Here is a 56202-nt window from a genome sequence, read left to right as displayed (position 1 = left end):
GACACCGCAGACGTACAGCTCTGACCTGCGTCGATACCGACCGCCCCGCAAGATCCGCCACCCCGCCGACCACCCCGTGGACGCCCAGACGCCCACCATGTGGGAACGGGGAGTCGACCACAGCGCGGCGTCCGGGCCCGCGCCCGAGCCGGACGCGTGGATGCGCCGCCTCGGCGAGCTGCCGCTGCCGTACGAGCCCGGTGTGCGAGGGCAGTACGACCTCGGCGACGAGGTGGTCGGATGCTGCTGAACCACGGGATGCACCGGGGGGAAAAAGGATCCTGTCCCGCGCCGCCGTCGACCTCATGAGTACCGACCGTCTCTCGCCCATGCAACTGGCTTCCCGGGAGGAGGTGTTCGGCAGCGTCGCCCCTCTCTCGTCCGGCCAGGGGGCGAGCGCCGGCTGGGGCTTCGGGATGGCGGTGCGCACCCATCGCGGCGACTACGCGCCCATCGGCCAGTTCGGCTGGTTCGGCGGTACCGGCACCACCGCCTGCGCGGACAGGACCCACCAGGTCACCGGAGTCCTGCTCACCCAGGTGGGACCCTCCACCCCGGACCCGCCGCGCGCCATGAACGACTTCTGCACCACGCCCTACCAGGCCGTCGCATGACGACGACGTCGCCGGAGGGAGGGCGTTGCGTCGGCCGCGGTGCCGGCGCACGCCGTGTGGGGCGCTTCGCGGCGGGCCTCACGACCGGTCGGGTGCGCTCTTCCGGGTGGGTTCCTCGGGGGACGCGTGGGGCGGGGCGGCGGCGCGGAGTGCTGCCTCGACCCGGCGGTTGCCCGTCATGGAGGCGGTGACGGCGGTCATCGTGAGGAGCAGGCCGGCGGCGGCGTAGAGCGGGGTGCGGATGTCGTAGGCGGTGGCCAGCCAGCCGCCGAGGAAGGCGCCGACGGGGGCGGCGCACATGGCGAGCATGCGGGAGGTGGAGGCGACCCGGCCCATGAGGTGGGCGGGGACGATGGCCTGCCGGAGGGAGGGGGCGAGCACCATGGTGGCGCCCATTCCGGCCCCGCAGACGGCGAGCGCGAGCCCGGCCACGTACGGGTTCGGGGCGGCGGCCAGGCCGAGGATGGCGAGCCCTTCGGCGGCGGCCGTGCAGGTCAGCGCGGTGCCGGTGCCGAGGTGTCGGCCGAGGCGGGAGGCGATGGCTGCACCGAGCAGTCCGCCGGTCGCCTCCGCGGTGAGGAGCAGGCCGAAACCGTAGGTGTCGATGCCGAGACGGTCGTGGGCGAAGAGGGCGAGGACGGTCTCCACGGCGAGGAAGGCGACGTTCCCGACGGCCGGACGCAGGGCCAGGCCGAGCAGCACCTTGTTCGTGAAGACGTACGAGGCCCCGGCCCGCGCCTGCCGAAGCAGCGAGTCGCCGGCCTCCGGCACGGGGCGTGGCGTGGCGGGCAGCGTGCGGACGAGCAGGGCGGAGAGCAGGAACGACACCGCGTCGGCCAGCAGCGGGACCGCCCGCCCGAGTGCGAGCAGCGCACTGCCCGCGGGCGGCCCGGCGAAGCCGGACATGGCGGTCTGGGCGCCGCGCAGACGGGAGTTGGCGCGCTCCAGGAGCGCGGGGTCGCGGTGGAGCAGGTCCGGCAGGTAGGCCGTGGCGGCCGTGTCGAAGAACAGCCCGCCGAGGCCGAGCAGGAAGGCGACGGCCGCGAGCAGCGGAATGCTCAGCAGGTCGAGCGCGGCCGCCACCACGGGTATCGCGAGCAGCAGCGCACGGGACGTGTCCGCCACCCACATCGTGCGCCGGCGGTCCCAGCGGTCCACCAGCGCACCGCCGAGCACCCCGAACAGCAGCCACGGCAGTGTCCCGGCGGCCGTGACGACGGCGAGCGCCATCGGGTCCCGGGTCAGCGTCAACGCGATCAGCGGCAGCGCCGCGTGCGTCACCCCGTCGCCGAGCGAGGACACGGTCTGGGCGGTCCACAACCGTCCGAACCCGGCCGGCAACTTCTTCTCGTTTGAGGTCACTTGGCGTCCCCCTCGGCCTGCTCGCGGGTGCCCGGGTGGAACAGGGCGAAGACGAGCGAGGTGTCGGGCAGCGACGGATCGGACAGCTTGCGGTACTCCTGCGCCAGCGCCTGCAGCCGCGCCCCCAGCTCCGCGAACTGCTCGTCGGTGAGCCGCAGATGGGCCATCCCCACGTGCCGCTCGCCCTCGGCCGGCGACGCCTCCAGGTCCGCGACCGCATGCCGCATCAGGACGTCCGGTCCGCCCTCGCCCGGATCGGGCAGCACGATCGACCGCGCGGCCATCGCGTAGTACCGCTCGGTGACGCCGCGCACCTTCCGTGTCCGCACCACCTTCACCAGGCCGGCCCGCTCGAGGAGCCGCACGTGGTAGCTGGAGCTCCCCTTGGCGAGGCCCACCCGCTCGGCGATCTGTGTGATCGTCGCCGGCTCGAAGCGGAGGACGGCCATGATCCGGTGGCGCGTGAGGTTGGAGACGGCGCGCAGCTGCTCGTCCGTGGTGACGTGAAACGTCTCGGGAAGATCGTCGGTAGGCATGGGAGTAATGGTCAACGATTCTTGACCATTGTGCAAGGGGAAACGCGCGATCCTCCGGAATCGCGTCGTCGGCGTCCCGGAACACGGCCCCCACGGCCTCCAATGCCTCCGTCCCGCAGCGGAGTTCGGGCGGCCCAGGGGGCGGGTCAGGCCGCCCGTCGACGGCGGCGGGGGACGGAGTCCAGGAGCAGGCGGGTGTACGGGTGCTCCGGGGCGCCGAGGACGCGGTCGACCGGACCCGACTCCACGGCGGCGCCGGACTTGAGGACCAGCACCTCGTCCGCGACGTGCCGGACGACGGCGAGGTCGTGCGTCACGAAGAGGTAGCCGATGCCGGACTCCTCGCGGATGACCCGCAGGAGTTCGAGGATCTGGGCCTGGATCGACACGTCGAGCGCGGCGACGGCCTCGTCCAGGACGAGCACCCTGGGCTCGACCGCCAGGGCGCGGGCGATCGCCACGCGCTGGCGCTGACCCCCGGACAGGCCGCGCGGCAGCGCCTCGGCCTCCCGGGCGCCCAGGCCGACCTGGTCGAGGAGCTCGGCGACGCGGGTCCGCCGGGCGGCGGCGTCGAGCGGGCCGTGCAGCCGCAGCACCTCGTCGAGGCAGCCGGAGACGGTGACGCGCGGATCGAGCGAGAGGTACGGGTCCTGGAAGACCATCTGGATCTCCCGGGCCCGCGCCAGGCGTTCGGCCCGGCGCCGGGGGCGTGCGGAGCGGTCGCGGCCGTCGAGCCGGACGGTGCCGCCGTCCGGGGTCTCCAGGCCGACCAGCATCCGCACCGTGGTCGTCTTGCCGCTGCCGGACTCGCCGACGATCGCGAGCGAGGAGCCGGGGGCCAGGGCGAAGGACACGCCGTCCACCGCCGTGTGGCCGCCGTACCGCTTGCGCAGTCCCTCGACGACCAGTCCCTCCTTGGTCGAGACGGTCACAGCGTGATCCCTTCTTCGGCGCGGTGGCAGGCGGCGAACCCGTCTCCGTGCGGCGTGAGTGCGGGCTTCTCCCGGGAGCAGCGGGGTACGGCGTGGGCGCAGCGCGCGGCGAAGGCGCACCCCTGTGGCGCCTCGGCCAGGGAGACCGGGCGGCCCGGGATGGGCCGGGGGGCCGGCGCGCCCGGTGCGATGCTCGGCGTGCAGGCGAGCAGGCCCGCGGTGTAGGGGTGGCGCGGCAGGTCGAACAGCTCGTCGGTTCCCCGGTGTTCCACGATCCGGCCGGCGTACATCACGTACACGCGGTCGCAGACGGACGCGGCCAGTTCGAGGTCGTGGGTGACGAAGAGCATGCCGGTGCCGCGCTCCGCGCGCAGCCGGGCGAGCATCGAGACGATCTCCGCCTGGGTGGTGACGTCGAGGGCGGTGGTCGGCTCGTCGGCGACCAGCAGGTCCGGCTCGCTCGCCAGGGCCGCGGCGATGACGACCCGCTGGAGCATGCCGCCGGAGAACTGGTGCGGGTGGCGTCGCAGGGCGCCGCGCGGGTCGCGGATGCCGACCGCGTCGAGGAGTTCCTCGGCGCGGGCGGTGGCCCGCGCGGCCGGGGTCCCGGCGGCCCGCAGCCCCTCGGTGAGGAAGTCGCCGACGCGGCGCAGCGGGTTGACGGAGGCACGGGGGTCCTGGAAGACCATCGACACCCGGCGGGCCCGCAGCCCGGCGAGTTCGGCGCGGTCCATGGTGAGGACGTCGCGGCCCGCGACGCGGACCTCGCCGCCGGTGCGGGCGCCCGCGGGCAGCAGTCCGAGGACGCTGCGGCAGGCCACGGACTTCCCGGAACCCGACTCGCCGACCAGGCCGACGGTCTCGCCGGGCCGGACCGTCAGGCTCACCCCGTCGAGGATGGGCCGGGCGGCCCGGTCGTCGGGGAGGCGGACGTCCAGCCGGTCGAGCTCCAGCACCGGTGCCGCATCCGTGTGTGCGCGCATGCCGCTCACCGTTCCCGCTTCGCGATCCGGTCGGCGAGCCCCTCGCCGACGATGCCGAACGCCACCACGGCGAGCACGATGCACGCGGAGGGCGCGAGGGCCGGCAGCATCGCCCCCTGGAGGACCGCCGCCTGTCCCTCGTTGATCATGGAGCCCCAGTCGGCGGCCGGCGGCTGCACGCCGAAGCCGAGGAAGGACAGCGCCGCCAGGTCCATCAGCGCGTACCCGAAGTTCATCGCGGACTGGGCGAGGACGGTCGGCGCGATGTTGGGCAGCAGGTGGCGTACGCAGACGGTCCAGCCGGACCAGCCCTGCACCCGGTACGCCTCGATGTACGGCCGGGCCTTCTCCTGGCGGGCGATGCCGCGCACGAGGCGTCCCACGTACGGGGTGTAGGCGACGGCCATGGCGATCACCGGGGCCGTGAGCCCCGGTCCGACGACCGACACGAGGAGGATGGCGAGCATCAGCCCCGGGATGGCGAAGACCAGGTCCATGGACCGGGAGAGGACGGTGTCCGCCCAGCCGCCCCGCCAGGCCGCGACCACGCCGAGCAGGGTGCCGAGCAGGGTGGAGACGCCGACGACGAGCAGCGGGCCGAGCAGCCCGGTGCGGGCGCCGTGGATCAGCCGGGACAGCACGTCGCGCCCCGACTGGTCGGTGCCGAGCAGGTGGTCGCCGGTGGTCCCGACCAGGCTCGCCGACAGGTCGAGCGCCTCGGGGTCGTACGGGGCGAGGACCGGCGCGAGCAGGGCGACCAGGACGAGGAGGGCGAGGACCGCGACCGAGACCGCGAAGAGCGGTCCCCGGCCGAACGGCCGCAGGGCGCGGAGCCCCGGCCTGCGGTACGGCGCCGCGGAGGTGGTGGTGGTCATGAGGAGCCTTCCCCGAGGGAGAGACGGGGGTCGATGAGCGGGGCCAGCAGGTCGACCGCGAGGTTGACCAGGACGAAGGCCGCCACGCTCAGGAGCGTGATCGCCTGCACGACGGCGAAGTCCTGCGCGGTGACCGACTGCACGAGCAGCGAGCCGAGGCCCGGGACGTCGAAGGCGGTCTCGACGATCGAGGTGCTGATGAGGAGGCCGGCGAGCATGGTGCCGCCGACGGTGACGACGGGGCCGAGCGCGTTGCGCAGCACGTGCCGGCGGACCACCGCCGGGCCGGCAACGCCCCGGGCGCGCGCCACCTCGACGTGGTCGCGCCCGAGTTCGTCGAGCATCGCCGAGCGCGTGACCCGGGCGAGCAGCCCCGCGAAGGACAGGGCGAGGGCGAAGGCCGGCAGGGTCAGCTGGTGCAGCCGGTCCGCCAGGCCCGCCGGCGTCCCGCCGCCGGGGCCGGGGAACCAGCCGAGCTGGACCGAGAACAGCGACACGAGCGCGATGGCCGTCACGAACGAGGGCGTGGCGGTGGCGACGCCGGTGCCGATGAGCACCACCCGGTCCGGCAGGCCGGGCCGCAGGGCGGCGAGCACGCCGGCCGACACCCCGAGCGCGGTGACCAGCACGGCGGCGAGGCCGACGAGCAGCGCGGTGCCCGGCAGCCGGGAGCCGATGAGCGTGGCCACGTCCTGGTGGTACTGCGCCGAGCGGCCGAAGTCGCCGCTCAGCACCCCGCCGAGCCACGTCGCGTACTGGGTGACGAGCGGGTCGTCGAGGTGGTGCTCCGTCCGCAGGGCGGCGACGGCCTCGGGGGTGGCGGGGCGGCCGTGCAGGAGGAACGTCACCGGGTCGCCGGGGGCCAGGTGGACGGAGCCGAAGACCACCAGCGAGGTCACGAACAGCACCGCCACCAGGCCGAGGAGCCGTCCGACGAGGTAGCGCGTCATCGCTTCGCGGCCCCGATCGTCGCGGCCCACGGGTAGTAGAGGTGGACGACGCCGGTGGGGGCACCGGTGATCCGCTTGCCGAGGAAGACCGAGTAGGGCGCCTCGTACACCGGGATGACGGGCAGCTCGTCCAGCGCGATCCTCTGGAGTTCTGCGGTCAGTTCGGTGCGCTTGCCCGGGTCGGGCTCGGAGTTGGCCCGGTCGAACGCGACGTCGAACTCCGCGTTGCTCCAGTTGCCGTAGTTCCCGAAGTCGCCGGTGCGCAGGTACTGGTAGAACTCCAGCGGGTCCGGCGTGTTGTCGTAGCCGCTGGTGATGACGAGGTCGAGGCCGGCGCGCGCGTTCGGGTCGACGAAGATGCCGCTGTACGCGTCGGGGGAGACGGGCTTCAGCCGGACTTCGAGGCCGATCTGGCGGCCGGCGGCCTGGACGGCGTTGGCGACGACGCTGATCTCGGGGGCGAGGGTACTGGTGGCGAGCGTGACGGTCCGGCCGGTCGCGCCGGCCTCCTGGACGAGCTTCTTCGCGGCCTCCAGGTCGTACGCGGGCTCGGGCAGCGTGTCGAAGAGCGCGGCCGTCTTCTCCGGGGCCAGCGCCCAGGCGCCGCGCGCGGCGGGGGCCTTGGCGGGGACGCCGACGCCGCCGGCCGCGGCCTTGATGATGTTCTTCCGGTCCAGGGCCATCGACAGGGCCTTGCGGACCCTGAGGTCGCCGAGCGCGCCGTGGAAGTCGAGGACCGCGAGGTTCGACCCGGCGGTGTTGGGGCCGAAGAGCAGCGAGCCCTTGCCGGCGGCGCGCAGCTGGGCGAAGGAGGACGAGGGGACCATGTACCCGCCGTCGGCGGCGCCGGAGAGGAAGGCGTTGGAGCGGGCCGCCACGTCCTCGATGAAGGTGAACTTCACCTTCTCGGACTTCGCGGCGAGCTCGGGGTCCCAGTAGGCGGCGTGCTTCCTGAGCGTGATGCTGTCGCCCTGGGCCCAGGTGTCGAGGGCGAAGGGGCCGGTGCAGTTCAGCTTGCCCTTGGGCGTGCCGTAGTCCTTGCCGCCCTCGGCGAGGGAGGCGGCGCTCACGACGGTGCCGGGGGACGCGGCCATCAGCTCGTGGAAGAGGACGTCCGCCTTTCCGAGGCGGATCGTCACCTCCAGGGGGCCGGTCTTCTCGATGGTGTCGACGTTCTTGAAGGAGGTCCCCCAGGGCGATCCGGTCTCGGGGGCCATCTGGCGCCTCAGGGAGGCGACCACGTCGTCGGCGGTCATGGTGGTGCCGTCGTGGAACTTCACCCCGGGGCGCAGGGTGTAGACGAGGGTGCGGGGGTCGGGCTGCGCCCACTTCACCGCGAGTCCGGGCTCGATCTTCAGGTCGGGGGTGACCCGCAGGAGCTGCTCGCAGACGTTGGCCAGCACCGTGTTCGGCGGGTAGTCGTACGCGAGGGCGTAGTCGAGGGTGTACGGCTCGGCGTACAGGGACCAGGTGAAGGAGTCCAGGGGGCCCTGCGCGGGCGGCGACGTCGGGCTCACCGTGAAGCCCGCGCCGCCGGCGGTGACCGCGGGCTTGGTGGCGCCGGAGCAGGCGGCGGTGGTGGCCGCGAGCGCGGCGGTACAGGCGAGTAGCGCGATGGCTCTGGGCATGCGCATGTGACCCACCCCTTTACGGGTGTAGTGACGGGCTCGGGGGGATGGAGCGAGTATTGGTGCGGGAACGTTCCCGCACAAGACCTGCAGAGGGTTTTGCGGGAACGGTTTTGCAATGGTCACGAGGGTGGCACCATCACCCCATGACCGATGATCCACGGCACGGCGGGCAGCACTCGGCGCCCGCCCCGCGCGTCCGTCTCGTCGACGTGGCGCGCGAGGCGGGCCTGTCCAAGACGACCGTCTCGGCGGCGCTCAACGGCACCGGCAGGCTCTCACCCGAGGTACGGGAGAAGGCCCGCGAGACCGCGCGCAGAATGGGCTACCGGCCCAACGCCACCGCGCGCCATCTGCGCGCGGGACGGGCCCGGCTGATCGGATACGTGGTGGGCGGCCTCCCCGACGCGCTCTGGACCTATCTGGAGTCGCCCTACTTCGCCCGGCTGACCGGTGCCACCGCCGCGACCTCGCTCCACCGCGGCTACGCCGTGGTGCTGCTGCCGGCCGGCACCCTGCAGAGCGAGTGGGCCGACCTGCCGCTCGACGCGGTGGTCGTCGCCGACCCGGTGGCCGGGGACCCCGTCATCGAGGACCTCCTCGCCGCCGGGATCCCCGTCTTCAGCGACCGCTCCGTGGAGGGGCGGCCCGGGGCCTCCTGGGTGGACGTCGACGCCGAGGGGGCCGTCCGTGAAGCCCTGGACCACCTGCGGGAACAGGGGGCGCGGAGGCCCGTGCTCGTGGTGCCGGACGTCGCCACCCGCTTCCACGTCGGGGTCGAGACCGCGCACCGGGCCTGGTGCGCCGCCCACGGCCGGCCCGAGCTGACCGTGCGCGTCACGGAGGCCGGGAACGGGCCGGTGGTCCAGGCGATCGAGACCGCCCTCGCCGTACCGGAGGGGGCCGACCGGCCGGACGCCCTGCTCGTCGTCGCCGAGGCGAGTCCTTCCCTGGTCCTGGCCGCGGCGCACCGGCACGGCTACGCGGTCCCCGACGACCTGCTCGTCGTCCTGGTCAGCGAGGACACCACGGCCCCGTACACCGATCCGCCGGTGACCACCCTCAGCCTGCGGCCCGAGGCGGTCGCGGAGGCCGGCGTCGAGCACCTCGTCGCGGTCCTCGAACACGGCCGCAGGGAACCCGCGGGGACGCTCGTGGCGACGCGACTCGACGTCCGGGCCTCCTCCGTACGCTCCGGGCGGGGCGAGTAGCGGCACGTCAGCGCGCGTACACGAGTGCGCCGCCCACGTACGTCCGCTCCACCCGCGCCGCGGCGATCTCCTCCGGCGGGCCGGTGAGGATGTCGCGGTCCAGCACCACGAGGTCGGCGAGGTGGCCGGGGCGCAGGCTGCCGGTGTCGTCGAGCCGGTTCACGTGCGCGGTGCCCGCGGTGTAGGCGGCCAGCGCGGTGGTGAGGTCGAGGCGCTGCTCGGCGTAGAAGACGCGGTCGTCGGCTGCCTCCGGGTCCCGGCGGTTGACGGCGACGTGGATGCCCTCGATCGGGTTCGGGCTGCTGACCGGCCAGTCGCTGCCGGCGGCGAGCGTGGCGCCGGCGCGCACCAGATCGCCGAACGGGTACTGCCAGGCGGCCCGTTCGGGACCCAGGAAGGGGATCGTCAGCTCGTCCATCTGCGGCTCGTGGGCGGCCCAGAGCGGCTGGATGTTGGCGATCGCGCCGAGCCGGGCGAAGCGGGGCAGGTCCTCCGGGTGCACGACCTGGAGGTGGGCGAGGTGGTGGCGGTTGCCGCGGTGCCCGTTGGCCGCCACCGCCGCCTCCAGGGCGTCCAGGGCCTCGCGGACGGCGCGGTCGCCCAGGGCGTGGAAGTGGACCTGGAAGTCCAGGGCGTCGAGCGCGGTCACGTACCCGCGCAGCGCCTCGGGGTCGACGAAGCTCAGTCCGCTGTTGGCGGTGGCGCAGCCGCAGCCGTCCAGGTACGGGGTGGTCATGGCGGCGGTGAAGTTCTCCGCGATGCCGTCCTGCATGATCTTGATCGAGCCGGCGCGGAAGCGGCCGGCGTCCAGCTTCTCGCGCCGCGCCACCAGTTCGGGGATCTGCTCGGCGCCCCGCTCCCGGTCCCACCACAGGGCGCCGGTCACCCGGGCGGTCAGCGAGCCGTCGAGGGCGGCCGCCAGGTACGCCTCGGACGGGTCGGCCATGCCGCCGAACGAACCGAGCAGCGCGTCCTGCCAGGCGGTGATGCCGAGCGAGTGCAGCAGCTTCTGGGCCCGCAGCAGACCGGCGAGCCGCTCCTCGGGCGTGGCCTCCGGCACCAGCCTGCCGACCAGACCGATCGCGCCCTCCTGGAGGGTGCCGCTCGGAGTGCCGTCCGCCTCGCGTTCGATCCTGCCGTCGGCCGGATCGGGGGTGTCGGCGGTGAGTCCGGCGAGCTCCAGCGCCCGCGAGTTGGCCCAGGCGCCGTGGTGGTCCCGGTTGGACAGCAGCACCGGCCGGTCGGCGACGACGGAGTCGAGCAGCTGCCGGGTCGGCATGCCGCCGTCGAAGCTCTCCATGGACCAGCCGCCGCCGGTGATCCACGCCTTGTCCGGGTGGGCCTCCGCGTACGCGCGGATCCGCTCCAGGTACTCCGCGACGCCGACCGTGCCGGTCAGATCGCACTCGGCCAGCTCCTTGCCGCCGCCGACGGCGTGGATGTGGGCGTCCTGGAAGCCCGGCAGCAGCAGCTTGCCCGTCAGGTCGACGACCTCGGTGCCGGGGCCGATGAGATCCCGCACCTCGTCGTGGCCGACGGCCGCGATCCGCTCGCCGACGACGGCGAGCGAGGTCGCCCGGGTGCGGGCCGGATCCGCCGTGAAGACGGGACCGCGGGTGAAGACCAGATCGGCCGTGGTCATGTGCGCTCCAGAGCATGGGGTGACGTGTGGTGGGGGCCATGGAAGCGGGCGGGCCGTTCACAGGTCAATGGCGTTGACGTAAGCCTCCGGCCGTCCTCGGCACGAAGGGCACGGCGGATGCCCGGCCGGAGCCGTTTACACGTCAACCGTGTTGACGTAATCTTCCGGCCATGTCCGAACGCGTCGTCCCCGAAGGCAGCAGGCAGCGACGCCGCCCCACCAAGCAGGGCGCCGTCCTCTCGGAACGTCTCATCGTCGACACCGCCCTGCGCCTCATCGCGCAGCACGGCGCGGAGGCCCTCTCGGTGCGCAGGCTGGGCGCCGCGCTCGGCGCCGACCCCACCGCCCTCTACCGCTACTTCCGCAACACCGACGCCCTCCTCCTGGCTGTCGCCGACGAGATGATCGGCCGCGCGCAGGAGGGCTGGACGGCGACCGGCGACTGGCGGACCGACCTGCGCGCGATGGGCCGGCGCATCAACTCCTGCTACCGGAACAATCCGCAGGCGGCGGCCCTCGCGGCCCACCGCACCACCGGCCGCCCCCACGAGACCCGGGCCGTCGAGCGGATCCTGGGCATCCTCCGGTCCGCCGGCTTCCCCGACGACCTCGCCGTCCGGATCTACCACGCCTTCGTCGACCAGGCCCTCGCGTTCGCCGCCCAGGACGCCGCCGCGGCCGCCCTGCCGCCCGCCGCCCGGGAGAAGGACGAGGAGGTCTGGCACGCGGTGTACGGCCGGCTGTCGCCCGACACCCACCCGAACATCGCCGCCACCTTCCCCCTCCTTGCGGCGGACATGAGCGACAGCGGCTACCCCTTCGCCCTGGAGCTGATGCTCGCCGCCGTGGAGGCCCTGCGCCCGGCGGACGCCGGGGACTGAACGGCGGGCGTACGGGGCGGAGGGACGCGCGGGGGCGGGAGACGGCGGACGCGTCGGACGGTGTCGCCCCTCGCGCGGCCGGGCCCGGTGGTCCGCCCCGTCACCCCGACGGGCGTCAGCCGGTCGCCACCCGGGAGAAGCGTCCCACCGCGGCGAGGTCGGCGCTGATCAGCGCGGCCGTCTCCCGCAGCGGCGGCAGCAGCGCCGCGAGACTCTCCTCCGGCGTCGCCCGGCTCGCGTGCAGGGCCACGTTGACCGCGGCGACCGTCCGGCCCGTGGCGTCGGTGACGGCGACCGCGAGGGAGCGCAGCCCCTCCTCCAGCTCCTGTTCCACCCACCCGTAGCCGCGCGCCGCCGTGGCGGCCACGGCCTCGTCGAGCCCCTCGGGGGTGGTGAGGGTGCGCGGGGTCAGCGCCTCGGGGGTGATCCGGCCGAGCCGCTCGGCGCGCTCCGGTCCGGTCAGGGCCCCGAGCAGGACGCGGCCCATGGAGGTCGCGTACGCCGGGAGGCGGGTGCCGACCGTGATGTCGATGTGCATGACGCGGGTGCCGGCGACCCGGGCGACGTAGCGGATGTCGTCCCCGTCGAGCACGGCGACGGACGCGGACTCCTGCACGCGCGGCACGAGGGCGACGAGGTGCGGGGTCGCGATCTCCGGCAGGCTGAGCCCGGAGAGCCGTGCGTAGCCGAGTTCCAGGACGCGCGGGAGCAGCACGAAGCCGCCGGACTCCTCTCGTACGTACCCCAGATGGCGCAGGGTGATCAGCGACCGGCGGGCGGTCGCGCGCGGCAGACCGGTGAGGCGGGCGAGTACGGAGAGCCGGGCGGGACCCCGTACGGAGTCGAAGGCGCGCAGCACGTCGAGGCCGCGGGCGAGGGACTGCAGGAAGCCCGACCCGAGCTCCTCCTTGAGCGCGCCTCCCCGGCCGGGCGCAGGCCCCGGGGGCGCCGGGGCGGCCGGCGGCGAGGCGAGCGCCGCCTCCATGGCGGCGACCGTACGGCGCAGCGGCGGCACGGCCAGCTCCGTCAGGGAGCGGGCGCTGTGCCGACTGGTGCGGCCGACGACGCCGACCGCGCAGACGACCGCGCCGTCGGGTCCGCGGACGGGCAGGGCGACGGAGAGCAGTCCGGCTTCGATGAGCTGGTCGTCCACGGCCACCCCGCTCGCGCGGGCCCGCCGTACCCGGTCGAGGAAGTCGGCCTCCACGGCGGCGGGGTCGTGGTGGACCGGCCGGGGAGGCACGGACGGGAAGCCGGTGTCCCGGGGGTCCCGCGTCCGCCGTTCCCGCCACCGCTCGTGGTCGGCCTCGTCCCAGCCGCCGGCGAACAGGGCGCCGTGCGCGCACCGTTCGGCCGGCAGCAGGTCACCGGCCCGGAAGGAGACCGCCATCGCTCGGGGTCGGGCGGCCTGGGCGAGGAAACGGACCCCGTCGCCGTCCGGGACGGCCAGGGACACCGGTTCGTCCAGGGCCTCGGCGAGGGCGTCGGCGTGCGGTCCGAGGAGGGCCGGCAGTCCGCAGGAGGCGAGATAGGCGTTGCCGAGCGCCGCCGCTCCCGGGGCGAGGAGCAGGTCGCGGCCCTCGGACCTGAGCATGCCGAGGCGCACGAGCGTCGTCGCCACCCGGTCGACGGTGGAGCGGGCGAGGCCCGTCGTCCGGACCAGGTCGCCCGGACGGTGGCGGACCTCGGGACCCGCGGCCATCGCCCGCAGCACGGAGAGCCCGCGCTCCAGCGGCCCGACGAGTGCGTCGGGTGCCGCCGTGGCCTCGCTGGACTGCGGCATCGTCCGGACTCCTCGGGGCGGTGGGGGCGGCTCGGGCGCGGGGTGCGGGGTGCGGGCTGTGCGGGCTGTGCGGGCTGTGCGGGCTGTGCGGGAGAACCGTACCCGCGGCGTCGCCGCGGCGGAGCGACGAGGGGGCGTGGCCGTGCGGATCCCGGAGCCGGCGCGCACGGGGGAGGGGAGGCGGACCTCGTCGGAGCCGCGGCCGACGGCCCTCGCCGTGCCCTCGCCCCGGAGCGGCACGGCCCTCGCCGTGCCCTCGCCCCGGAGCGGCTCGCTTCATGGAGGGAGGGGCCGGCGACACCGGGCGTACGGCGCCGAAGCGGGCCGGACCCGCGCCCGGGCCCTGCGACGCACCTTCGCGAGGGTTTACGTCAACACCATTGACCTTGCTCCGGGCGGCGGAGTCTCATGGGCGGCACTTCGGAGACCCCCTCGCCCGGGCGTCTCCGCGACCCGAAGGAACCCCATGGATCACCTCACCGCGCTCCGCGACGTCGAGCACACCCCGTTCTGGCTCGACGACCCCGACCGGCCGCGGCCCGCCCCCGCCCTCGTCGGCGGCACCACCTGCGACCTGCTCGTGGTGGGCGGCGGGTACACCGGCCTGTGGACCGCGCTCCTGGCGAAGGAGCGCGACCCCTCCGCCGACGTGGTGCTCGTCGAGGCGGACGAGGTCGGCGGCGCCGCGTCCGGGCGCAACGGCGGCTTCTGCGAGTCCAGCCTGACCCACGGCCTGGCGAACGGCGTCCACCGCTGGCCCGAGGAGATCGGTCTGCTCGAACGCCTCGGCCGCGAGAACCTCCAGGGCATCGAGGACGCCGTCGGGCGGTACGGCATCGACTGCGACTGGCAGCGCACCGGCTCCCTCGTCGTCGCCACCGAGCGCTACCAGCTCGACGGCCTCGCGGAGGAGGCCGAGGCCGCCGCCCGGTACGGCGGCAGGCCCCTGCTCCTCGACGCCGACGCCGTCCGGGCGGAGATCGACTCCCCGACCTTCCTCGGCGGCGTGTGGAACCGCGACGACGTCGCCATGGTCAACCCGGCCCGGCTCGCCTGGGGCCTCAAGCGGGCCTGCCTCGGCCTCGGCGTCCGCATCCACGAGCACACCCCCGCGACCTCGCTCGACGAGCGCGGCGCCGTGATGTCCGTCGGCACCCCCTACGGGCGGATCACCGCCCGGCACGTCGCGCTCGCCACCAACGCGTACCCGTCCCTGCTCCGGCGCCACCGCCCGTACACCGTCCCCGTGTACGACTACGCCCTCATGACCGAGCCCCTGACGGCGGAGCAGCTCGCCTCGGTCGGCTGGACGCGCCGCCAGGGGTTCGCCGACTGCGCCAACCAGTTCCACTACGTGCGGCTCTCCGCCGACGACCGCATCCTGTGGGGCGGCTACGACGCGATCCACCACGGCGGTCCGGTCCGCTCCGAACACGACCGCAGGCCCGAGACGTACGCGACGCTCGCCCGGCACTTCTTCACGACGTTCCCGCAGCTCGAAGGGGTGCGGTTCAGCCACGCCTGGGGCGGGGCCATCGACACGAGCACCCGCTTCTGCGTCTTCTTCGACACGAGCCACCGCGGCAAGGTCGCCTACGCCGCCGGCTTCACCGGCCTCGGCGTCGGCGCCACCCGCTTCGGCGCCGACGTCATGCTCGACCTGCTCGCGGGCACCGCCACCGAGCGGACCGGGCTGGAGCTCGTCCGCCGCAAGCCGCTGCCCTTCCCGCCCGAGCCGGTCCGCTCGATCGGCATCGACATCACCCGGTGGTCCATGGCCCGCGCCGACCGCGACGAGGGCCGCCGCAACCTCTGGCTGCGCGCCCTCGACCGCTTCGGCCTCGGCTTCGACAGCTGATCACGCCGGGGGAGGGGCCGGCCGCCGACCGGCCACCCGCGGGCGTTAGCGGAACGTCAGTGGGACGTGAGCGGGGCACGGCAGAGTGACGCGGGTCGCCGGTCTCGTGGCGGCCGCAGTGCGAGCAGGTGCCGTCGTGGGGGCGGGACCGGCCGGCACGCGCGGCCACCTCCGCGGGGGCGGCATCCGAAGAGCGGCCCTGACCGGGCCCGGATCCGGGGCGGGCCGAGGGGGCCCCACCCGGACGCAGGCCGGTCGGGGCCGTGGTCGGAGTCCTGCGACAGGGCCCGTACCGACTCACCCCCGACCTCCAGGAGGCATCCCATGCGACGGCGTACGTTCCTCAGGGGCTCGCTGCTCGGCGCGGCGGCGGCGGCCGTTCCGCTGGACACCCTGCTCGCCGGTGGCGCGGCCGCCGCGGCGCCCGCACCGGTCACCTCGCTGAGCGCGCTGCAGAGCGCGATCGACCGGGCCGTGCCCGGCGACCGGATCGTCCTCGCCGACGGGACGTACACCGTCCCCTCGGGCGGAGCCATCGACCTGTCGGGGCGCAGCGGCCTCACGATCGTCTCGCAGAGCCGGGGCGGCGCCGTCCTGCGCGGCCCGCGCAGCTTCGTCCTCGACGGCGCGAGCGCCGTCACGGTCAGCGGCTTCTCGCTGCGGCAGAGCGGCACCCTCACGATCCCGGCCGACAGCACGGGCATCCGGCTGACCCGCAACGACATCCAGTTCGCCGACGTCGACGGGCTCGACTGGGTCCTCGTCGAGGGGGACGACGCCAAGATCGACCGCAACCGCTTCCACGACCGGACCACCCAGGGCATCTTCCTCGTGGTCGACGGCCCCGGCACGACCGAGATCGCCCAGCGCCTCCACGTCTTCCGCAACCACTTCGCCCGGCACGGCTACACCGGGGACAACGGCGGCGAGGCGATCCGGCTCGGCGTCAGCAGCCGGGCGCTGTCCGGCGCGCACGCGATCGTGGAGTACAACCTGTTCGAGCACTGCGACGGCGACCCCGAGGCGATCTCGGTGAAGTCCTCCGACAACACCGTCCGGTACAACACCCTCCGGGACAGCCAGGGCGGCATCGTGCTGCGCCACGGCAACCGCACCACCGTCGAGGGCAACCACCTCCTCGGCGGCAAGGAGGGCGTCCGGCTCTACGGCAACGACCACCTCGTGGTGAACAACCACCTCGCCGGCCTGACGGGCCGCGCGCTCGTCGTCGGCAGCGGCACCACCCGCGACCACACCCCGGGCGAGACCACCGAGGAGCGGCGCGGCAACGACGCCTGCGACCGCGCCGTCATCGTGCACAACACCCTCAGGGGCAACAAGAGCACGCTCTCCGGCGAGACCCGCGCGTACGAGCCGCGCGATGTCGTCGTCGCCGACAACCTCCTCGTCGGGGACACCGGCAGCCTGGTCGCCATGGGGGCCACCACCGGCTTCACCTGGCAGGGCAACATCCTCTGGGGCGCCGCCTCCGACGGCACGATCCCCGCCGCCGGCCGCACCCGCGTCGACCCCCGCCTCCGGCAGGACGCCGACGGTGTGTTCCGTCTCGCCGCCGACAGTCCCGCGATCGACGCCGCGACCTACGCCGGCGTCACCGTCCCCGACGACATCGACGGCCACGTCCGCGGCGCCCTCCGCGACGTCGGCGCGGACGAGTACGCGACCTCCGCCCCGCTCCGCCGCCCCCTCACCCCGGCGGACGTCGGCCCCGACGCCACCTGACCGCGGAGGGACCGTCCCCCCGCCCCGGACCGCCGCCACGCGGGCCGGGGCGCCCGGCGGGGCGGACCGCGGGGCGGGGCGGGGCGGACCGCGGGGCGGGGCGGGCCGCCACCCCGGGTCGCTGGTCTGGACCTCTCGTGCATCGGACGTCAAGCTCTCGGTATGGACTTGGAGTTGAGGCACCTCAAGACGATCCGGGCCATCGCGGACGCGGGGAGCCTCACGCGCGCCGCCACCGCGCTGGGCCTCGCGCAGCCCGCGCTCAGCGCCCAGCTGAAACGGATCGAACGGGCCCTGGGCGGGACGCTGTTCGTGCGGAGCAGGGACGGGGTGCGGGCCACCGCGCTCGGCGACCTCGTCGTGGAGCGCGCCCGCGTCGTGCTCCCCGCCGTCTGCGAACTCCAGGAGGAGGCCGTGCGGTTCGCGCGCGAGGGCGCGGAGGGGTACCGGCTCGGCGGCACCCACGGACCGCTCCTCGGCGGCCTCGTCGACCGCATCGCCCGCGCCGACCCGGGAGCGCGGGTCACCACCCACACCTCCTGGTCCGAGCGCGAGATCGCCTGCGGGGTGGCCGCCGGACGGCTCGACTTCGCCCTCGTCGGCGTCTGCGGCGAGAGCGGCCCGCCCGAGGCGGGCCGGCTGGCGTGGACGGAGGTCGCCCGCGACCCGGTCTACGTGATGCTCTCCGCAGACCACCCGCTGGCCCCCCGCGACGACGTCTCCCTCGCCGAACTCGCCTCGGCGGCATGGACCGACGTCCCCGGCGACGGCTGCTTCGGCGACTGCTTCGCGGCCGCGTGCGTCCGCGCCGGCTTCACCCCGGCCCGGGTGTACGAGACGGACACCGCGTCCTGCGTCCACCTGGTGCAGGTCGGCCGCGCCGTCGGCCTCTGCCGGGCCACCTTCCCCGCGACGCCCGGCATCGTCACCCGCCCCCTCGCCGGCGCCCCGCTGGTCTGGCGGCACCTCCTGGGCTGGCACCCCGAGGCCCGCGCCGCCGCCCGCGCCCCCGCCGTCCTCGCCCATGTCCGCGCCGCCCACACCGAGGCCCTGGCCCGGAGCGCGGGCCGCACCCCGGCGGCCGGCCATAACGCGAGGGCAGGGGCCGACTGACCGCTGCCGCCCGCCCGTCGGAGCTCCTAGGTTCTCAGGAAATCCCCCACCGAGAACCGAGGAGACACCCATGCTCCGACGACACGCCCGCGCGGCGTGTACCGCGCTGGCCGCCGCCGGGCTGGCGCTGGCCGGCCTCCAGGCCGGTGCGGCCACCGCCGCCCCGCAGGCGCACGACACGGCGGCGGCACCGGCCGCCGGCAGCGCCGCACGGACCCTCGGCGTCGCCGCCGCGCCGCCCGAACTCCTCCGGGCCATGGGCCGCGACCTGGGCCTCACCCGCGCGCAGGCCCTGAGCAGACTCGCCCACGAGGCCGAGGCGGGCGCCACCGCCGCGCGGCTGCGCCAGGACCTGGGCCCGGCGTTCGCCGGAGCCTGGGTGGACGGCGCCGAGGCCGGGACCCTGACCGTGGCCACCACCCGGGCCGCCGACGCGGCCGCGATACGGGCCGCCGGTGCCACCGCCCGCCTCGTCCCGCACGGCCTCACCGCCCTGGAACGCGCCAAGGAGCGCCTCGACCGGGCGGCGACCGCCGAGGCGCCCGTGCGCTACGTCGACGTGCGCGCCAACGTCCTGGTCGTCGAGGAGACGAAGGCGGGAGCCGGAGCGCGGCTCGTCCGCGCCACCGGGGTCCCGAGCGGTCTCGTGCGCGTCGTCCGCACCACCGAGGCCCCGCGCCCGCTGTACGACATCCGGGGCGGCGACGCCTACTACATGGGCGGCGGCGGCCGTTGCTCGGTCGGCTTCGCCGTGACCCGCGGCACCACCCAGGGATTCGCCACCGCCGGCCACTGCGGCCGCGCGGGCACGACCACCAGCGGCTACAACCAGGTCGCGATGGGAAGCTTCCAGGGGTCCGTCTTCCCCGGCAACGACATGGCCTGGGTCGCGGCCAACTCGAGCTGGACCGCCACCCCGTACGTCAAGGGCGCGAGCGGCAACGTCCAGGTGACCGGCTCGGTGCTCCAGCCCGTCGGCTCCTCCGTGTGCCGCTCCGGCTCCACCACGGGCTGGCACTGCGGGACCGTGCAGCAGCACAACACCAGCGTCACCTACCCCGAGGGCACCATCACCGGTGTGACCCGGACGACCGTCTGCGCCGAACCCGGCGACTCCGGCGGCTCGTACATCTCCGGCAGCCAGGCCCAGGGCGTCACCTCGGGTGGCTCCGGGACCTGCTCCAGCGGCGGCACCACCTTCTTCCAGCCGCTGAACCCCCTGCTCCAGACCTACGGCCTGACGCTGCGGACCACCGGGAGCGACCCGGGTCCGGGCCCCGGCCCCGGCGAGCCCCAGCCCGGCGGCACCTGGGCGGCGGGCAAGGTCTACGCGGCCGGGGACGTCGTCACCTACGGCGGAGGCGCCTACCGCTGCCTCCAGGGCCACCAGGCCCAGCCCGGCTGGGAGCCGCCCAACGTCCCGGCGCTCTGGCAGCGCACGTGACGCCGCACCGTCCCTGACCGGGGGTGCCGCCGACCCGAGGGGGGTCGGCGGCACCCCCTTGCCTTCCCCGGCCCGCGCCCTCAGGACTCGGCGAGGCCGCCGCGCGCGATCACCTCCGCGTACCAGCGGGCGCTGTCCTTCAGGGTCCGGCGCTGGGTGGCGAAGTCCACGTGGACGATGCCGAACCGCTTGCTGTAGCCGTACGCCCACTCGAAGTTGTCCAGCAGCGACCAGAGGAAGTAGCCCCGCACGTCCGCCCCGTCCGCCAGCGCGCGGTGGACGGCCGCCAGGTGCCCGTGGAGGTACGCCACCCGCTCGGGGTCCTTCACCCGGCCCGAGGGGTCGGCGTAGTCGTCGTACGCCGCGCCGTTCTCGGTGATCACCAGCGGCACGCCGGGCAGTTCGTCCCGGAGCCGGACCAGGAGTTCGTACAGCCCGTTCGCGTCCACCGGCCAGTCCATCGCCGTCCGCGGTCCGGGGGCCGGCTCGAAGCGCACGTGCCGTTCGGCGCCGCCCCACGGGGCGGGGGAATCGGAGGTGCCGGCCGCGACGACCGAGGGGGAGTAGTAGTTGATGCCGAGCGAGTCGATCGGCGCGGCCGCCGTCTCCAGGTCGCCGTCGAGGACGAAGGACCAGTCGGTGACCGACGCGGTGTCGCGGACCAGGTCCTCCGGGAGCCGGCCGTGGAAGACCGGGTCGAGGAAGATCCGGTTGCCGACGGCGTCGATCCGGCGGGCGGCGTCCACGTCCCCGGGCGCCTGCGACAGGGCGCGGACGGCATGGAGGTTGAGGGTCAGCGACACCTCGGCGGACCCGGGCAGCGCGCCCCGGAGGGTGCGCGCCGCGAGCCCGTGGGCCAGGTTGAGGTGGTGCGCGGCGCGCAGCGCGGCCACGTCGCTGGTACGGCCCGGGGCGTGCACCCCGTTGCCGTAGCCGAGGAACGCCGCGCACCAGGGCTCGTTGAGCGTGGTCCAGGTCGCCACCCGGTCGCCGAGGGCGTCCGCCATGAGCCCCGCGTACTCGGCGAAGCGGTACGCGGTCTCCCGCTGCGGCCAGCCCCCCGCGTCCTCCAGCTCCTGCGGCAGGTCCCAGTGGTAGAGGGTCGCCACCGGGCGGATCCCGGCCTCCAGGAGGGAGTCGGCGAGCCGCCGGTAGAAGTCGAGGCCCTTGCGCACGGCCGGCCCGCGGCCGGTCGGCTGGACGCGGGGCCAGGCGATCGAGAAGCGGTAGTCGGTCACCCCGAGCCGCCGCATCAGGGCGATGTCCTCGTCGACCCGGTGGTAGTGGTCGGCGGCGATGTCGCCGGTGTCGCCGTTGCGGACCTTGCCCGGGGTGCGGCTGAAGGTGTCCCAGATGGACGGAGTGCGGCCGTCCTCGGTCGCCGCGCCCTCGATCTGGTAGGCGGCGGTGGCGGTGCCCCAGCGGAAGCCCTCGGGGAAGCGGAGCGCGGTCGCGGTGTCGGTGTGGGTGTCGAGTGCGGTCATGGGACGGGAACTCCCTGGAGTGAGACGTCTGGAGGCAGGGGGGAAGGCGAGGGATCGATCAGCCCTTGACGGCGCCCTGCATGATGCCGCCGACGATCTGGCGGCCGAGCAGGCCGAAGACCAGCAGGACGGGCAGCGTGCCGAGCAGGGTGCCCGCCATGATCACGGACTGGTCGTGGACGTAGCCGCCGCCGAGCTGGCGCAGGGCGACCTGGACGGTGGGCTCGGAGGAGCTCAGGGCGATGACCGGCCAGAAGAAGTCGTTCCACGCCGCCATGAAGGTCAGCAGGCCGAGGACCGCCATGCCGGGCCGGGCGATCGGCACCACGATGGACCAGAAGATCCTGGCGGTCGACGCCCCGTCGACCCGCGCCGCCTCGATCAGCTCGTCGGGCAGCGCCTGCACGAGGAACTGCCGCATGAAGAACACCCCGAACGCGGACACCAGACCCGGCAGGATCACCGCCTGGAGCTGGTTCACCCAGCCCAGCTCGGCGATCAGCATGAAGAGCGGGATGACGCCCAGCTGCGGCGGGATCATCATCGTGCCGACGGTGACCGCCAGCAGCGCACCCCGGCCGCGGAAGCGCAGCTTGGCGAAGGCGAAACCGGCGAGGGTGCAGCACAGCACCGTGCCGACGGTGATCGAGCCGGAGACGAGGAGCGAGTTCAGCAGGGCCTTGCCGATGTCCGCCTCTTCGAGGACCGCCTCGAAGTTCTTCATCAGGTTCGGGCCCGGCAGCAGGGTCGGCGGGATGCGGGCCAGATCGGCGTTGGAGCGGCTCGCGGCGACGATCGTCCAGTAGAACGGGAAGGCGGAGACCAGCACGGCGACGATCAGGATCGCGTACGCGACCGGACCTGCGTGCAGGGTCCGTCCGGCCCGGGAGGCGCCGCGCCGGGGCCGGCCGGTGCGCCCGGCGTCCCGGCGCCCGGGCGGCGCCGCGGCGGGGGCGTGCGGTGCCGGGGTCGTCGAGGGGGCGATCGGCGCGGTCATCGGCCGGCCTCCTTGCGGGAACGGTGGCGCGCGATCAGGGCGTTGGCCCCGACGAGCACCACGATGAGCAGGAACATCACCCAGGCGATGGCGGCGGCCCGTCCGAGGTGGAAGAAGCCCCAGCCCTGCTCGTACATGTAGAGCCCGAGCGTCTGGTACTGGTGCGAGATGCCGCCCGACATCTGGCCTTCGAGCAGCAGCGGCTCGCCGAAGAGCTGGGTCGCGCCGATGGTGGAGACGATGACGGTGAAGAGGATCGTGGGGCGCAGGCCGGGCAGGGTGACGTGGAAGAACTGCCGCCACCGCGAGGCCCCGTCCATCGCGGCGGCCTCGTACAGCTCGTGCGGGATGGACTGCATGCCGGCCAGGTAGATCAGGGCGTTGTAGCCGGTCCACCGCCAGATGACGATGCTGGACACGGCGACCTGCGAGGCGAACGTGTCGTTCTGCCAGTCGACGGGGCTGATGCCGACCGTCCCCAGCGCGTAGTTGACGAGACCGAAGTCGCTGCCGAAGAGCTGGGCGAAGACCAGCGTGGCGGCGGCGACCGAGGTGGCGTACGGCAGGAGGATCGCCGTGCGCAGGAAGGTGCGGCCGCGCAGCCGGTAGTTCAGCAGGTGGGCGAGGCCGAGCGCCGTCACCAGCTGGGGCACGGTGGACAGCACGCCGATGGTGAAGGTGTTGCGCAGCGCGAGCCAGAAGTACTCGTCGCCGAGGAGGGCGGTGTAGTTGCCGAGTCCGCGCCACTCCATGTCGCCGGGGGTCTGGAGCTCCACCCGGTACAGCGAGACGAACGCCGTGTAGATCAGCGGGAAGAGTCCGAAGGCGGCGAACAGGGTGAAGAACGGGGCCAGGTAGGCGTACGGCGAGAACGTCTGCCACGCCCGCCGGGCGGTCTCGCCCCGCCGGGGCGGGGCGACCGGCCCGGGCGGGGCCGGTGCCTGGGATGCGGTGAGGGTCACGGGGCGGCCCTTCGGGGAGGGGACGGTGCGGTCGAGGTGGGGCGGGGGCCGGCCGACGGTGCGGGTCGGCCGGCCGACCGGGTCAGCCGATGGTGTTCTCGACGCCCTTCTTCGCGTTCGACCACGCCTTCTCCGGCGAGGTGCCCTTGCGCTCGACCTCGCTCAGGGCATTGGTGATCTGCTGGGCGATGTTCTGGTCGTGCACGCCGAGGACCTGGACGGGCGCCGCCTTCGCCGCGTCGCCGAAGATCCGGCCGATGGGGGCGTCGGAGAAGAACGGGTCCTTGGCGTCGGCGACCTTCGCGATCGCGCCGGTGGCGGAGGGGAAGTTGCCCTGCTTCTCGAAGAGGCGGGTCTGCTGCTCGGGCGCGGTGAGCCACTTGATCAGCTCGTACGCCTCCTTCTTGTGCTCGGCCGCCTTCGGCACGGCGAGGTAGGAGCCGCCCCAGTTGCCGGCGCCGCCCGGGAGCGCGGCGACGTCCCACTTGCCCTTGTTCGCCTCACCGGCCTGGCCCTTGATGTAGCCGAGCATCCAGGCGGGGCAGGGGATGGTCGCGAAGGAGCCGGCGGAGAACGCCTGGTTCCACTGCGGGGACCACTGGTCGAGCTTGGCGCTCAGGCCGCCCTGGGCCGCCTGCACGGAGTGGTCCCAGGCGGCGCGGAGTGCGGGGTTGTCCTCCCAGATCAGCTTGCCGGAGGCGTCGTAGTAGCGCTCCTTCTCCTGGCCGATCATGATCGAGTAGAGGCTGCCGACGCTGTCGATCCAGGCACTCCGGCCGGGTGCCTTGGCCTTGTACTGCTTGCCGAGGTCCAGGTAGCCGTCCCAGGTGGACCACTTCTTGGCGAGTTCCTCGCGGTCGGTGGGGAGCCCGGCCTGCTTGAAGAGGTCGGTCCGGTAGCACATCGCCTCGGGGCCGACGTCGGTGCCGAGGCCGAGGACCTCGCCGCCCTTGCCGGTGGCGGCGGCCCACTTGGCCGGGGCGAACTGGTCCTTGAGCGAGTCGGCGCCGTAGGTGCGGAGGTCGGCGAAGCGGTCGGCCTGCTGCTGGGTGACGGAGGCGATCCGGCCCACCTCGATGCCCTGGACGTCGGCGAGCCCGCCGCCGCCGGCGAGGCGGGTCTGGAGGGACTTCCAGTAGTCGGCCTCGTCCTCGGTGTCGGTCTGCTTGACGGTGATGCCGGGGTGGAGCTTCTCGTACTCGGCGTACAGGCCGGCCTCCTTGTATCCGAAGGAGCCGAACAGGTCCACGGTGATCGTGACCTTGCCTCCCGCGCCGTCCGACGCGTCGTCCGTCGCGCCTCCGCAGGCGGTGAGCAGTGCCCCGGTGAGTGCGACCGCCCCCAGGCGGACGGCGGTTCTCTTGGCGGCTCGGGCGATGGGCATGGGAAGCCTCCCTTGGCTTCGGAACGAGCGAGAGCGTCTGAGAGCGCTCTCAAGCCTGCGGAGGGAGCGTGCCTGTGGAGCGGCTCATCCGTCAAGGCTCGAAGGCGTAACGGACGGGATGAGCCGTCAACTCCGGTCTGTGTTCAATCTCTTGACACACTCGTTTCCAGGGTTTTACGTTTCCGGCCATCTGAGAGCGCTCTCAGCAACTCACCGCGACTCCGCGACGACATGAGGTGCCGTTCATGCCAGCCCCCCGCACACGGCCGGCCGCAGCGCTGGTCCTGGTCTCCGCCCTCGCCGGCCTGGGACTCGGCCCCGCCGCCGCTCCCGCGGCCGCCGCCACCGTCCCCACCGGTGCCGGAAGCTACTCCGACACCCGCCCCGCCGGAACGTCCGGCCCCACCACCAACACCGGCGCGCCGGTCACCCCCAAGGTCACCGCCGCGGCCCAGGGCAAGCCGGTCCCCACCAACGACTGGTGGTCCTCCCTCGCCTTCCAGCGCTACGGCGACAACCCGTACTCCACGCCCATGTACGGCCACCCGCTCACCTACCAGGCCGTCGCCGGCGGCCTGGAGGTCGGCTACCCGACCAGCCCCGCCGTCGTCGGCGACGGGCGCCAGTACGAGTTCGCCCACAAGCGCGACCTCACCCTGGGCCTCACCGGCCTCAACTCGCCCGACACCAAGGCGGACGCCTGGTCCGACTGGACCGTCACCCCCTACTGGTCCGACGGCACGCGCACCCTGCGCACCACCATCGGCCACGGCCTTCCCTTCGTGTACGCCAAGGGCACCGGCGGCGACGCCCGGATCACCACCGCCGAGACGCCCGCCGTCTTCGCCGACCAGGGCAACGTCCTCGGCATCACCGTCGCGGGCCACCACTACGCCCTGTTCGCGCCCACCGGCACCGACTGGAACGTCTCCGGCACCACCGTCACCGCCGGCCTCGGCGGCAAGGACTACTTCTCCGTCGCCGTCCTGCCCTCCACCGACGCCCTCGCCACCTACCGGAAGTACGCCTACAGCTTCGTCACCGGATCGACGGTGAACTGGAGCTACGACGCGGGCACCGTCCGCGCCACCTACAGCCTCACCACCGAGGCCAAGGAGGGCACCGAACGCGGCACCCTCCAGGCCCTCTACCGCCACCAGTGGCTGCACACCACGGACCCGCTCACCCCCTACACCTACGTGTCCCCCCGCGGCACCATGAAGGTCCGCGAGGCCGCGTCCTTCACCACCACCCAGCGCGCCGCGGCCACCCTGCCCGCCCTCCCCGGGGGCACCGGCGCGGACACCGCACGGCTGCGCGGCTACCTCAACGAGGTCGCCAACGCCTCCGACCCCTTCTCCGGAGCGGTCGACACCTACTGGACCGGCAAGGCCCTCGGCAAGCTCGCCCAGCTCGTCCCGCTCGCCGACCAGATCGGCGAGGGCGCGATCCGCGACAAGCTCCTCGGCCTGATGAAGGGCCGCCTCCAGGAGTGGTTCACCGCCGGCGGCGCCGCCGAGTTCTCCTACGACGGGAGCTGGAAGACCCTCACCGGTTACCCCGCCTCCTACGGCAGCGACACCGAACTCAACGACCACCACTTCCACTACGGGTACTACGTCTACGCCGCCGCGATCGTCGCCCAGTACGACCCCGCCTGGGCCGCCGACTCCGCCTGGGGCGCCATGGTCAAGACCCTGGTCCGCGACACGGCCAACCCCAGCCGCACCGACGGCGCCTTCCCCTTCCTGCGCGGCTTCGACGTCTACGCCGGACACAGCTGGGCCAGCGGCCACCAGGGCTTCGCCGCCGGCAACAACCAGGAGTCCTCCTCGGAGTCGACCAACCTCAGCGCCGCGCTCGTCCTCTGGGGCTCGGCCACCGGCGACACCTCGCTGCGCGACCTCGGCACCTACCTGCTCACCACCGAGGGCGAGGCCATCGCCCAGTACTGGTTCGACGCCGACCAGCAGGTCTTCCCCGCCTCCTTCCAGCACGACACCGCCGGCATGGTCTGGGGCAGCGGCGCCGCCTACTCCACCTGGTGGACCGCCAACCCCGAGGAGATCCACGGCATCAACGTCCTCCCCGTCACCGGCGGCTCCCTGCACCTGGGCGGCCACAAGGAGGCCGTCCGGCGCAACATCGCCGAGATGGAGCGGGAGAACGGCGGCCCCGCCGTCGAATGGCGCGACATCCTCTGGGAGTTCCAGTCCTTCGCCGACCCCGCCGCCGCCAAGGCCAAGTGGGACGCCGGCAACGCCGGATACACCCCCGAGGCGGGCGAGTCCAGGGCCCACACCTACCACTGGCTCACGGCCCTCGACACCCTCGGCGCACCCGACGCCTCCGTCAGCGGAAACCTCCCCACCTCCGCCGTCTTCCTGAAGGGCACCACCCGGACCTACGTCGCCCACAACCACGGCGCCACGGCCCGCACGGTCACCTTCTCCGACGGCAAGACGCTCACCGTCCCCGCCCGCTCCACCGCCGCCGGCACCGGCACCGGCGGCGGCACCGATCCCGATCCCGACCCCGACCCCGAGCCGTCCACCGGCAACACCTTCCAGCTCCGCACCGGCGGGACGCTCACCACGGCCGCCGGCGCCACCGCCGGCAGCGACACCATCGCCTCGGCCGGCGGCGCCAACCACGACGGCACCCCGAACCGCCCCCTCGTCTACGAGGCCAGGAACGTCAACGGCACCCTCCGGGCCGGCGGCTCCACCGCCTTCCGCCTCCAGCTCGACGCCGGCACCGCCGTCGGCCTCGGCCAGCAGGCCCGGATCAGCTACGACCTCACCGGCGACGGCACCTTCGACAGGACGGAGACCTACCAGTACTTCGCGACCGACCCGGTGACCGGCTGGGAGGAGTACGCCCAGTCCCGCGGCCTGCGGTCCGCCACCGGCACCCTCGGAGACCTGCGCGGCGGAACCGTCCGCCTGGAGGTCTGGAGCGCCATCGGCAACGCCGACTCGCGCCTCCAGACCGGGACCGACCGCTCCGTGGTCGTCATCCCCTTCGACTGATCCGAGCGTCCCCCGCGACGGCGGCGGGCCCGGGGGCGACCCCCGGGCCCGCCGCCCCGTGCACGGCCCGCCGCCTCAGGCGGAGTCGCGGCGGACCAGCGACGTCGGGGTGATGACGGAGCCGGGGACCTCCGGGCCCGTCCCGTCCAGCAGCCGCATCAGCAGCTTCACCATCAGCCGGCCCATGCCCTCGATGTCCTGGTGCACCGTGGTGAGGGCCGGCTCCGTCCTGCGGACCACCGAGTCCATGTCGTCGAAGCCGACCACCGCCACGTCCTGCGGTACCCGTACGCCCCGCTCCCGCAGCGTCCGCAGCGCCCCCGAGGCCATCAGGTCGTTCGCGACGAACACCCCGTCCACGTCCGGCCGCCGGTCGAGCAGCTCCGCCATCGCCCGGGCCCCGGACCGCTCCGTGAAGTCGCCCTGGCACAGCAGCCCCGGGTCGGCGTCGATGAGGACGTCCCGGTAGCCGTGGATCCGGTCGAGCGCGGACGTCTGGTCGGGCGGCCCCGAGATGTGGGCGATGTTCCGCCGGCCCAGGTCCACCAGATGGCGCACCGCCTCCCGGGCGCCGCCGCGGTTGTCGCAGTCGACGAACGGGACGGTGGGCGCGGTGCCGGGGGCCGGACGGCCGCCGAAGACCACCGGGACCCGGGCCCGGTCGATCACCGCGGGCAGTGCGTCGTCGCTGTGCAGCGAGAACGCCAGTGCGCCGTCGACGTGCCCACCGCCGAGGTAGCGGGCGATCCGGTCGTGGTCGCCCGGTCCCTCGACCCACAGCAGCACCAACTGGGCGTCGTGCGCCGTCAGCTCGCGGCTGATGCCGCGTACCTGCTGCTCGAAGAACGGGTCGGAGAAGATCCGGAACTCGGGCTCCGCGATGATCACCGCCACCGCGCCGTTGCGCCGCGTCACCAGCGTGCGCGCCGCGTGGTTGGGCACGTAGCCGAGCTCCTCGACCGCCCGGCGCACCTTCTCGACGAGCGGAGTGCGCACGCCCGCACCCCCGTTGACGACCCGCGAGGCCGTGGCGCGGGACACGCCGGCGCGCGCGGCGACCGCCTCCAGCGTGGGGCGGGACCCGGTGGACTGCTCGGGCAAGGCGGGCGCTCCTTCGGCTGTGGCGGCGGGCGGACTGCGGTGCCCGGGTCCGGGACACCGTCCCGGGACCTGGGTCCCGCGCCCACCAGGATATCCGTCGCCCCCAGCGGCTGAGAGCGCTCCCAGAAGCCGGCCCGGACACGGCTCCGCCCCGCGCGCCGGAAGGGCGCGCGGGGCGGAGCCGTGTCGGCGTGGGACGGGGTCAGCCGGCGACCGGCTCGGCCACCCGGCCCGGGGCGTCCGCGGCCGCCCGCGGAGCGAGCGTCTTCTGCGCGAGGACGCCGAAGACCACCGCGAACACGGCCCACATCACGAGCTGGACGGCGAGCGAGGCGAGCCTGAACTCCCACAGCAGCGCGGCCGGGAAGCCCGGCTTCACCGCGTCGTCGTTGGCCGGCAGCACCGCGAAGGCGACGGCCGCCACGGCGATGAACCCGGCACCGGCGGCCAGGGTCGCGTTCCAGTTGCCCAGACGCGGCGCGAGCCGCCGCCCGACGATGACCGCGGCGACGCCGAGGAGCACGCTGAGCAGGATCATCAGGAAGAACAGCGTCGTGCGCTTGCCGATGGTGTCCGGATTGCCGACGGCCGGAGGCGTCGCCGGGTACTTGAGGAACGGCACCAGGTAGACGGTCGTGAAGGCGGCCGCCCCGACGAGGGCCGCGGTCGCCCGGGGGCTGAACCGGCCCACGCGTCCCAGCGCGAAGGAGAACGCGAGGGCGGCGATGCCGCCCAGCGCCACCCCGTACACCAGGACACCGGTGGCCAGGCCGAAGGTCGACTGGACGGAGCGGCTGACCCCCTCCTCTTCCTCGGCGGCGTCCTCGGTGACGGCCGTGCCGCCGTGACCGGCGTGCGCTCCGGCGGCGGCCGGGGCCTCGTGGGCGGCCTGGGCCTCCTCGACGGCGATGGCGCCGTCGACGGGGGGCTCACCGACCACGTAGGCCACGGTGAAGGCGAAGAGACCGGCGATCAGGCCCGCGAGCATGCCGCGGACCAGCAGGGCTCTGACAGTGGAGGCGTGCATGTGCGGAACGCCTCTCAGTGGCAGGGGAAGCCGAGGAGGTGGCGCCCGTCGTGCACCCACTCGTGCACGTCGGAGCCCGCGAACAGCGAGGTGGCACCCTGCTCGGCGCCGACGAAGTACAGCGCGATCAGGGCGAGAAGACCCACGAAGAAGGCCCAGGGAAGAACGGCCCGGACGGGCAGCGGAGCCGGTACGGCCACGGAAGGGGCGGATGCGGCAGCGGAGACGACAGCCTCGGCCATGATGAAACCTCCTGCGGGAACTCGCGTCCCAGACGGTGGTGCAGGACGACGGTCCACGGGTCTGACTCACCGCGGCGTCGTCCTCAGGAGACCCCGCGGCATACAGTGGCGCGACCGTGCCGGGTTCCCACCGGACTTCCGTCTCGCCGTCGTCACGCTGTTCAGATGTCGCCTGACCGTACCGCGAGCAGGGGGTCCCGCCAAGGGCGTGAGTCCTGGATCACTCTGCGTACGCCCCCTGGAGAGGAACCCCATGACCGTCCGGCTGACGCTGGTCTCCCCGGCCGCGAGCGAGGCGCTGCGCGAGGTCCGTTTCGACGACGACACCCCCCTCGACCCGGCGGGCGTCGCCCGCGCCGAGGCCCTCGCCCCGGCCCTCGCCGCCTCCGCGACGGCCTGGACGTCGCCGTCGGCGCGTTGCCGCGCGACGGCGGAGGCCCTCGGCCTGCGCGCCGAGCCGCTGGACGAACTCGCCGGCTGCGCCATGGGACGGTGGCGCGGACGGACCCTCGCCGACGTCGCGGCCGCCGAGGAACCGGCGGTCGCCGTCTGGCTGTCGGACCCGTCGGCGGCGCCCCACGGGGGCGAGTCGCTCCGCGACCTGCGCGGGCGGGTCGGGGGCTGGCTCGACGCCCTCGCGTCCGCCTCGGGACCGCGCACGGCGGTCGTCGAGCCGGACGTCGTGCGCGCCGCCGTCCTCCACGCCCTGGGGGCGGGGGACACGGCGTCCTGGCGCCTCGACGTCCGGCCGCTGACCGCCGTCCACCTCACCGGCCGGGCCGGCCGGTGGAACGTGCGCATGGGCGAGCCGCTCCGGGTGGAGTGACCCCGGCGCGCCCCGCGGGGATCACATCGGGCGGTGCCACTCCCGGATCAGCAGGTAGCCGAGGTAGGCGCCGCCGACGGCCATCGTGTACAGCCCGACGGGCAGGTTGTCGAAGAGCGGCAGCTGCTGCGCGGTGAGGTCCGCGAGGACCAGGAGCAGGGCGCCGAGGAGGCTGGACATGACGAGGTGCGGACCGCCGCTGCGGGTCACGCGCTTGGCGATCTGGGGCGCCGTCAGGGAGATGAACGCGATGGGTCCGGCCACGCTGACCGCTCCCGCGGAGAGGACGATCGACAGGGCGACCGCCGCGGTGGTGGTACGGGCCGGGCGGGTGCCCAGACCGGTGGCCGTGTCGTCGCCCATCTCGCCGATGCTCAGGGGCCTGGCGAGCAGCGCCGCGAACGGCACCGCGGCGAGGAGCACGATCCAGATGACCGTCGCGTCGTCCCAGGAGCGGGCGGAGAGGCTGCCGTTGATGTACGCGGTGAGCGCGCTGGCCTTGTCGCGTTCCACGGCGTAGACCACGTACTGGGTCAGGGCCGTCGCCATCGCGGCGACGCCGATGCCGGCCACCACCAGCCGTCCGGGGCTGCGGAAGCCGGTCCCGGTGGCGAAGTAGACGAGCGCCATGGCGATCAGCGCGCCGAGCAGGGCGCCGACGGCGACCGGCATGGTGTCGGGCAGGAACAGCGCGGCGGCCGCCGCCCCGGCCCCGGCCCCGGCCCCGAGCCCGATCACGTCCGGGCTGCCCAGCGGGTTGCGGGTGACGGACTGGAACAGGGCTCCGGAGAGGCCGAAGGCGGCGCCGGTGGCGATGGCCACGACGAGCCGCGGGCCGCGGAGCCGGTTGAGGACGAACGCGTTCTTGCCGGTGGCCTCGCCCATGAGGGCCGACGGCAGGTCGGCGAGGTCGATGCCGAGCCGGCCCATCGACAGCGTCGCCGTGGCGGCGCCCACGAGCAGTAGCAGGCTCGCCACGGCGGCGATCAGCGAGGAGCGGCGCACGGGTACGGCGATCCAGGGGCCGACGCGCACCACGGTGCGGCGCGCGGGCCGGTCCTGACGCCGGGCCGCCGGCACGTCGCCGACGCCGGTGGTGGTGGTCGGGGTGTCGGTCGGGTCGGCGGTCTTCATGCCGCTCCCCTCATGCGGCGGACGGCGAAGAGCAGGGCCGGGGCTCCCACGAACGCGGTGACGACGCCGACCATGAGTTCCTGCGGGCGCAGGAGGACCCGTCCGACGACGTCCGCGAAGAGCAGGAGGGTGGGCCCCGCGAGGGAGGTGAAGAGGATCTGCAGCCGGAAGTCGGCGCCCACGAGCACCCGGACCAGGTGCGGGACGGCGAGTCCGACGAAGGCGATGGGACCGACGGCCGCCGTGGCGGCACCGGCCAGCAGGGTCGCGGCGAGCAGTCCGGCGCCCTTGACGCGCGCGGGGCTGATGCCGAGGGAGGCCGCCTTGTCGTCGCCCATCGCCATGGCGTTGAGCCCCGGCGCCAGGATCAGCGCGAGGAGGAAGCCCGCCCCGGCGAACGGCAGGACCGCCCACACGGCGTCGAACCCCCGTCCGCCGAGCGCGCCGACCACCCAGTAGCGGTAGGTGTCGAAGACCTGGGGCCGGGAGAGGGCGACGGCCTGGATGAAGGCGGAGAGGACGGCGGTGAGCACCGCGCCCGCCAGGACGAGGCGGACCGGTCCGCTGCCTCCGCCCGCGGTCCCGATCAGATGGACGACGACGCCGGTCGCGAGCGCGCCGGCCAGTGCCCACCAGATGGTCTCCCGCTGCCCGGAGGCGCCGAGGAACGCGGTGGCGGCCACGATGCTGGCGGACGCGCCCGCGTTGATGCCGAGCAGTCCGGGCTCGGCCAGCGGGTTGCGCGTGATGCCCTGCATCAGGGTGCCGGCGACGGCGAGGCAGAGACCGGCGAGCACGCCCAGGGCGGTGCGCGGGTAGCGGCTCTCGATGACGGTGCGGGTGTACGCGTCGCCGCCGCCGGTGAGGACGCGCAGGACGTCGCCGGCGGACGTCGGCTTGCTGCCGAACATCACGCTGGCCAGCAGCGCGAGGGCGAGCAGGACCAGGCAGAGGACGGCGGCCATGACATGCCGGGCAGGGCCCCGCCGTCGTGCGGCGGGGCCCTGGCCGATCCGGGAGAGAGTGGTCACGCTGGGACCGCTGTTACTTCCCGGCCTTGGCGACGGCCTTGTCGATCATCGGGAGGTAGCGCTCGATGCTGTACGGCACCGTCAGCGGGTTGATCATCGAGGAGGCGGTGACGAAGGGGGTGTCGTGGCTGTAGATCAGCGCGCCCTTCTTCACGGCCGGGATGGCCGCGTACAGCGGCTGCGCCTCGACGGCCTCGCGGGACTTCTCGTCCATGTAGAAGGTGAAGGCGATGTCGCTCTTCGCCAGCTTGTTGGCGTTCTCCAGGCCGATCAGGGCGGAGTCGGTGCCCTCGGTCTCGGGGAAGGTGTTGACGATCGGGTCGACCTTCAGGCCCAGCTTGGAGACCATCGCGACGCGCTGCTCCTCGGGCTTGAAGATGCCGAGGGTGCCGGGGCCGGTGTTGTAGATGTACGAGAACGTGACGTTCTTGTAGTTCGGGCGCGAGGCGGCCGCGTCGGCGAGCTGCTTGTCGATCTTCGACTCCAGCTCCTTGGCCTTCTCCGGCTGACCGAGCGCCTTGGCGATGATCTCGATCTGCTGGTCCCAGTTCGTGCTCCACGCCTTCTCGGGGTAGGCGACGGTGGGCGCGATGTCCTTGAGGATGTCGTACTGCTTCTGCGTCAGACCCGACCAGGGGGCGAGGATGACGTCCGGCTCCAGCTCGGTGATCGCCTCGATGTCGAGCTCCTCGCCGCCCTTGAACTGCTTGGGCAGGGTGGCGCCGGACTTCGTCACGGCCTCGTGGATCCACGGGAGGTAGCCGGACTTGTCGCTGCCCCAGGGGTACTCCTCGATGCCCACCGGGACGTTGCCGAGGGCGATGGCCGTCTCGGCCGAGCCCTGGCCGAGGGTCACCACGCGCTTCGGCTTCTCCTTGATGACCGCGTCACCGAGGGCGCTCTTGATGGTGACGGGGAAGGCGCCCGCCGGAGCCTTGGCCGCCGTGCCCGCCGCGTCGTCTTTCTTCTCGTCCGAACCGCACCCGGTCACCATGAGGCCGAGCGAGACCGCGGCGGCACCCGCCGCGAGGACGCGACGGCGAAGAGGGGTGAACACAGAAGGCATGGTGGATCCTTGTCTCCGGGCAGAGGTGCGTCGAGGCGCCGCCGCGGGACCCCGGGCAGGGGACAGGCGGGGCAGCGGCCATCGCGAGGCGTTGTTAGGTGAGCCTAACCTACCTCTTGGGGGTGTGGATCACCAGGGGCCGATCACCACGCCCCCGGACCCGCCACTCCCGCCACTCCCGTCAGTCCGCCGAAGCCGCGCCCCAGGCCGTCGACAGGCCGTCCAGCCAGGCGGGCGGCAGCTCGGCCGCGTCCCACTCCTCGTGCAGCGCCGGGGAGGCGGTGGCCAGCCGTTCGAGGACGGCGACGCAGGTGGGGGAGTGGACGAGGGAGTAGCGGCCGTGGATCGCGATCGGGCTGCCCGGCCCGTACTGCGCGAACAGCCGCTCCAGGCGCGCCCGGTGCGTCACCGCGAACTCGGCCAGCCGTCCCGCGTACCGCGAGCGCTGCCGCGAGCTCATCGTGGCGAGCACCGCCACGAGGACCTGGTCGGTGACCTCGGGGTCGAGGTCGGAGACCTCCGTGAACTCCAGGTGGAGCGCGGTCACCGCGACCTTGGTCCGGGCGACCTCCGTCCGCCCCACCGGCGGACGTTCGTCCGGGGAGTCGGCCGTCGGGTCGGAGGCGACGGCCCGGCGCAGGGCCCGCTCGGCGATGTCGCCGAGGGCGTCGGTGACGGTGCGGGTGCCGTCCAGCCATCCGGAGGCGTACGGTTCGCCCTTCTCCTCCGGGGCGCTCCACGCGGTCCCGCCCACCTCCTCGTACGCCAGGGCCACGGCGCCGGCCTCGACGAAGCCGATGAGCTCCTCCGCGTCGCCGGACCAGACCCCCGCGCGGGCGAGCAGCTGGAGGAGCGTCCGCTTGGCGTTGAGCACGCTGACCGCGTCCAGCTGCTGCCGTCCTTCTTCGGCGGTGGTCATGGGGTCCTCCTCGTCGTAGGGACGGCGCGGTGCGCGTACGCGGAACGCTCTGTTCGAGCCTACGCAACGCCCGCCCCCCGGCGCCCCCACCGGGGCCGATGCCGTGCCGGAAGACCGGCACCGGGACCCCCGGAGGAGCGTCAGCCGAGGAACTCCCCGTCGCGGGCGACGACGACGCCGCCGTGCACGACCACGTCCCGGCGCGGCATGTCGACGACGACCTGCGGCAGGCATTCGCCGCGCACCAGGACGAAGTCGGCCGGCGCGCCGGCCGCGAAGTCGGCGTGCGCGAGGCCCATCACGTCCGCGCCTCCGTGGGCCGCGACGCCGTAACAGTCCGTCAGCTCGTCGTCGAGACGCACGTCGGTCACCCAGCCGAGCAGGTGCGCGCGGTGCATCATGTCCGCGTTGCCGAACGGGCTCCACGAATCGCGCACCCCGTCGGACCCGAGCCCGACCCGTACGCCGTGCTCGCGCAGCCGGGCGATCGGCAGCACCAGCGAGTCGGAGGGCGCGACCGTGGTGAGGGCGATGTCCTGGTCGCCCAGACCGGCGGCGAGGGAGCCGAGTTCGCCGTCGGTGAGCCCCGGCAGGCAGAACACGTGGCTGACCGTGACGCGGCCGGCGAGCGAGAGGGCGCGGGTGCGTTCGATGATGCCGCGCAGGGCGCGCAGACCCTTCTCGCCCCGGTCGTGGAGGTGGATGTCGACGCCGACGCCATGACGGTCCGCGATGCCGAAGACGGTGTCCAGCTGCTCGTCGAGGGCCTGGTCGAAGCCGATCGGGTCGATGCCGCCGATCATGTCGACGAGACCCGCCCGCGCGGCCCGCTCCAGCAGCGCCGCCGTGCCCGGGGTGCGGATGACGCCGTGCTGCGGGAAGGCCACGATCTGGACGTCCAGGGCGTGCCGCAGCCGCTCGCGGGCCGCGGCCAGGCCCTCCACTCCCGCGAGGCCGTAGGCGGGGGCGACGTCGGCGTGGGCGCGCATCGCGCGGGTGCCGCGTGCGACGGCGTGGGACATCAGGCCGTACGCGCGTTCCGAGACCGGCCGGCGCTGACTGCGGAAGAGGTCCACGTCCTGGGCGACGTAGTCGGCGATGGCGCTCGCCGGGCGTCGTGACACCCAGGAGCCGCCCCAGGTCGTCTTGTCGGGGTGGATGTGGGCGTCGACCAGGGACGGCAGGGCGATCCGGCCGCCGCCGTCGACCACCTTCGCGCCGCGCGGGGCGGGCCCGTCCGCGATCCGGCCGTCGACGACCACCAGGTCCGTGGCGCGTGCCGCGCCGAGCACCCGGACGTTCCGGAAGACCACGGTCCCGGCGCGACGGCCGCCGCCGCCCGGGGTCGCGGCGTGCTCCGGGGCGGCGCCGGCGGCGTGGGCCGTTCCGGCGGAAGCGCCCATCGCCGCGCCGGTGCCGGCCAGGGCGGCGGCCCCGGCCAGCATCGTGCGACGGGAGAGCGCGCCGGGGGAGGGGGAGGAGGGCTGCATGGGAACTCCTTGGGAGGGACGGTCGGACCGGGCCGACGTTCCCCGTTTTGTATACCAAGGCTCCGGAGTCGAACAAGGGGGTGGCAGATCACCTGCACGAAGTCTGGAGATTCAGAGAATCCTGCCTGGGCGAGGGTGTCATTCTCGCGGTCTTGGTATACAAAGAAGGTCAGGAGTCGCCGAAGAGGGACCGCAGGGCGACGGCCCGGCTGTCCCGCACGTGCAGCAGCGTGCTCGCCGCCGAGGCGTCCGGGTCGCCCGCGGCGATGTGCCGGTACATCTCGGCGTGCTGGGCCCGCATGTGCGCCGGCTCCTCGCGCAGCCCGAAGACCAGCCGCAGCTGCCAGCTCAGCTGCTCCATGGTGCGGCCGAGCAGCGGGTTGCCCGACAGGGCCACGACCGCCTCGTGGAACGCGGTGTGGGCGGCCACCTCGCGCGTCCCCTCGTCCGCCGCGGCCGCCGACTCGGCCTGGCGCAGGGTGGAGCGCAGCGCGGCGAGCCCCTCGGCCCCGCCGGCCGCCACGGCCCGCGCGGCGAGCCGGGACGCCTGCACCGCCAGCGGCTCCCACACCTCGTACAGGTGCTCCACGTCGGCCCGTTCGAGGCGCCGCACCCGCACCCCGCTGTGCGGGAGCAGCTCCAGGAGCCCTTCGGAGACGAGGGCGCGCAGCGCCTCGCGCACCGGTACGCGGGACATGCCGAGCTCCTCGGCGACCTCCCGCTCGACGAGCCGGGCGCCCTGGGCGTACCGCCGGTCGACGATCCGCTGGAGCACGGCCTCGCGCGCCCGCGCGCTGAGCGGGACCGGGTCCCCGGCCGTCGCCGCCGTGCCGGTCCTGCGACTCTCCGCCACCGTTGCCGTCCTCTTCCCTGCGTCGTCGGGCGTGCCCGCGCCGAGGATACGTCGGGCCCCGCCGCGTGTGTTCCCCGATCGGCCCCGCCCTCCTGTGGTACTGCCTTGGGGGACATCGTGTTGTATGCCCGTGATGTGATGAAAGGTGCCCTTCGTGTCGCAGGAAGAACGGAAACCCGACGGTCACCTCCACCCGGCACGTACGGACCGGATCGTGTTCGGCGTCACCGCCGTCCTCACCCTCGCCTTCGTCGTCTGGGGAGCCGCGGCCACCGACAGTCTGGAGAGCACCTCCAGCAAGCTCCTCGACGGCCTCATCCGCAACGGCGGCTGGGCGTTCATGCTGGTCGCCTCGGGGTTCGTCGTCTTCGCCCTGTGGCTGGCCATCAGCCGCTACGGCCGGGTGACCCTCGGTCAGGAGGGCGAGGCGCCCGAGTTCCGCACCGTGTCGTGGATCGCGATGATGTTCAGCGCCGGCATGGGCATCGGCCTGATGTTCTACGGCGTCAGCGAGCCGCTCGCGCACTACGGCAACCCGCCGCCGGGCACCCGTCCCGCCGACTCGGCCGAGCGCATGGAGACCGCGATGGCCACCACGCTCTTCCACTGGACGCTCCACCCGTGGGCGATCTACGCGGTGGTCGGCCTGGCCATCGCGTACTCCACCTTCCGGCGCGGCCGCCGGCAGACCATCAGCGCCGTCTTCGTCCCGCTGCTCGGCGAACGGCGGGCGTACGGGGGGCCCGGCCGCGTCATCGACATCCTGGCGATCTTCGCGACCCTCTTCGGCTCCGCCGCCTCGCTCGGCCTCGGCGCGCTCCAGATCGGCAGCGGCTTCGAGGAGCTGGGCTGGATGGAGAAGACCGGCACCGGACTGCTCGTCGCCATCATCGCCGTGCTGACCGTCGCCTTCGTGCTCTCCGCGGTCTCCGGTGTGGAGAAGGGCATCCAGTGGCTGTCCAACATCAACATGGTGCTGGCGGCCGTGCTAGCCCTCTTCGTCTTCGTGGCCGGCCCGACCATCATCGTGCTCGACCTGCTGCCCACCTCCCTCGCCGCCTACATCGGCGACCTGCCGCAGCTCGCCGGCCGCACCGAGGCGACCAGCGGCGCGGACATCCACGACTGGCTCGGCAGCTGGACGGTCTTCTACTGGGCGTGGTGGATCTCCTGGACGCCCTTCGTCGGCATGTTCATCGCCCGCATCAGCCGGGGCCGGACCATCCGCCAGTTCGTCGGCGGCGTGATCCTGGTCCCCAGCACGGTCAGCCTGGTGTGGTTCGCCATCTTCGGCGGCACCGCGATGAAGCTCCGCGAGCAGGGCGAGCTGGCGGGGGAGACCACCCCGGAGGGCCAGCTCTTCGGCGTCCTCCAGGAGTTCCCCGCCGCGGGCCTCATGAGCCTGCTCGTGATGGTCCTGGTCGGCATCTTCTTCGTGTCGGGCGCGGACGCCGCCTCCATCGTCATGGGCACCCTCTCGCAGCGCGGCGCCTTCGAACCCACCCGGCTCGTGGTCGTCTTCTGGGGCGTCGTCACCGGCGCGGTCGCCGCCGTCATGCTCCTCGTCGGCAACGGCCAGGGCGACGCGCTCGCCGGCCTGCAGAACCTCACCATCCTGGTCGCGGCGCCGTTCGTGCTCGTCATGCTCGGCATGTGCGTGGCCCTCATGCGCGACCTGCGCAAGGACCCCCTGATCGTCCGCGGAGAGGTCGGGCGGGAGGTCGTCGAGGTCGCGGTGATCGCGGGCCACGAGAAGTACGACGGCGACTTCGAGCTGACGATCGGCCCGGGCTCCCAGGAGGAGGACGGCCGCTGACCGGGCCCCTCAGTCCCCGCGGGTGTAGCGGGAGCGCGCCCACAGGGGCAGGGCGAACCAGCAGACCAGGTACCAGGCCAGTACGGCGGTGACCAGCCAGGGCACGTACGGGTCGTCCGTCGCCACCCGCAGCACGAGGAGGAGGGCCGACGTCAGGGTCGCGAGCAGCAGGACGAGACCGGTGAAGACCAGCCGGGACGCCCAGACGACCGCGTGGGGTTTGATGCGCCGCCCGGCCACGATCCGGTGGAAGGAGACGGGCCCTATGAGCGCCCCCGTCGCCAGCGACCCGAGGACCACCGTGACGATGTAGATCGTCTTGTCGGTGGTCCCCAGCCCCTGGAAGTGCGGGGTGAAGACGACGGTGAGGAGGAAGCCGAGGAGGATCTGGACTCCGGTCTGGGCCACCCGGATCTCCTGCATGAGCTCCGTCCAGCGCCGGTCCGCGCGCTCCGCCTCCGTCTCGTCGCGTCCGTCCGTCCGGTCGTCTCCGTGCCCGGGGTCGTCGGCCATGGGCCCCTCCTTCCCCGAAGCCCGGGGATCAGGCGCGGCCGGCGGCCTTCTGGCTCCGCCGGGACAGCGAGTCGACGACCACGGCGGCCAGCAGCACGGAACCCGTGATCATGAACTGCACGGCGTTGCTGACGCCCATGATGTTCATGCCGGACTGGATGGACCCGATCACCAGCGCGCCGAGCAGCGCCGACCAGACCGTGCCGCGCCCGCCGAACAGGCTCGTGCCGCCGATGACGGCCGCGGCGATGACGTTCATCAGCAGGTTGCCGCCGCCGGAGGTCTGGCTGGCCGACTGGATCTGTCCGGCGAGGAAGAGGCCGCCCACCGCCGCCATGGTCCCGGCGATCGAGAAGACCGTGATCCGGATGAACGGGACGCTGATGCCGGCCCGTCGGGCGCCCTCGATGTTGCCGCCCACCGCGAAGATCCGCCGGCCGTAGGTGGTGCGCCGCAGCACGAAGTCCAGGAGCACCAGCACGATCAGGAAGATCAGCAGCGCGAGGGGCAGCCCCTGGTACTGGTTGAGGATGTACGCGGTGGCGAACGCCAGGGCGGCGATCACGACCGTCCGCAGCGCGATCTCGGCCACCGGCCGGGACGGCACCCGGGCCGCGCGGCGCCGCCGGGCGTCCAGGAGCGAGGCCGCGAGGAAGAGCCCCACGCCGACGGCCGCCGTCACATAGGCGGCGGCCGGGCTGTGGTAGATCGTCGAGTAGAGCCGGGAGACGATGCTCTCGCTGGGGATGTTGACCGTGCCGCTGGTGCCGAGGACCTGGAGCATCAGGCCGTTCCAGGCGAGGTTGCCCGCCAGCGTGACGACGAAGGCCGGCACCCCGACCTTCGCGAAGAAGAACCCCTGGATGAGCCCGACGGCCGCACCGCCCGCCAGGGCGATCAGCAGCGCCAGCCACTGGTTCATGCCGTTGAGGACGTTGAGCACGGCGAAGATCGCGGCGCACAGGCCGCTGACCGAGCCGACGGACAGGTCGATCTCGCCGAGCAGCAGCACGAAGACGATGCCGATGGCGATCATTCCGGTGCCGACGATCTGCTGGCTGAGGTCGGAGAGGTTCTGCGCCGACAGGAACGTGCTGTTCAGGCTCCCGAACACGGTCCAGATGATGATCACGGCCAGGACGACGGGCAGCGAGCCCAGCTCACCGCTGCGCAACTTGCGCTTGAACTCCCCGAGGTACCCCTTGATCCCCTCCTCCCGGACCAGGAGCCGGCTGTCGACGGCCGGCATGGCACCGCCCGCCGGTTCCTGGGTGGCGTCGTCCGGGTCCGGTGCGCGGCGGTCGCGGCTCATCGCTCCTCCTCGCGCTTACGGGCCTGGCGGCGGGTGACGGCGCTGTCGGTGGCCCCGGTGATGGCGGAGATGATCTCCTCGGTGGTCGTGGAGCGTTTGTCGAAGAAGCCGTTGTTCCGGCCCAGGCGCATGACGGCGATCCGGTCCGCGACCGCCATCACGTCCACCATGTTGTGGCTGATCAGGATCGTCCCGAGACCGCGGTCCCGGAGCCGTTCCACGAGGTCGAGCACCTCCGCCGTCTGCTCCACTCCCAGGGCCGCGGTCGGCTCGTCGAGGATGACGACCTTCGGGTCGCCGATCAGCGAACGGGCGATCGCCACCGTCTGCCGCTGCCCGCCGGAGAGCGAGGCGACCGGGATGCGGACGCTGGGGATGCGGATCGACAGCGTGTCCAGGAGCTCGCGCGCCCGCTGGTCCATCCGGACCTCGTCGAGGACGCCGAAGCGGCGCAGCTCCCGGCCGAGGAACAGGTTGGCCACCACGTCGAGGTTGTCGCACAGTGCCAGGTCCTGGTAGACCGTGGCGATCCCGAGGTGCTGGGCGTCGTGGGGCCGGCTGATGGAGACCTGCCGGCCCTCCCAGGCGATGACGCCCTCGTCGGGCGGGTTCACCCCGGCGATCGCCTTGACGGCGGTGGACTTGCCGGCGCCGTTGTCGCCGACGAGTGCCACGACCTCACCGGGGTGCACCTCCAGATCGAACCCCTTCAGCGCCTGGACCGCGCCGAACCGCTTGGAGATCCCCCGCAGTGTGAGCACGGGTGGCTCCGGCAAGGGAACCGCCTCCTCCGCTCGCCCTTCGGACCGGCGCCGAGGCGCTCGTCCCTACTGGAGACCGGCCTCCTTGCAGGCCGCCGCATAGGTCGGGGTGCAGATCTCCTCGACCGTGTACAGGCCGTCCTTGACGACCGTGTCCTTGATGTTGGTCTTGTCGACGACGACCGGGGTCAGCAGGTTCGCCGGGACCTTGTTCCCACTGCCGCTGGTGACGGTGGTCGGGACGAGGTCGGCCGGGAGCTGCTTGCCCTCGGCCAGGTCGACGGCCATCGTCGCCGCGATGTCCGCCTCCGGCTTGTAGGGCTTCATGATCGTGATCGTCTGGGTGCCGAGCAGGATCCGCTGGATCGCGTCGAGCTGGGCGTCCTGTCCGGTCAGCGGCACGTTCATGCCCGAAGCCTTGAGTGCGGTCGAAATGCCGGCCGCCAGACCGTCGTTGGCCGAGTAGACGCCGACGATCTTGTCCTTGCCCAGCGCGCTGATCGCACCGGACATCTGCTGGTTGGCGTTGTTCGGGTCCCAGTTGGGCGTGTCGTACTCCTTGCCGATCTTCACCTTGCCGTCCAGCACCGAGTGCGCGCCCGCCTTGAACTGCGCCGCGTTCGGGTCGGTCGGCGAGCCGTTGTGCATCACGATCACACCGCTGCCGGCCTTGTCGCCGAGCGCGTCGAGCAGCGCCTGGCCCTGGAGCTTGCCGACCTTCTCGTTGTCGTACGAGACGTAGGAGTCGACGGGGCCTTGGGCGAGACGGTCGTACGCGACGACCTTGACGCCCGCGTCATGGGCCTTCTGCACCGAGGACTGGATCGACTTGGCGTCCACGGCGTCCAGGATGAGGACCTTGTCGCCCTTGGCGAGCGCGGTGTTGACCTGCTGCTGCTGGGTCGTGGCGCTCTCCGCGGCGTTGTAGTAGTCGATCTGCGCGCCGGGCGCCAGCTCCTTGATCTTCGCCTCGATGTAGGGCCGGTCGAACTTCTCGTACCGCGTGGTCTTGCTCTCCGGCAGCAGCAGGCCGATCCTCACATCGTCCTGTGCCGACGTTCCCGTGCCCGGCTGGGCCGCGCCGCTGGTCGCCACCGCGCCCAGGGAGAGTGCGGCGGCTCCGGCCAGGGCTATCGCGGCCCGCAACGTTCGGGTCATGGGAGGCTCCTTTCGTCCGCCCCCCTGTCCCCGCGCCGTACACCGACGGCGGCTGGCAGAACATGTTGCCTCCTTCGACATTAGCCGCAACCTGCGGACCGGCAAGCGGGTGACGTGGCACCGCAGGTCACGAGGGAGCGGAGCCGTCCACGGCGTCCCCGGCACGCAGCAGCCTCAGGAACGCCTTCAGACCGGTGATGATCTCCTCGTTGTCGGTGAGGCGGTTCACCGTCGACTCGAACTCGCGGGCCAGCGCGGCGATCCTCCGGTCGGCCGCGTCGGCCCGCTCGTGCGCGGAGAGCCCGATCGCGTCCGCCGTGCGGCGCAGCTCGGCGAGGGCCCGGTACTGCTCCTCCGCCCTGCCCTCCTGGACGGCGGCGCCGCTCTCCAGCGCGGCGACCCGCTCGCGCAGCGCCACCACGTCGTCACGCGGGTACGTCACCTCGCCGAGCAGCCGGCGGAGCCGGCGCCGCAGCTGCCCGAAGTACGCCCCGGCCGGTCGGAAGACCGTGCTGAGCAGGAAGAACCCGGCGCACCAGTACCCCGCCGAGCGGCCCGTCGCCGAAGCCGCCGCCACCGCCGCCGCGGCCGTCGCCAGGTGCCCGGCGACGGCGACCCGCAGCATCACCCGGGCGATGCGATGCGCCTCGTCGTCCCGCTCCTTCGGGACGACGACGCCCTTCTCGCGGCTCACCGCGATCTCGGCGAGCACGGCGTGCGCCCGGAAGTACAGGTTCCACGGCGCCGTCAGGAGCAGCAGGAGCCACAGCAGCGCGAGGACCCCCGCCCCGACGGCGAGCACCGTGCCCGGCGGCGCCCCCACCGCGTACGCGAGCAGCAGCCCGCCGACCGCCAGACCCGCCACCAGCACCCCGCCCAGGACCTTGCCCATGCCGCCCCTCCGCACCCGCCGCGCCCGAACTCCCTGGCGCCATGGTCCCGTCGAGCCCGCGCCCCGGCATGAGTACCGCTACTCAGATCGCGCCGCTCAAGGGGTCCGGGGCAGGAACGCCGGGCGCAGCGAGGCGTCGACGGGGTCGTAGTAGCGGTGGAAGACCGGGGTGGCGGAACCGGAGACCGGCGGCACGATCCAGCTCCAGTCGGCCGGGGTCGCCCTGCCGAGCCTGCCCTCCCGCTCGATGTGGCGGAGGAAGCGCCCGGACTCCGTGTGGTGGTCGGCCATCGTCACCCCGGCCTCCTGGAAGGAGTGCAGCACCGCCACGTTGAGCTCGACGAGGGCGCGGTCGCGCCACAGCGTCCGCTCGCTCGACCGGTCGAGCCCCAGCCGGGCGGCGACCACCGGAAGCAGGTCGTAGCGCTCGGCGTCGGCGAGGTTGCGCGCGCCGATCTCCGTCCCCATGTACCAGCCGTTGAACGGCGCCGCCGGATAGCGCACGCCGCCGATCTCCAGCGTCATGTCGCTGATCGCGGGCACCGCGTACCAGCGCAGCCCCAGCTCCGCGAACCACGGATGGTCGGGATGGCTCAGCGTCACCTCGGTCACGGCGTCGTCCGGGAGCTCGTACCACTCGGGCCGCGCGCCGTGCCGCTCACCGACCATCAGCGGAAGGACCTGGAAGGGGTCTTCGCTCCGCTTCCACCCCTGGGCGACCGCCAGGGCGGTGAGCGACGCGCTGCGCGGGTCGCCGGTCCAGCGGCCGTCCGGGGCGCGGTGCCCGGCGTACCGGACCAGCTGGTCGTTGACGATCCGCGGGCCGGGCCGACCGGGCCGGTCCGGCGCGAATACGGAGATCACCGGGCGGATGCGGCCGCCGTTGTCGGCCCGCCGCAGGTGCTCGAAGCAGTGCGCGGCGATGTCGTCGGCCGCCGTCACCTGCCGCAGGTCGCGGACCACCAGGCTTCGCCAGTACAGCCTGCCGATGCAGCGGGCCGCGTTCCGCCACGCGACCCGGGCGCCGAACGCCAGCTCCTCGGCGGTGTGTTCGTAGGTTCCGGTGCGGTCGATCTCCGCCCGCACCGCGCGGACCCGGCGCTGCACGTCGCCCGCGCCCGGCTGTTCCGCGTGGAACCGGCGGAGGAAGTCCTCCGCCTCCCGCCGGTCCACCACGCCCACCCGGCCCGGCGCCGGACCCGGGGGAGCGCCCGTCGCCGGAGCGGCGTCGGAGCCGGACGAGTACGGACAGGCGCCGCTCGCGGGGACGGACTTCCGGCGGCGGCTCAGGCTGAAGATCAAAGGTGTTCCCTCCCGGGCTCATGACTACCGCATGAACACGGGCGGGCGCGGAGAGTAGGGCGTTCTCCGCCGGAGGAGGGAACCCCGCTGGTACGCTGCCGGGCTCCCTCCGCTCAGTCGGCCGTCAGGCCAGCACGACCGGGAGGTCGAAGAGGTCGTTCTGCGTGACGACCGGCTTGTTCCGCAGCTCCTCGCGGGCGACGGCGAGGCGCAGCCCGGGGAAGCGCGCGTACAGGGCGGGCAGGGCCACCGACGCCTCCAGACGGGAGAGGGCGGCGCCCGGGCAGACGTGCGGGCCGTGGCCGAAGGAGATGTGGCGGTTCGGCGTACGGGTCACGTCGAACGAGCCCGCCGTCGCGCCGTGCTGCTCCTCGTCCCGGCCGATCGCGCCGAACGACACGATCAGCGCCTCGCCCTTGGGCAGGATCCGGTCGCCCACCTCGATGTCCTCGGTGGCGAAGCGGATCAGCACGTGCGAGGTCGGCGTCGACCAGCGCAGCGTCTCCTCGATCACGTTCGCCCACGGCACCTCGCCGGAGAGCACCAGGGCACGCTGCTCCGGGTGGGTCTCCAGGGCGACCACGGCGTTCACGATGAGGCTGATCGTCGTCTCGTGCCCGGCCGCCACCATCAGCTGGAGGGTGTTGGTGATCTCCTCCGTGGTGAGCCGGTCGCCGCCCTCCGACGCCTCGATCAGCGCGCTGGTCAGGTCGTCCCCGGGCTTCTCGACCTTGCCCGCCACGATCCCCGCGAACAGCGTGCCCAGGTCCGCCATCATCTGCGGCACCTCCTCGGGCGGGGTCTGCGTCGAGAAGAACTTCTCGAACAGGGCCTTCATCCGCGGGTGGTCGACCGGGTCGACGCCCATGAGGTCACTGACCACGTTCATCGGCAGCGGGTAGGCGAACTCCGCCTTCAGGTCGACGACCTCGCCCGCCGGACGCTCGGCCAGCCGGTCCAGCATGCCCGTGGTCAGCGCCTCGATGCCCTCGCGCAGCCGCTCGACCCGGCGCGCGGTCAGCGCCTGCGCGACCAGCGTGCGCAGCCGGCGGTGCTCGTCGCCGTCGACCGTCAGCATCGACTTGCCGGGGTTCGCCAGGCCGATCAGCGGCCAGTCCATGGGTATCTCGCCGCGCTGCCAGGCGCCCCAGACGTCGATGTCCTTGACCAGGCGGGCGTCGGTGAGCAGCCGCCGCGCCTCGGCGTGACGGGTGACGGCCCAGCAGGCCACCCCGCCGGGCAGGACGACACGGGCCAGCGGGCCGGCGGCCCGCAGCCGGGCGCTCTCGCCGTCGAGGTCGGCGACGAACGGGTCCAGGGCGATGGCGTCGGCGGCGGCGTGGGCGTGCGGACAGGTCATCCGAGGGCTCCAAGGGCGGGGGTCGGGGTGTAGGTCACGGGGAGCGCGGAGAGACCGCGCAGCCAGGGCGAGGGGCGGCGGGCGAGGTCGGCCGCGGGGACCGCGAGGTCGACGTCGGGCAGCCGGTCGAGCAGCACCTCGATCCCGGTGCGCGCGATGGTCTCGGCGACCTCCTGGGCGGGGAACGGGCAGCGGTGCTCGCCGTGTCCGAAGGAGAGGTAGGCGTTGTTGCCGCCGGTGAGCCGGCCCGCGTCGGCGCGCACGTGCGGGTCGGAGTTGGCGGCGGCGAGACCGAGCAGCAGCAGGTCGCCGGCGCCGATGCGGCGCCCGCCGAGGTGGGTGTCGCGCGACGCCCAGCGGCCGGCGACGTTCTGGGTGGGGGTGTCCTCCCACAGGACCTCGTTCATGGCCTCGCCGACGCTGTGGCGGCCGCCCGACAGCGAGGCGGCGAACCGGTCGTCGGTGAGCATCAGCCGCAGCGAGTTCCCGATCCAGTCGGCGGTGGGCTGGTGGCCGGCGGCCAGCATGACCATGAGGTCCTGGGCGACCTCCTCGACCGTGAAGCCGGCCGTGTTGCCGAGCATCCGGGAGGCCACGTCGTCGCCGGGGGTCTCCGCCTTCGCGGCGAGCAGGCCGAACATCGACTCGGCCAGGTGGCGCTGGCCCTCCAGCGCGCCCTCCTGCCCGTTGATCATGTCGTTCAGGGCGGTGACGAGCCCCGGCCCCTGCTCGTCGGAGAAGCCGTAGACGCTGGCGAGGACGCGGACCGGCAGCAGCATCGCGTACTCGGCGATGATGTCGCAGGACCCCTTGCCGCAGAGGGCGTCGATGAGCTCGTCGGCGAACCGCTCGGCCCGCTCCTTCAGCAGGAACGGGTCGATCCCCTCCAGGGCCGAGGAGATGACGCCCGCACGCTCGCGGTGACGCTCTCCGACGGTGTAGAGAACGGACGGCTGCTTGCGGCCGATCATGGGCAGCAGCGGCCAGTCCGCCGGGATGGAGTCCCACTGGTTCCACAGCTCGGAGTCGCGGGAGAACAGGACCGGGTCGCTGGTGACCTGGTGGAGCTCGCGGTAGCCCAGCACCAGCCAGGCGGGGACGTCGCCGTCCAGCACGACGGGGGCGACGGCCCCGTGCTCGCGCCGGATCTGCCGGTACAGCTCGTTGGGGTCGGTCTGGAAGCGCGGCCCGCTCAGGGGGACGGGCGGGTGCTCGGAGAGGGTCACGGGGCGGGCTCCGGGATCGGCTGCGGGACCGGCGGCGTGGCCGGGGCGACGACGGTCCGCAGGTGCTCGACGAGCGAGATGAGGACCTGCTTGCTGGACTCGCGCGACCGGGCGTCGCAGAAGACCAGCGGAACCTCGTCGGCGAGGTCGAGGGCCCCGCGGATCTGGGCGGGGGTGTGGGCGGGACCGCCGAAGTCGTTGCAGGCGACGACGAAGGGCGTCCCGTGGTGTTCCAGGCGGTCGATGGCGTACCAGGAGTCCGCGAGCCGGCGGGTGTCGACGAGCACCACCGCGCCGAGGGTCCCGGAGAACAGCCGGTCCCACAGGAACCAGAACCGCTCCTGGCCGGGCGCCCCGAACAGGTACAGGACGTTGTGGGTGTCGAGCGAGATCCGGCCGAAGTCGAAGGCCACCGTGGTGGCCGACTTGGCGGCCACGCCGGCGGTGTCGTCGACGCCCTCGCCCGCCTGCGTCATCGTCTCCTCGGTGTTCAGCGGACGGATCTCGCTGACCGAGCGGACGAGGGTGGTCTTGCCGACTCCGAATCCGCCGACGACGACGATCTTCAGTCCGTTGTCGGCGGTGCTGTGCAGGGTCTGGCGCTGTTCAGAGGTTACGGAGTCCAACGAGCACCTGCTCCAGGATGTCGTGATCGGGAAGGCGGTACGACGCGCGGGGGTGCCGGGCGCTGATCCGGCCGGTGTCGTGCAGGTCGGCCAGGAGGATCCGTGTGATCGACACCGGCAGTCCGAGCCCGGCCGCGACCTCCACCACCGCGGTGGGGTAGCGGCACATGCGCAGGATCGCGGCGTGCTCGGACTGCATGCCGGGGACCGGGTCGCTCTCGGAGACCACGAGGGTCACCAGGTCGAAGGAGTCGGACCCGGCGCGGCTGCGGCCGCCGGTCAGGGTGTAGAGCCGGTCCGGGGATTCGTCCCGGCCCGGCCTGCCGCGGCTCATCCCCGGGGCCTCGCGACCAGGTGCTCGCCCAACTGCTCCACCAGCTCGGACATGTTGTGGCCCACGAGGCCGGCGTCGGCGTCCTCGTCGGCGACGACCGCGAGGTGGGCGCCCTCGCCGGCCTCCACGATGAACAGGATGCCGCCGTAGAACTCGGCGATCGCGGAGCGGACCCCGCCGGTGCCGTCGCCGAACTCCACGGAGGCACCGTGCGACAGGCTCTGGATGCCGGCGGCGATCGCGGCGAGCTGGTCGGCCTGGTCGACGGAGAGCTCGGGGGTGCGGCAGAGCTTGAGGCCGTCACGGGAGAGCACCAGGGCGTGCCGGGTGCCCGGGGTGCGTTCCAGCAGGCCCTCGAGGAGCCAGCTGAGCTTCTCGTCGGTGGTGGAGCCGGTCATTACGAGGTGCCTTCCGGGTACGGGGGGTTCGAGGACGGCGACGGCGTCCGCGGTGCGGACGTCGGGCCGGCCGGATCGGACGGTACGGAGGGGGTGCCGGGGCGGTCGCCGGAAGCGGCCGCGGTGGGCTCGGCCGGGGCGGACGGGGACGCGGGGTCCGCTCCGCCCTCGGGCTCGTCCTCCGGACGGGCGGTGGTGGCGCGGACCGCGCGGCGGAAGGTGCCGAACCGGCTCGCCGCGCCGGCCGCGGCGCCGCTGCGCGGGCCCTCGGCGGGCTTCCTCGCGGCTGCCTCCGGTCCCTCGGGGTGGGCGGCGGCCATGGCCCGGCCGCGCCGGCGCTGCGGCAGACCGCTCTCGCCGAGCAGCGGCTGCTCGCCGGTGGTCTCGGCGGCGCTGTCGTGGACGGCCTCGGGCTCGGGCACCGGAGCCGGCGCGGGGACGCGCGGCGCGGCCGCGGCGGCGGGGGAGGCGGGCGACGACAGGCCGCGCCCCGACACGGGGGGCAGGAGGTCGGCGGGGCCGGCCGCCGGTTCGGCGGACACGTGGCTGATCAGGTCCTGGGGCAGCATCAGCAGGGCGCCGGTGCCGCCGCGTGCGGAGGGGCGGAAGGAGACGGTGAGGCCGTGCTTGCGCGCGAGCCGGCCGACGACCGCGAGGCCGAGACGGGTGCCGGAGAGGCCGGCGAGGTCCTGCTGGGCGGCGCCGACGGCGGCCTCCGCGCGGCGCTGCTGCACGTCGCTCATGACGAGGCCGCTGTCCTCGATGGCGATGATGACGCCGGCGGGGACCTCCTCGACGTAGACGTGGACCTCGGCGGTGGGCGGCGAGAAGTTCGCGGCGTTGTCCATGAGTTCGGCCAGGGCGTGCATGACGCCCTCGGCCGCGTGCCCGGCGACGGCCGCGTCGCTGCTGGAGTGCAGCCGCACCCGCTGGTAGCCGCTGATGCGCCCCATGGCGCCGCGGAGGATCGACTCCATGACGATGGGCCGGGCCCAGCGCCGGCCGGACCTGGCCCCGCTGAGCACGGCGACGGAGTCGGCGAGCCGGCCCGCCTGCGCGGTGCGGTGGTCGAGGTGGAGCAGGTCGGTGAGGACGTCCTCGTCGGCGTGCCGGTTCTCCATCTCCCGGAGGTCGGCGAGCATGCTGGTGGCGAGCGCCTGCATGCGGCCGGCGGCGTTGGCCGCGGCGGCCATGGCGGCGGACCGGCCGGACTCGGCGCGGCGCAGCCGGGTCTCGAACCGCGCGGTCTCGGCGGCCCGTTCCCGGGTCAGCTCGGCGAGCGCGGCCGCGTGGGAGCGGGTGAGTTCGTCGGCCCGTGCGGCGTGGGCGGCCCGGGCGGCGGCGGTCTCCGCCTCCTGGCGTTCCCTGAGCGTGGCCGTCTCGCGCTCGGCGGTGGCGGTGAACCGGACGAGGTACGCGTCCTTGGAGGCGACTTCGGCGGCGAGGGTCTCGGCCCGGCGGCTCAGCGCGCGCGCGATCCGTCCGTACCAGGTCACGGCGAAGGCCGAGGCCGACAGGAGCAGGAGGCCGCAGGCGGCGAACCAGCCGAGCGGGGTGCGGACCTCGCCCGGTGCCGCGGCGACGGCGGCCGCGGCGAGCGCGCCGCCCGCGGCGGCGGTGAGCAACGAGGCGGTCAGGGCAGGACGGAAGGGGGTGGGTGACGCCGACATCAACCAGACTCTCGGGAGCGGGCACACAGGGAAGGGAGTCGCAACGACGGCACTATAGATCCGTTGTTGATCAGTTCGGAACTCTCGTGATCGTATCGGCATTCATTGAAGAGAATACTTTTCCGATACTGCGCCCAGAAGGTCCGAACTTGCTCGCCCCCCAGGAAGTACCGTGCGGTAAGCGCTTCCTGATCTCTCCTCGGTTCGCACCCTCGCCCTACTCCTGCCGGAGCGGCACCGGTTGGGCCTTCAGGCGATGGAGCGTGAAGCCGATTCCCGCCGGATCCAGCGGTCGGGTCGCTTTCTTGAAGAGATATTCGGCCCGCGCGTAGGACAGCCGACGGCGGCCCGTCTCCGGACACAGGTCCTCCCGCGGCGGCGTCCGCGCCGGACCCGGCCGCCGGTCGGAGAGGAACACCGGTCCCCGGGTCCGGCCCGCGAGCAGCACCGGCAGCAGCCGGGCGGTCCCCGAGCGCCAGTCGACCCACCGGTCGCCCGCGCGCCCCCTGCGGTCCTCCAGGTCCAGGTCCTCGACGTTCAGCGACAGCACGGCCGTCACCCCCGCCCCGGACTCGTGCAGCAGCCGCCACAGCGTCCGCTCCCGCAGCGGCACCCCGGGACCCTCCCACAGCGCGTCGAGCCGGGCCGCGCTCAACGGCCCCGGACGGGAGCGGCTCTCGGGCCGGCGTTCCAGCTCCGCCCCGATGCCGTCCAGGGACGCCCACGCGCCGAAGGACCGCACGGCCGAGCGGTGCCGGTTCCAGGTGCGGGCCGCCGCACCGCCCCAGGCGGTCGCGAACACCTCCGCCACCCGCCCCGCCGTCAGCGACGCCAGCGGCTGCTCCTCGCCGAGGGCCCGGCACAGTCGCCGCAGGGTCTGCCCGTACGCGTGGACGGTCGCCGCGTCGAGATCCGGACGGCCCAGGAAGGCCCGGGACGCCTCTCCCAGCGTCGGACCGGACGGCCCCGCGTCGGCGAACGTCCCGGCGCGACGCCGCAGGAAGTCCCGCTCGGCGGCGTTCCCGGTCAGCTCCGCCGCGCGCAGGAGCTCCCGCCTTGCCTCCTCGGAGCGGCCCAGGCGGGCCAGCAGATCGCCCCGGACACCGGGCAGCAGGTGGTAGTCGCGCAGCGCCGGGTCGGCGAGCAGCGCGTCGGCCACGTCGAGCCCCGCCTGCGGCCCGTACGCCATCCCCAGCGCCACCGCCCGGTTCAGCTGGACGACCGGCGTCGGCAGGAGACGCGCCAACGCCTCGTACAGCGAGGCGATCCGCGCCCAGTCGGTCTCCTCGGCCGTCCGCGCCTGGGCGTGGCAGACGGCGATCGCGGCCTGGAGCACGTACACGCCGGGCGTGCCGCCGGCCTCCCGCGCCCGCAGCATCGCGGTGAAGCCCCGCCGGATGAGCAGCGGGTCCCAGCGGCCGCGGTTCTGCTCGTGCAGCGGCACGGGCTCGCCCGCCGGTCCGGTGCGCGCGGCCGAGCGGGACGCCTGGATCTCCATGAGGGCGACCAGGCCGTGCACCTCGGCCTCCCGCGGGGCCAGTTCCGCCAGCAGCCGGCCCAGTCGCAGGGCCTCCAGGCAGAGGCCGGGACGCATGAGGTCGTCGCCTGAGGTGGCGGAGTACCCCTCGTTGAAGATCAGGTAGACGACCTCCAGGACCGAGGCGAGGCGCCCGGCCAGCTGCGGGCCCTCGGGCAGCTCGAACGGCACGGCCGCCTCCGCCAGCGTCCGCTTGGCGGCCGCGACGCGCTGGGTGATCTCCGCACCGGTGACCAGGAAGGCCCGTGCGATCTCCTCGACCGTCAACCCGCCCAGCAGTCGCAGCGTGAGCGCCGCCCGGGCGTCGGTCGACAGGACCGGATGGCAGGAGACGAGCATCAGCCGCAGGACGTCGTCCTGTTCGGGCTCCTGCTGCCGTTCGAGGTCCTGGGCGAGCTCCTCCTGTTTGCGCGTCAGCCGCTGCGAGCGCCGGATGTGGTCGACGGCCCGGCGGCGGGCGGTCGTCGTCAGCCAGGCCGCGGGGTTGTCGGGCACGCCGGAGACAGGCCACTGCTCCAGCGCGGCGACGAGCGCGTCCTGAGCGAGCTCCTCGGCGAGCCCGACGTCGCGCACCATCCGGGTCAGACCGGCGATGATCCTGGCCGACTCCGACTTCCAGACCGCGTCGATCGTGCGATGGGCGTCCACCGGCACGATGACAGCACCCGCCCCGGCTCGCCCGCAAGCCGGGACGGGTGCGCTGCCCGGCCGTGTCCGGTGCCGGGGCGGCACGGCGCCCCCACCGGCGCGACGGCCCCGGCCGTGCGGCGCCGGGGCCGGCGGCTCAGGGGCCGAAGACCTGCTGGACGACGCTCTCGCCGTCGCCGACGATCCGGCGGAAGCGGCGGGCCAGCTCGACCGCCTCCTCCTGGGAGCGGACCTCGATCAGCGCGAAGCCGACCACGGCCTCCTTCGCCTCGGCGAACGGCCCGTCGGTCACCGTGATCTCGTCGCCGGCCGAGGACACCAGCACGCCCCCCGGCTCCAGCCCGCCGGTGGCCAGCAGCACACCGGACGCCGTCAGCTCCTCGATGAACCGGCCCATCTCCGCGTACAGGGCCTCGTCGGGCGCGGTGTCGGAGGGCCGGCTCGTCATCAGGTAGCGCATGGGGTTCCTCTTCCTCGTCGACCGCATCTCGCCTGCGGTGCTGCCACCCCTACGTCGAACGGAGCGATGTGACAGGGAACGCGCGGCATTCCCTGTCACATCGCCGATTCGACGTATCAGTGACAAGGACGGCACCAACCCGAGAGGCCCGCCATGACCACGCTCCAGCACCCCGTCGCTTCCCCCGCCGCCACCACCGGGCGGACCACCACGCGGGCCCTGCTCGCCTGCGTCGCCGTCGCCTCCCCGCTGTGGGCGGCCGTCTCCCTGACCCAGGCCGCCACCCGCGACGGCTTCGACATCACCCGCCACCCGCTCAGCGCGCTCAGCACCGGCTCGCTCGGCTGGCTGCAGATCACCAACTTCCTCGTCGCGGGCGTCCTGCTCGCCCTCGGCGCGACCGGCCTGCGCAGGGCCATGCTCGGCACCGCGGGCAGCACCTGGGCGCCCCGGCTGGTGCGGATCGCGGGCCTCGGCATGATCGCCGCCGGGATCTTCGTCATGGACCCGGCCGACGGATTCCCCGCGGGCACCCCGTCCGGGCAGCCCGCCACCCTCACCTGGCACAGCTACGCGCACTTCGCCGCCGGGTCGGTCACCTTCACGTCGCTCATCGCCGCCTGCTACGTCCTCGGCCGCCACTTCCACCGCGCCGGCCGACGCGGATACGCCATCGCCTCCCGCGCCGCCGGCACCGCCCTGCTTCTCGGCAACGGCTGGGCGATGAGCGGCGGCACGGCCGGCACCCTGACCCTCGCCGTCGGAGCCGTCAGCGCGCTCCTCATGGTCGCGGCGGTGGCGCACCACCACCGCCGCGCCCTCTGAGGCCCCCGTCCGTTCGCGGGATCCCGCGCGGTGGGGGAGGCTCGGGAGAGCGGCGGGAGGACAGCCACGTCGTCCCCCGCCGGCCCCGGCACCACCGGCCGGCCGGACATCCCATCGGCCGGACATCCCATCGGGAGGGGCGAGTGGACGCGGAACAGCCTCGGGTCACGACGGACGAGCGCACCTGGAACGAGGCGATCCTGGGGGCCGTCTTCACCCAGGCCGAGGTGGGGTTCCACGTCCTGGACCAGGACCTGCGCGTGATCAAGGTGAACAAGGTCGCCGCCGGTCGGCGCGGCCTGCCGGTCGACCGGATCGCCGGACTGCCCGCGGCCGAGGCGTACGCCGCCCTCGGCGTCTCCTTCGACGAGGCGCTCCTGCTCGGCGTCCTCGCCACCGGCCGCCCGGTGACCGACCGGCTGGTCACCGGTCCACCCTCCGCCGGCACTCCCCGCTCGTCCGTCTTCTCCGTCTCCGTCCACCGCCTGGAGGACGGGGACGGACGCGTTCTCGGCCTGGTCGTCACCAGCACCGACGTCACCGCACGCGAGGGCGCCCAGGCTCGGCTCGCCCTCCTCCACGACGCACACGAGCGGATAGGCACCGGCCTCGACGTCGAGCGGACCGCCCGCGAACTCGTCCACGTGACGCTGCCCCGGTTCGCGGACTCCGTCGTGGTCGCCCTCACCGACACCGTCCTGCGGGGGAGGGACCCGGCCCTGGACGTCGGCGTCACGACCCCGCTGCTGCGCTGCGCCGCCGCCGGGCGGACGGCGGCGGGCCCGCCCGTACCGGACGTCGGACCGGTCCTGCTGCCGGGGATATTCGGCGACGAGCTGCCGAGGTCCGCCTCCCTCGTGGCCGGCACGGCGACGGGGGGCGTGCCCTCGCCCGACGGCGGACGCCCCGGCTCGGGCCTGGTGGTGCCGCTGACCGCCCACGGGAAGGTCCTCGGCGTCGTCGCCTTCCACCGCGCCGCGAGCGCCGAGCCCTACGGACCGGACGACCTGGCGCTCGCCGACGCCATCGCGGCCCGCACCGCGACCTGCCTGGAGAACGCCCTGCGGTTCACCCGCGAGCACATCGTGATGTACGCCCTCCAGGCATGGCCCCTGCGTCAGCACGAGGCCACCCAGCGGGCCGTCGACGTCGCCCAGAGACACCGCCCCGGCGGCACCGGCGCCGGTTCCTGGTACGACGTGATCCCGCTGCCCGGAGCGCGGGTCGCCCTGGTCGTGGGCCAGGTCGAGAACCCGGGGCTGAGCGCGGTGGCCACGATGAGCCGGCTGCGGACCGCCGTCCACAGCCTGACCACGCTCGATCTCGCCCCCCACGAACTCCTCGCCCGACTGCACGCCGTCACGCGCCGGCTCTCCGTCGAGCACACGAGGGGGCCGAGGGCCGACGAACCCACCGCGAGCTGCACGATCGCCGTGTACGACCCCGTCGACGGCCGGATCGACATCGCCCGCGCGGGCACGTCCCTCCTCGCCGTCGTGCGGCCCGACGGCTCGGTGGACGAGCGGCCCGTCGAGGACGGGCCGCTCCTCGGCGCCGGAGGACCGCCGTTCGCCTGCGCGACCGACGTCCTCCCCGAGGGCAGCACGCTGTGCCTGGCCTCCGCGCCCCCGCCCGGCGACGAGGGCGCCCGGACCGGGGAGATCGTGGCCGCGCTCGCCCGCCCCGACCGCCCCCCGGAGACGATGGCCGACGAGGTGGAACGGCTCCTCGCCCCCGACCGCGTCCTCCTGCTGGCCCGGACCCGCCGGCTCTCGTCCGACGAACTCGCCGAGTGGGACATCCCGTTCGACTTCGAGGCGGTCGGCACCGCCCGCGCGCTCGTCGAGGAGCGCCTCGATGCCTGGGACCTCCCGGTCGACCCCTTCACCGTCACGCTGGTCGCCAGCGAACTGGTCACCAACGCCATCCGCTACGGCGCCGAACCCGTCGTCCTGCGCCTCCTGCGGCAGGACGACGCACTCGTCTGCGAGGTCGGCGACGCCGGCCAGGCCGCCCCGAACCTGCGCCACGCGAAGGCGGTCGACGAGGGCGGCCGCGGGCTGCTGATCTGCGCCACGCTCGCCGAGGACTGGGGAGTGCGGCACACCGACGACGGCAAGACCGTCTGGGCCGCGATCGGCACCCGTCCCGGCGCCTCGGGGAGTTCCTAGGGCCTGTCGTCACATTCCCCTCTGCCCCGCGACGCCTGGCACGCGCTCTCGCCGCACCGGGCGAAAGCGCGAGTACGCCCAGTACGAGCA

49 protein-coding genes and 1 riboswitch are annotated in these 56202 nt (G+C 73.8%); of the genes, 13 read left to right on the top strand and 36 right to left on the bottom strand.

The window, feature by feature from the left end:
• Nucleotides 1–97 precede the first annotated feature (97 nt).
• Both AB0424_RS26270 and AB0424_RS26265 read left to right on the top strand, forming a co-directional pair.
• Nucleotides 98–250, top strand: a complete 153-nt coding sequence (locus AB0424_RS26270) for a hypothetical protein (protein ID WP_366309004.1) — start codon at nucleotides 98–100, stop codon at nucleotides 248–250.
• 55 nt (nucleotides 251–305) lie between these two features.
• Nucleotides 306–614: a hypothetical protein gene (locus tag AB0424_RS26265; RefSeq protein WP_366309003.1), complete on the top strand. Its 309-nt coding sequence runs from the start codon at nucleotides 306–308 to the stop codon at nucleotides 612–614.
• A 78-nt stretch (nucleotides 615–692) separates the two neighbouring features.
• Here the strand turns inward: AB0424_RS26265 and AB0424_RS26260 are convergent, their stop codons facing one another.
• The 7 genes from AB0424_RS26260 to AB0424_RS26230 form a co-directional block, all read right to left on the bottom strand.
• Nucleotides 693–1976, bottom strand: coding sequence for an MFS transporter (locus AB0424_RS26260; RefSeq protein ID WP_366309002.1), 1284 nt, complete (start codon nucleotides 1974–1976; stop codon nucleotides 693–695).
• Nucleotides 1973–2512 carry a winged helix-turn-helix domain-containing protein gene (locus AB0424_RS26255; RefSeq protein WP_366309001.1) on the bottom strand — a complete coding sequence of 180 codons (540 nt, stop codon included), beginning with the start codon at nucleotides 2510–2512 and terminating at the stop codon, nucleotides 1973–1975. The genes AB0424_RS26260 and AB0424_RS26255 overlap by 4 nt, the downstream gene beginning before the upstream one ends.
• Nucleotides 2513–2658: 146 nt before the next feature.
• On the bottom strand, nucleotides 2659–3444 hold the full coding sequence (locus AB0424_RS26250; RefSeq protein WP_366309000.1) for an ATP-binding cassette domain-containing protein: 786 nt from the start codon (nucleotides 3442–3444) through the stop codon (nucleotides 2659–2661).
• Nucleotides 3441–4427 (bottom strand): ABC transporter ATP-binding protein, encoded by a 987-nt coding sequence (locus tag AB0424_RS26245; protein WP_366308999.1) that lies wholly within the window; start codon nucleotides 4425–4427, stop codon nucleotides 3441–3443. The genes AB0424_RS26250 and AB0424_RS26245 overlap by 4 nt, the downstream gene beginning before the upstream one ends.
• A gap of 5 nt (nucleotides 4428–4432) precedes the next feature.
• Nucleotides 4433–5302, bottom strand: a complete 870-nt coding sequence (locus AB0424_RS26240) for an ABC transporter permease (RefSeq protein WP_366308998.1) — start codon at nucleotides 5300–5302, stop codon at nucleotides 4433–4435.
• Nucleotides 5299–6252: an ABC transporter permease gene (locus tag AB0424_RS26235; protein WP_366308997.1), complete on the bottom strand. Its 954-nt coding sequence runs from the start codon at nucleotides 6250–6252 to the stop codon at nucleotides 5299–5301. The genes AB0424_RS26240 and AB0424_RS26235 overlap by 4 nt, the downstream gene beginning before the upstream one ends.
• Nucleotides 6249–7886: an ABC transporter substrate-binding protein gene (locus AB0424_RS26230; RefSeq protein ID WP_366308996.1), complete on the bottom strand. Its 1638-nt coding sequence runs from the start codon at nucleotides 7884–7886 to the stop codon at nucleotides 6249–6251. Before AB0424_RS26230 ends, AB0424_RS26235 begins: the two co-directional genes overlap by 4 nt.
• A 140-nt stretch (nucleotides 7887–8026) precedes the next feature.
• Between AB0424_RS26230 and AB0424_RS26225 the strand changes: the two genes are divergently transcribed.
• Nucleotides 8027–9091: a LacI family DNA-binding transcriptional regulator gene (locus AB0424_RS26225; RefSeq protein ID WP_366308995.1), complete on the top strand. Its 1065-nt coding sequence runs from the start codon at nucleotides 8027–8029 to the stop codon at nucleotides 9089–9091.
• Between the two features lie 7 nt (nucleotides 9092–9098).
• Here the strand turns inward: AB0424_RS26225 and AB0424_RS26220 are convergent, their stop codons facing one another.
• The gene (locus tag AB0424_RS26220; RefSeq protein ID WP_366308994.1) at nucleotides 9099–10733 is read right to left on the bottom strand and encodes an amidohydrolase; all 1635 of its coding nucleotides are present in this window, start codon (nucleotides 10731–10733) and stop codon (nucleotides 9099–9101) included.
• Nucleotides 10734–10903: 170 nt separating this feature from the next.
• On the opposite strand from AB0424_RS26220, the gene AB0424_RS26215 reads away from it, so the two are divergent.
• Nucleotides 10904–11614 (top strand): TetR/AcrR family transcriptional regulator, encoded by a 711-nt coding sequence (locus AB0424_RS26215; RefSeq protein ID WP_366308993.1) that lies wholly within the window; start codon nucleotides 10904–10906, stop codon nucleotides 11612–11614.
• A 115-nt stretch (nucleotides 11615–11729) separates the two neighbouring features.
• Here the strand turns inward: AB0424_RS26215 and AB0424_RS26210 are convergent, their stop codons facing one another.
• Nucleotides 11730–13397, bottom strand: a complete 1668-nt coding sequence (locus tag AB0424_RS26210) for an IclR family transcriptional regulator C-terminal domain-containing protein (RefSeq protein ID WP_366308992.1) — start codon at nucleotides 13395–13397, stop codon at nucleotides 11730–11732.
• Nucleotides 13398–13863: 466 nt separating this feature from the next.
• Between AB0424_RS26210 and AB0424_RS26205 the strand changes: the two genes are divergently transcribed.
• The 4 genes from AB0424_RS26205 to AB0424_RS26190 all read left to right on the top strand — a co-directional run bounded on the left by AB0424_RS26205 (nucleotide 13864) and on the right by AB0424_RS26190 (nucleotide 19555).
• Nucleotides 13864–15255 (top strand): FAD-dependent oxidoreductase, encoded by a 1392-nt coding sequence (locus AB0424_RS26205; protein WP_366308991.1) that lies wholly within the window; start codon nucleotides 13864–13866, stop codon nucleotides 15253–15255.
• 324 nt (nucleotides 15256–15579) lie between these two features.
• Nucleotides 15580–16998, top strand: a complete 1419-nt coding sequence (locus tag AB0424_RS26200) for a polysaccharide lyase 6 family protein (RefSeq protein ID WP_366308990.1) — start codon at nucleotides 15580–15582, stop codon at nucleotides 16996–16998.
• 162 nt (nucleotides 16999–17160) lie between these two features.
• A complete protein-coding gene (locus AB0424_RS26195) occupies nucleotides 17161–18111 on the top strand; it encodes a LysR family transcriptional regulator (RefSeq protein WP_366308989.1) in 951 nt (316 codons plus the stop codon).
• Nucleotides 18112–18181: 70 nt separating this feature from the next.
• Nucleotides 18182–19555, top strand: coding sequence for a carbohydrate-binding protein (locus AB0424_RS26190; protein WP_366308988.1), 1374 nt, complete (start codon nucleotides 18182–18184; stop codon nucleotides 19553–19555).
• Nucleotides 19556–19635: 80 nt separating this feature from the next.
• On the opposite strand, the gene AB0424_RS26185 is transcribed toward AB0424_RS26190, so the two are convergent.
• The 4 genes from AB0424_RS26185 to AB0424_RS26170 form a co-directional block, all read right to left on the bottom strand.
• Nucleotides 19636–21039 (bottom strand): GH1 family beta-glucosidase, encoded by a 1404-nt coding sequence (locus AB0424_RS26185; protein WP_366308987.1) that lies wholly within the window; start codon nucleotides 21037–21039, stop codon nucleotides 19636–19638.
• A 58-nt stretch (nucleotides 21040–21097) separates the two neighbouring features.
• On the bottom strand, nucleotides 21098–22036 hold the full coding sequence (locus AB0424_RS26180; protein WP_366308986.1) for a carbohydrate ABC transporter permease: 939 nt from the start codon (nucleotides 22034–22036) through the stop codon (nucleotides 21098–21100).
• Entirely contained in the window at nucleotides 22033–22890 is an 858-nt protein-coding gene (locus AB0424_RS26175) for a sugar ABC transporter permease (RefSeq protein ID WP_366309074.1), read from the bottom strand. The genes AB0424_RS26180 and AB0424_RS26175 overlap by 4 nt, the downstream gene beginning before the upstream one ends.
• A 190-nt stretch (nucleotides 22891–23080) precedes the next feature.
• Entirely contained in the window at nucleotides 23081–24382 is a 1302-nt protein-coding gene (locus AB0424_RS26170) for an extracellular solute-binding protein (protein WP_366308985.1), read from the bottom strand.
• A gap of 245 nt (nucleotides 24383–24627) precedes the next feature.
• Here AB0424_RS26170 and AB0424_RS26165 point away from each other — a divergent pair, with 245 nt between their 5' ends.
• Nucleotides 24628–27414: a glycosyl hydrolase gene (locus AB0424_RS26165; RefSeq protein ID WP_366308984.1), complete on the top strand. Its 2787-nt coding sequence runs from the start codon at nucleotides 24628–24630 to the stop codon at nucleotides 27412–27414.
• A 75-nt stretch (nucleotides 27415–27489) separates the two neighbouring features.
• On the opposite strand, the gene AB0424_RS26160 is transcribed toward AB0424_RS26165, so the two are convergent.
• The 3 genes from AB0424_RS26160 to AB0424_RS26150 all read right to left on the bottom strand — a co-directional run bounded on the left by AB0424_RS26160 (nucleotide 27490) and on the right by AB0424_RS26150 (nucleotide 29784).
• On the bottom strand, nucleotides 27490–28515 hold the full coding sequence (locus AB0424_RS26160; RefSeq protein ID WP_366308983.1) for a LacI family DNA-binding transcriptional regulator: 1026 nt from the start codon (nucleotides 28513–28515) through the stop codon (nucleotides 27490–27492).
• Nucleotides 28516–28717: 202 nt separating this feature from the next.
• Nucleotides 28718–29542, bottom strand: coding sequence for a CbtA family protein (locus AB0424_RS26155; protein WP_366308982.1), 825 nt, complete (start codon nucleotides 29540–29542; stop codon nucleotides 28718–28720).
• 14 nt (nucleotides 29543–29556) lie between these two features.
• On the bottom strand, nucleotides 29557–29784 hold the full coding sequence (locus AB0424_RS26150; protein WP_351900523.1) for a CbtB-domain containing protein: 228 nt from the start codon (nucleotides 29782–29784) through the stop codon (nucleotides 29557–29559).
• 59 nt (nucleotides 29785–29843) lie between these two features.
• A riboswitch (cobalamin riboswitch) is annotated at nucleotides 29844–29924 on the bottom strand.
• Between the two features lie 113 nt (nucleotides 29925–30037).
• On the opposite strand from AB0424_RS26150, the gene AB0424_RS26145 reads away from it, so the two are divergent.
• Nucleotides 30038–30610 (top strand): histidine phosphatase family protein, encoded by a 573-nt coding sequence (locus AB0424_RS26145; protein WP_366308981.1) that lies wholly within the window; start codon nucleotides 30038–30040, stop codon nucleotides 30608–30610.
• A gap of 21 nt (nucleotides 30611–30631) precedes the next feature.
• Here the strand turns inward: AB0424_RS26145 and AB0424_RS26140 are convergent, their stop codons facing one another.
• The 6 genes from AB0424_RS26140 to AB0424_RS26115 form a co-directional block, all read right to left on the bottom strand.
• The gene (locus AB0424_RS26140; protein ID WP_366308980.1) at nucleotides 30632–31744 is read right to left on the bottom strand and encodes an iron chelate uptake ABC transporter family permease subunit; all 1113 of its coding nucleotides are present in this window, start codon (nucleotides 31742–31744) and stop codon (nucleotides 30632–30634) included.
• Nucleotides 31741–32709, bottom strand: a complete 969-nt coding sequence (locus tag AB0424_RS26135; RefSeq protein WP_366309073.1) for an iron chelate uptake ABC transporter family permease subunit — start codon at nucleotides 32707–32709, stop codon at nucleotides 31741–31743. Before AB0424_RS26135 ends, AB0424_RS26140 begins: the two co-directional genes overlap by 4 nt.
• Nucleotides 32710–32788: 79 nt before the next feature.
• Nucleotides 32789–33841 carry an iron-siderophore ABC transporter substrate-binding protein gene (locus AB0424_RS26130; RefSeq protein ID WP_366308979.1) on the bottom strand — a complete coding sequence of 351 codons (1053 nt, stop codon included), beginning with the start codon at nucleotides 33839–33841 and terminating at the stop codon, nucleotides 32789–32791.
• 181 nt (nucleotides 33842–34022) lie between these two features.
• The gene (locus AB0424_RS26125; protein WP_366308978.1) at nucleotides 34023–34760 is read right to left on the bottom strand and encodes a hypothetical protein; all 738 of its coding nucleotides are present in this window, start codon (nucleotides 34758–34760) and stop codon (nucleotides 34023–34025) included.
• A 140-nt stretch (nucleotides 34761–34900) separates the two neighbouring features.
• Nucleotides 34901–36250 carry an amidohydrolase gene (locus AB0424_RS26120; protein ID WP_366308977.1) on the bottom strand — a complete coding sequence of 450 codons (1350 nt, stop codon included), beginning with the start codon at nucleotides 36248–36250 and terminating at the stop codon, nucleotides 34901–34903.
• A 169-nt stretch (nucleotides 36251–36419) separates the two neighbouring features.
• Complete coding sequence (locus AB0424_RS26115; RefSeq protein WP_366308976.1) at nucleotides 36420–37103, bottom strand: GntR family transcriptional regulator; 684 nt, start codon at nucleotides 37101–37103, stop codon at nucleotides 36420–36422.
• Between the two features lie 154 nt (nucleotides 37104–37257).
• On the opposite strand from AB0424_RS26115, the gene AB0424_RS26110 reads away from it, so the two are divergent.
• On the top strand, nucleotides 37258–38919 hold the full coding sequence (locus AB0424_RS26110; protein WP_366308975.1) for a BCCT family transporter: 1662 nt from the start codon (nucleotides 37258–37260) through the stop codon (nucleotides 38917–38919).
• Between the two features lie 9 nt (nucleotides 38920–38928).
• On the opposite strand, the gene AB0424_RS26105 is transcribed toward AB0424_RS26110, so the two are convergent.
• The 14 genes from AB0424_RS26105 to AB0424_RS26040 all read right to left on the bottom strand — a co-directional run bounded on the left by AB0424_RS26105 (nucleotide 38929) and on the right by AB0424_RS26040 (nucleotide 53116).
• On the bottom strand, nucleotides 38929–39432 hold the full coding sequence (locus AB0424_RS26105; protein WP_366308974.1) for a DUF6328 family protein: 504 nt from the start codon (nucleotides 39430–39432) through the stop codon (nucleotides 38929–38931).
• Nucleotides 39433–39460: 28 nt separating this feature from the next.
• Entirely contained in the window at nucleotides 39461–40744 is a 1284-nt protein-coding gene (locus AB0424_RS26100; RefSeq protein WP_366308973.1) for a sugar ABC transporter permease, read from the bottom strand.
• The gene (locus AB0424_RS26095; RefSeq protein WP_366308972.1) at nucleotides 40741–41520 is read right to left on the bottom strand and encodes an ATP-binding cassette domain-containing protein; all 780 of its coding nucleotides are present in this window, start codon (nucleotides 41518–41520) and stop codon (nucleotides 40741–40743) included. Before AB0424_RS26095 ends, AB0424_RS26100 begins: the two co-directional genes overlap by 4 nt.
• A 51-nt stretch (nucleotides 41521–41571) precedes the next feature.
• Nucleotides 41572–42663, bottom strand: a complete 1092-nt coding sequence (locus tag AB0424_RS26090; protein ID WP_366308971.1) for a substrate-binding domain-containing protein — start codon at nucleotides 42661–42663, stop codon at nucleotides 41572–41574.
• A gap of 127 nt (nucleotides 42664–42790) precedes the next feature.
• Entirely contained in the window at nucleotides 42791–43555 is a 765-nt protein-coding gene (locus tag AB0424_RS26085) for a hypothetical protein (RefSeq protein WP_366308970.1), read from the bottom strand.
• A gap of 96 nt (nucleotides 43556–43651) precedes the next feature.
• Nucleotides 43652–44737 carry a nitric oxide synthase oxygenase gene (locus AB0424_RS26080; protein WP_366309072.1) on the bottom strand — a complete coding sequence of 362 codons (1086 nt, stop codon included), beginning with the start codon at nucleotides 44735–44737 and terminating at the stop codon, nucleotides 43652–43654.
• Between the two features lie 244 nt (nucleotides 44738–44981).
• Nucleotides 44982–46217, bottom strand: coding sequence for a cytochrome P450 (locus tag AB0424_RS26075; RefSeq protein ID WP_366308969.1), 1236 nt, complete (start codon nucleotides 46215–46217; stop codon nucleotides 44982–44984).
• Nucleotides 46214–47443 carry a cytochrome P450 gene (locus tag AB0424_RS26070; RefSeq protein WP_366308968.1) on the bottom strand — a complete coding sequence of 410 codons (1230 nt, stop codon included), beginning with the start codon at nucleotides 47441–47443 and terminating at the stop codon, nucleotides 46214–46216. Before AB0424_RS26070 ends, AB0424_RS26075 begins: the two co-directional genes overlap by 4 nt.
• Complete coding sequence (locus AB0424_RS26065) at nucleotides 47440–48069, bottom strand: ATP/GTP-binding protein (RefSeq protein WP_366308967.1); 630 nt, start codon at nucleotides 48067–48069, stop codon at nucleotides 47440–47442. The genes AB0424_RS26070 and AB0424_RS26065 overlap by 4 nt, the downstream gene beginning before the upstream one ends.
• Complete coding sequence (locus AB0424_RS26060; protein WP_366308966.1) at nucleotides 48050–48403, bottom strand: DUF742 domain-containing protein; 354 nt, start codon at nucleotides 48401–48403, stop codon at nucleotides 48050–48052. Before AB0424_RS26060 ends, AB0424_RS26065 begins: the two co-directional genes overlap by 20 nt.
• Nucleotides 48400–48801, bottom strand: a complete 402-nt coding sequence (locus tag AB0424_RS26055) for a roadblock/LC7 domain-containing protein (RefSeq protein ID WP_017236514.1) — start codon at nucleotides 48799–48801, stop codon at nucleotides 48400–48402. Before AB0424_RS26055 ends, AB0424_RS26060 begins: the two co-directional genes overlap by 4 nt.
• A complete protein-coding gene (locus tag AB0424_RS26050; protein WP_366308965.1) occupies nucleotides 48801–50471 on the bottom strand; it encodes an ATP-binding protein in 1671 nt (556 codons plus the stop codon). The genes AB0424_RS26055 and AB0424_RS26050 overlap by 1 nt, the downstream gene beginning before the upstream one ends.
• Before the next feature lie 217 nt (nucleotides 50472–50688).
• On the bottom strand, nucleotides 50689–52656 hold the full coding sequence (locus AB0424_RS26045; RefSeq protein WP_366308964.1) for a sigma-70 family RNA polymerase sigma factor: 1968 nt from the start codon (nucleotides 52654–52656) through the stop codon (nucleotides 50689–50691).
• A gap of 136 nt (nucleotides 52657–52792) precedes the next feature.
• Nucleotides 52793–53116: a YciI family protein gene (locus tag AB0424_RS26040; RefSeq protein WP_366308963.1), complete on the bottom strand. Its 324-nt coding sequence runs from the start codon at nucleotides 53114–53116 to the stop codon at nucleotides 52793–52795.
• 153 nt (nucleotides 53117–53269) lie between these two features.
• Between AB0424_RS26040 and AB0424_RS26035 the strand changes: the two genes are divergently transcribed.
• A complete protein-coding gene (locus AB0424_RS26035; protein ID WP_366308962.1) occupies nucleotides 53270–53941 on the top strand; it encodes a DUF998 domain-containing protein in 672 nt (223 codons plus the stop codon).
• Nucleotides 53942–54084: 143 nt separating this feature from the next.
• The gene (locus tag AB0424_RS26030; protein WP_366308961.1) at nucleotides 54085–56112 is read left to right on the top strand and encodes a SpoIIE family protein phosphatase; all 2028 of its coding nucleotides are present in this window, start codon (nucleotides 54085–54087) and stop codon (nucleotides 56110–56112) included.
• Nucleotides 56113–56202 lie beyond the last annotated feature (90 nt).

Source organism: Streptomyces sp. NPDC051180 (genome assembly GCF_040689545.1).
Lineage (GTDB): Bacteria > Actinomycetota > Actinomycetes > Streptomycetales > Streptomycetaceae > Streptomyces.
The sequence above is the reverse complement of the archived record's forward strand: the minus strand, read 5'-3'. Positions and strand labels throughout refer to the sequence as shown.

Bases quoted from the DNA above. Each gene is read 5' to 3' on its own strand.
- AB0424_RS26245 (WP_366308999.1), bottom strand. From the start codon at position 4,427: ATGCGCGCACACACGGATGCGGCACCGGTGCTGGAGCTCGACCGGCTG.
- AB0424_RS26090 (WP_366308971.1), bottom strand. From the start codon at position 42,663: ATGACCCGAACGTTGCGGGCCGCGATAGCCCTGGCCGGAGCCGCCGCA.
- AB0424_RS26035 (WP_366308962.1), top strand. From the start codon at position 53,270: ATGACCACGCTCCAGCACCCCGTCGCTTCCCCCGCCGCCACCACCGGG.
- AB0424_RS26145 (WP_366308981.1), top strand. From the start codon at position 30,038: ATGACCGTCCGGCTGACGCTGGTCTCCCCGGCCGCGAGCGAGGCGCTG.
- AB0424_RS26120 (WP_366308977.1), bottom strand. From the start codon at position 36,250: ATGCAGCCCTCCTCCCCCTCCCCCGGCGCGCTCTCCCGTCGCACGATG.
- AB0424_RS26125 (WP_366308978.1), bottom strand. From the start codon at position 34,760: ATGACCACCGCCGAAGAAGGACGGCAGCAGCTGGACGCGGTCAGCGTG.
- AB0424_RS26185 (WP_366308987.1), bottom strand. From the start codon at position 21,039: ATGACCGCACTCGACACCCACACCGACACCGCGACCGCGCTCCGCTTC.
- AB0424_RS26200 (WP_366308990.1), top strand. From the start codon at position 15,580: ATGCGACGGCGTACGTTCCTCAGGGGCTCGCTGCTCGGCGCGGCGGCG.
- AB0424_RS26050 (WP_366308965.1), bottom strand. From the start codon at position 50,471: ATGTCGGCGTCACCCACCCCCTTCCGTCCTGCCCTGACCGCCTCGTTG.
- AB0424_RS26240 (WP_366308998.1), bottom strand. From the start codon at position 5,302: ATGACCACCACCACCTCCGCGGCGCCGTACCGCAGGCCGGGGCTCCGC.
- AB0424_RS26155 (WP_366308982.1), bottom strand. From the start codon at position 29,542: ATGCACGCCTCCACTGTCAGAGCCCTGCTGGTCCGCGGCATGCTCGCG.
- AB0424_RS26225 (WP_366308995.1), top strand. From the start codon at position 8,027: ATGACCGATGATCCACGGCACGGCGGGCAGCACTCGGCGCCCGCCCCG.
- AB0424_RS26215 (WP_366308993.1), top strand. From the start codon at position 10,904: ATGTCCGAACGCGTCGTCCCCGAAGGCAGCAGGCAGCGACGCCGCCCC.
- AB0424_RS26165 (WP_366308984.1), top strand. From the start codon at position 24,628: ATGCCAGCCCCCCGCACACGGCCGGCCGCAGCGCTGGTCCTGGTCTCC.
- AB0424_RS26085 (WP_366308970.1), bottom strand. From the start codon at position 43,555: ATGGGCAAGGTCCTGGGCGGGGTGCTGGTGGCGGGTCTGGCGGTCGGC.
- AB0424_RS26235 (WP_366308997.1), bottom strand. From the start codon at position 6,252: ATGACGCGCTACCTCGTCGGACGGCTCCTCGGCCTGGTGGCGGTGCTG.
- AB0424_RS26195 (WP_366308989.1), top strand. From the start codon at position 17,161: ATGGACTTGGAGTTGAGGCACCTCAAGACGATCCGGGCCATCGCGGAC.
- AB0424_RS26135 (WP_366309073.1), bottom strand. From the start codon at position 32,709: ATGGCCGCCGTCCTCTGCCTGGTCCTGCTCGCCCTCGCGCTGCTGGCC.
- AB0424_RS26190 (WP_366308988.1), top strand. From the start codon at position 18,182: ATGCTCCGACGACACGCCCGCGCGGCGTGTACCGCGCTGGCCGCCGCC.
- AB0424_RS26230 (WP_366308996.1), bottom strand. From the start codon at position 7,886: ATGCGCATGCCCAGAGCCATCGCGCTACTCGCCTGTACCGCCGCGCTC.
- AB0424_RS26105 (WP_366308974.1), bottom strand. From the start codon at position 39,432: ATGGCCGACGACCCCGGGCACGGAGACGACCGGACGGACGGACGCGAC.
- AB0424_RS26255 (WP_366309001.1), bottom strand. From the start codon at position 2,512: ATGCCTACCGACGATCTTCCCGAGACGTTTCACGTCACCACGGACGAG.
- AB0424_RS26130 (WP_366308979.1), bottom strand. From the start codon at position 33,841: ATGCCTTCTGTGTTCACCCCTCTTCGCCGTCGCGTCCTCGCGGCGGGT.
- AB0424_RS26180 (WP_366308986.1), bottom strand. From the start codon at position 22,036: ATGACCGCGCCGATCGCCCCCTCGACGACCCCGGCACCGCACGCCCCC.
- AB0424_RS26100 (WP_366308973.1), bottom strand. From the start codon at position 40,744: ATGAGCCGCGACCGCCGCGCACCGGACCCGGACGACGCCACCCAGGAA.
- AB0424_RS26140 (WP_366308980.1), bottom strand. From the start codon at position 31,744: ATGAAGACCGCCGACCCGACCGACACCCCGACCACCACCACCGGCGTC.
- AB0424_RS26055 (WP_017236514.1), bottom strand. From the start codon at position 48,801: ATGACCGGCTCCACCACCGACGAGAAGCTCAGCTGGCTCCTCGAGGGC.
- AB0424_RS26040 (WP_366308963.1), bottom strand. From the start codon at position 53,116: ATGCGCTACCTGATGACGAGCCGGCCCTCCGACACCGCGCCCGACGAG.
- AB0424_RS26075 (WP_366308969.1), bottom strand. From the start codon at position 46,217: ATGACCTGTCCGCACGCCCACGCCGCCGCCGACGCCATCGCCCTGGAC.
- AB0424_RS26150 (WP_351900523.1), bottom strand. From the start codon at position 29,784: ATGGCCGAGGCTGTCGTCTCCGCTGCCGCATCCGCCCCTTCCGTGGCC.
- AB0424_RS26170 (WP_366308985.1), bottom strand. From the start codon at position 24,382: ATGCCCATCGCCCGAGCCGCCAAGAGAACCGCCGTCCGCCTGGGGGCG.
- AB0424_RS26205 (WP_366308991.1), top strand. From the start codon at position 13,864: ATGGATCACCTCACCGCGCTCCGCGACGTCGAGCACACCCCGTTCTGG.
- AB0424_RS26220 (WP_366308994.1), bottom strand. From the start codon at position 10,733: ATGACCACGGCCGATCTGGTCTTCACCCGCGGTCCCGTCTTCACGGCG.
- AB0424_RS26060 (WP_366308966.1), bottom strand. From the start codon at position 48,403: ATGAGCCGCGGCAGGCCGGGCCGGGACGAATCCCCGGACCGGCTCTAC.
- AB0424_RS26270 (WP_366309004.1), top strand. From the start codon at position 98: ATGTGGGAACGGGGAGTCGACCACAGCGCGGCGTCCGGGCCCGCGCCC.
- AB0424_RS26210 (WP_366308992.1), bottom strand. From the start codon at position 13,397: ATGCCGCAGTCCAGCGAGGCCACGGCGGCACCCGACGCACTCGTCGGG.
- AB0424_RS26265 (WP_366309003.1), top strand. From the start codon at position 306: ATGAGTACCGACCGTCTCTCGCCCATGCAACTGGCTTCCCGGGAGGAG.